Genomic DNA, 57671 nt, shown 5'->3' with positions numbered 1-57671 from the left:
CTCTTTAATTTTATCTTCACAAGCTCTATCTCCGCACCACATAGCTTTAATAAATCCTGAATTTTTATCTAAAATATTTTTAAACTCTTCTAAATTAGTAGCTGTATTTGTTTTTGATTTTTGAGATTCTTTTGCTTTTTCAAAAAGGGATTTTTGAATATCTTCAAGTACTACAGGAATTTTAGTTTCTAATTCGTCAAGAGAAATAATTATTTTTTCTCTATTATCTCTTCTTACTAAAACTACTTGATTATTTTCTATATCCTTTGGACCAATTTCAATACGAAGAGGAATTCCTTTCATTTCATATTCACTAAATTTCCAGCCAGGCATTTTATCACTATCATCCATTTTAACTCTTGCAATTTTAGAAAGTCTGTTTTTAAGTTCGTTAGCTTTATCTAAAACACCAGGTTTGTGCATAGCTATAGGAACTATTATTATTTGAGTTGGAGCAATCTTTGGAGGTAAAACAAGACCGCTATCATCTCCATGAACCATTATAATAGCACCTATAAGTCGCGTGGTTATTCCCCAAGAAGTTTGATGAACATATTGAAGTTTTCCATTTTTATCAGTGTATTGAATATTAAAAGCTTTTGCAAAACCATTACCAAAATTGTGTGATGTACCACATTGAAGAGCCTTACCATCATGCATTAAACTTTCTATAGTATAAGTAGCTTCTGCACCAGCAAATTTTTCTTTATCAGTCTTTTGTCCTTTAATTACAGGTATAGCTAAATATTCTTCACAAAATTTGGCATAAATATTTAACATTTTAATAGTTTCTTCTTGAGCTTCTTCTGCTGTAGCATGAGCAGTATGACCTTCTTGCCATAAAAATTCTAATGTACGAAGAAATGGTCTTGTAGTTTTTTCCCATCTTACAACTGAACACCATTGATTATATAATTTTGGCAAGTCTTTGTAAGATTCTATTATTTTTGAATAATGATCACAAAATAATGTTTCAGAAGTTGGACGAACACAAAGCCTTTCTGTTAACTCTTGATTTCCTCCATGTGTTACCCAAGCAACTTCAGGAGCAAAACCTTCTACATGATCAGCTTCTTTTTGAAGAAGCGATTCTGGGATAAACATTGGCATATATACATTTTCATGGCCAGTTTCTTTAAACATAGAATCCAAAGTTTTTTGTATATTTTCCCATATAGCATAACCATAAGGACGTATAACCATACATCCTCTGACACTTGCATAATCTACAAGTTCTGCTTTTTTTACTACATCTGTATACCATTTAGCAAAATCTTCATCCATAGAAGTTATTGCTTCAACTAACTTTTTTCCATTTTCTTTAGCCATAGTTATATTCTCCTTCCTAAATTTTTAAAAATAAAAGCCTTCAATCCCAAAAGGGACCGAGGCTGTATCGGCGGTACCACCCTAATTGATGTAAAAACATCCAACTTAAATTCTATAACGGTAGAATCCGCTGCAATTTTTATATATTGCAGAACTCTAAGGCGGGTTCAAAATATAGCTTTAGAAGTCTCACACCATATAACTTCCTCTCTGTAAAAGCCTTTATTTTTACTATTCCTCTTCATAGTTTAATTATATAATTATATACCAAAAATATCATAAAGCAAAAGATATATCCTGTCAATAATAATTTGTAAACTAAATTTTTATAATATACAAATATTTTATTTATATCGGTATATTATTTGGAAATATGGAAACATTTAATAAATATAGAAATTATTTTGGAGGTAGTTATGAGAGTTGGTATACCAAAAGGTCTTTTATATTGTAAATATTATCCTTTTTTTTATAGTTTTTTTAAGAGTTTAGATGCAGAAATTATAACATCAGATGATACAAATAAAAATATTTTAAATGAAGGAGTTAAATATTGTGTAGATGAAGCCTGCCTTCCTATTAAAATTTTTCACGGTCATGTAGCTGAACTTAAAGATAAATGTGATATTTTATTAATACCACGTATAATGCAAATTAGAGAAGGCGAATATATATGTCCTAAGTTTTGCGGACTACCCGAGATGGTAATAAACAGTATATCTAATTTACCTAAAATAATTGATACCCCTATATATGCTTTTAACAAAGAGGAATTATTTAATTTTGCTAAAAAAGCTGGAAAAATGATTACAAAAGATAATAATAAAATAAAAAAAGCTTATGAATATGCTTTAAAAATTCAAAATGACTTTAAAATAGGAATTAAAGATGAAGGTTATGATATTAATGTAGCTTTATTAGGCCATCCATATAATGTATATGACGATTTTATAAATATGAATGTAGTAAAGAAACTTAATAGATTAGGTATAGGAGTTATTACTGAAGAAAATATAGAAAATCAATTTATAGATAAAGAAATAAAAAAGTTATATAAAAAGCCATTTTGGACTTTTGCAAGAAATTCATATGGTGTTGCTTCATATTTATCTAAAAATAACAAAATTAATGGAATAGTATATATATCTTCTTTTGCATGTGGAATAGATTCAGTTATTTTAGAGCTTATAAAAGATAGAATAGGTGCGGTTCCAATGTTAGTTTTAAAAGTAGATGAACATACTGGAGAAGCAGGAGTTGATACTAGATTAGAAGCTTATAAAGATATGCTTGAAAGGAGAATTCAATATGAAAATTACATTTCCACACTTGGGTAACGTATATATTGCAGCAAAATCATTATTTGATGATTTAGGCATAGATTATGTCATTCCACCTATGAGTAATAAAAAGGCTCTTGAAATAGGATCTTATTACTCACCAGAAGAGATTTGTCTTCCTTTTAAAATTATGATAGGCAATTACATACAAAGTATAGAAATGGGAGCAGACACTATAATAATAACAGGAAGCTGTGGTCCTTGCAGATTTGGAGAATATTGTGAAATGCAGATTAATTTATTAAAAAAATTGGGTTATGATTTAGATTTTATTGTTATAGATTCTCCTAAAGATATAGGATTAAAAGAGCTTTTAAATAGGATAAATAAAATAGGAGAAATTAGTAAAAAATCTAAATCAGAAAAATTAAAAGCTTTATATAATGCATATAAAATTATAAATTTAATAGATGAAATAGAAGATAAAGCCCATTATCTAGCAGGTTATGAATTAAATAGAGGGGAATGTAAAAAAATTTTAAACAATTGTAAAAAAGATGCATTAAACTCTAAAAACAGTTTAGATACTTTGTTAATATTAAAAAAATATAAAGCTAAATTAGATAAGATAAATATAGACAAAAATAAAAATCCAATAAAAGTAGCTATAATTGGAGAGATATATACTATCATAGAACCTTTTTCTAATTTATATATTGAAGATAAATTAATGGATTATGGAGTATGCAGCAAAAGAAGATTATCACCAAGCTGGTGGTTAAAAGATACAATTCTTAAACCACTTAAAATTAATTCATTAAATATAAAAAAAGCAAGCAGGGAATATTTAAGTTTAGGCATTGGAGGCCATGCACAAGAATGTATAGGTGAAGCTGTACTTTCTAAAAAAGATAATTTTCATGGAGCAATTCAAATATTCCCTGTAGGATGTATGCCGGAAATTGTATCAAAAGCAATTTTACCAAGTATATCAAAAAATGAAGATTTTCCTATAATGACTTTAGTAGTAGATGAAATGACAGGTGAAGCTGGGTTTGATACAAGAATTGAAGCTTTTTTAGATTTACTTGAAAGGAGAAAAGATAATGTATTATTTGGGAGTTGATGTTGGTTCCGTTAGTACGGATTTAGTAGTTTTAGATGAAAATATGAATGTAGTAGAAAAAATTTATTTAAAAACAAAAGGTAGACCAATTAATGCTATACAGGAAGGATTTAAAATTTTGAAAAATAAATTTAGTGATAAGGATATATTAGGAGTTGGTACTACTGGAAGTGGAAGACATATTTGTTCATCTCTTATTGGTGGAGATGCAGTTAAAAACGAAATAACTGCTCATGCAGTAGCAGCACTTTCTATGGATAAAGATGTAAAAACTATAATTGAAATTGGAGGACAAGACTCAAAAATTATAATACTAAATAATGGAGTAGTTACTGATTTTGCTATGAATACAGTATGTGCAGCAGGAACAGGTTCTTTTTTAGACAGGCAAGCTGAAAGATTGGATATACCTATAGAACATTTTGGTGAATATGCGCTTATGTCACAAAATCCTGTTAGAATTGCAGGCAGATGTGCAGTGTTTGCGGAATCTGATATGATACATAAACAACAGCTTGGATATAATGCATCAGATATAATAAGAGGATTGTGTGAAGCATTAGTAAGAAATTATTTAAATAATGTTGGAAAAGGTAAAGATATAAAAGAAAAAGTATTTTTTCAAGGAGGAGTTGCAGCTAATAAAGGTATGAAAGCTGCTTTTGAGTCAAATTTAGGTTTTGAAGTAATTGTACCTAAACATTATAACATGATGGGAGCAATAGGTGCAGCTATAATTGCTAAAGATGCTGTATATAAAAAAGGGAGATCTAATTTTAGAGGATTTAATATTGCAGATAGAGATTTTAAGACTGTAAGTTTTGAATGTGAATTTTGCCCTAATAGGTGCGAGGTAGCTGAAATTAAAGAAGATAATTTTACTATTGGATGTTTTGGAGATAGATGCGGGAGATACTCTTCTAAAACAGAGAACTTAGGAGCTTAAAATATATAGTTTTATTAAAATGTAATAATTTATTAAGAATAAAAGCTTTTTTACTGGAAAATCTAATAAATGAAAGGGGAGTTAAATATGCAAAATAAAATGAAAGTTACTTTTAATAATAAAAAAGAAGACGGGAGATTTAAAAAGAAAAATATAAAACATGATCCTCAAGCTGAAAGTTCTAGAGCAGTATTTGATGATCCAGGGAAAAAACATTAAATAAAGAGGTGAATAATCATGACACATAGGGAAACTAAAAAATCCACTAAGAAGGAAAATAAAAAGCCATCGAAACCAGAGCTTATTCATGAAGATGAAATGAAAAAGCATAAAACACAAGGATTAATTAATGGAATAGAATAAAGAGGTGTATATACTATGACTAATAAGAAAAACAGTAAAGCAAATAATAAAGAAAACAAGAAAAATGAATTAGATAGACCAAAGGGAAGACTTAACAATAAAAAAAATCCATCTACATTTGAAGATTTTAATGGGAAGCCTATAATATAAAATAAAGGAGAGTTTAAAATTGACTAAAGAAAAAAATAAGCATAAAGCAAAGAATAAAGAACCCAATAGAGTTGATATTAGAGAAGAAAAAGAAGAAAAAGGACCACGCAGAAGAACACTTAATGAAACTTATTAAATATTATAAAATAAAGACTAGCGATGCTAGTCTTTATTTTATAATATTTATGGTGCCGATGGTGGGATTTGAACCCACATGGTTTCCCGCTCGATTTTGAGTCGAGTGCGTCTGCCGTTCCGCCACATCGGCAAAAATTACATAAATAATACTAACATAGTTTAAAAAAAAATGCAATAGAAAAGGAATTTAAAAAATTAAAATATTTAAAAGCTTTGTTTATAGTTAATTTAATGGTAAAATGTTGGATGTAAGATAAAATTTATTTAAGATGTAAGACAAAATTTTTATAAAGAGTAAATATATTACTATATTTATATTTAGTTTTTATGTTTTATATTAAATAATATTATATTTAGAAAATTATTTTTATTATAATATAAAGTATTATTCACTTTATAATATATAAATTATTATAAACAAATGACTTTATGTTTATAATAAAAATTTGGGAGAGGATTATTGTGACAAAAGAAAAATTACTAATTTTAGATGGAAATAGTTTAATGAATAGAGCATTTTACGCTCTTCCAATGCTTACAAATAGTGAGGGACTGCATACAAATGCTCTTTATGGATTTATGAATATGTTATTTAAGATGAAAGAAGAAATAAAGCCAGATTATATAGTTTGTACTTTTGATAGAAAAGCACCTACATTTAGGCATGAAAATTTTAAAGATTATAAGGCTGGAAGAAAGAAGATGCCAGAGGAACTTAATGAACAATTTCCTGTTCTTAAAGAATTACTTAATCTTTTAGCTATAGATATTTTTGAAATAGACGGATTTGAGGCAGATGATTTAATAGGTACTTTAGCTGTATTTGCTGAAAGTAAAGGAATAGAAGTTTATATAGTAACTGGAGATAGAGATGCTCTTCAACTTGCAACAGATAATATAAAAGTAGTAATTACCAAAAAAGGCATGAGTGAAAAAGAAATATATGACAAAAATAGAATGATACAAGAATTTGGAGTAACTCCAAAAGAGTATATAGATGTTAAAGGCCTTATGGGAGATGCTTCTGATAACATACCAGGAGTACCTGGTATTGGTGAAAAAACTGCTTTTAAGCTTATTTCACAATATAAAAGTATAGAAAATGTTTTAGAAAATATAGATAATATTAGCGGGAATAAAATAAGACAAAATTTAATGGAATATAGTGAACAAGCAATTTTTAGTAAAAAACTTGCAACTATAATGACAAATGTCCCAATTGAGATAAACTTAGATTCAATTAAATCAAAAGATAATTTTGATATTGAAGGAATTAAGAAAATGTTTTTCAAGCTTCAATTTAAATCTTTAATTGATAAACTTCCAAAGGGAAATTATGAAATGAAAGATTTAGATTTATATGATAAAAATAAAATAGAGTTTGAATACATAGATAGTATAGAAAAGTTAAAAAGTATAATTGAATATATAAAAGAAAATATATATTTTACTATTGATATTTTAAATCCTAATATATATTCAAAAATGGAAATAGATAAAATATATATGAAATCTCAAAATAAAAATTATATAATAATGATAAATAAACTTCTTCAAATAGATGAAAAAAATACAATATATTTTTTAAAGATGATATTTGAAAATGAAGATATACACAAAATTAGTTATGATAATAAAATTTCATATATATCATTTAATAAATTAGGAATAAATATAAAAGGCTTTATTTTTGATGTGAAAATAGCAGCTTACTTAATTGATTCATCAAAAGGGGAATATGAACTTTTAACTCTTATACAAGAATATTTAAAAACAGATATTAAAGAAAATGGTGATGAGCTTAAAATAAAAATGACATCGTATCTTGAAGAATTAAAAGAAATACTTTCTTCTAAGATAACAGAGTATAATATGGAAAAACTTCTTTATGAAGTTGAACAACCATTAACTGAAATATTAGCTTCTATGGAAGCTGAAGGATTTAAAGTTGAAAGTGCAATACTTGATGAACTTGGAGAAAAGTTTAAAAATGAAATAAATTTAGTTCAAAAAGAGATATATGATTTAGCAGGAGAAGAATTTAATATAAATTCGCCAAAGCAGCTTGGTAAAATTTTATTTGAAAAATTAGATCTTCCTGTTATCAAAAAAACAAAAACTGGGTATTCAACAAATGCTGAAGTATTGGAAGAATTATCTGATAAGCATCCTATAATAGATAAAATAGTATATTATAGACAGCTTACAAAATTATATTCTACATATGTAGAAGGATTAAAAAATGTTATAGACGAAGATGGAAAAATACATTCAAGTTTTAATCAAACAGTAACAACAACAGGTAGATTATCTAGTACTGAACCTAATTTACAAAATATACCTATAAAATATGAACTTGGGAAAGAGATAAGAAAGGTATTTGTTCCAAATAATGATGAGTGTTTAATATTATCAGCAGATTATTCTCAAATAGAATTAAGAGTACTTGCTCATATAGCTAATGATGAAAATCTTATAGATGCGTTTATTAATCATAATGATATACATACTAAAACTGCTTCTGAAGTATTTAAAGTTCCGATAGAAGAAGTTACTCCAATTATGAGAAGTAGAGCCAAAGCTGTAAATTTTGGTATTGTGTATGGAATAGGTGAATTTAGTTTGGCTAAAGATCTTAAAATAACTAAAAAAGAAGCTAAAACTTATATAGATACCTATTTTGAAAGATATCCTAATGTAAAAAAATATATGGAAGATATAATTAATTTAGCAAAAGAAAAATCTTTTGTTACTACTATTTTAAATAGAAGACGATATATACCTGAAATAAAATCTTCTAATAAAGTAGTTAGAGCTTTAGGCGAAAGATTAGCAATGAATACTCCTATACAGGGTAGTGCTGCAGATATTATAAAGCTTGCGATGGTTAATGTTTATAATGAACTAAAAAAGCAGCACTTAAAGAGTACATTAATACTTCAGGTTCATGATGAACTTATAATTAATGTATATAAAGATGAATTAGAAAAAGTTAAAAATATAGTAAAAAATGAAATGGAAAAAGTTTTAGAACTAAAAGTTCCTTTAGAGGTAGATATAAATATAGGTAAAAATTGGTATGAAGCTAAATAATTAATATATTAATATTTTGTTAGTTATTTAAACAAATTTAATCATTTAAATATTAATTTTAATTAAAATTGTGGTGATAATATGATTAAGATTGGATTGACTGGAGGCATAGGAAGTGGGAAAAGTACTGTATCTAATATTTTAAAAGGATATGGGTATCCTATAATAGATGCAGATATAATTGCCAGAGATATACTTTTTAAGTATCCAGAAACACTTTATAATATAAAAATTCAATTTGGAGAAAAATTTTTTGATGAAAAAGGGAATTTAAAAAGAAGAGAATTAGGGAATTATGTTTTTAAAGAGCAATCTCTTAAGCAAAAGTTAGAAGATATAACATTACCTTATATTAAAAAAGAAATATTTGATCAAATTGAACAATATAATAAAAAAGGGGCTAAACTATGTATAGTTGATGCTCCAACTTTAATTGAAGTGGGTTTGCATAAATATATGGATTATAATATATTGGTATGGGTAGATGAAAATACACAGATAAAACGAGTGAAATATAGAGATTTATTAAGTGAAGATCTCATAAAAGATAGAATAAAAATGCAAATGCCTTTAGATAAAAAGAAAAATTATGTAGATTTTATTATAGATAATACAAAAACCTTAATACACACAAAAGAACAGGTTGAAGAAGTATTAAAAAAAATTTTGACATAGAGGGTATAAGAAATGAAGTTCAAAGTTATTATGCGTTCTTTTAGTGCGTTAATAGTTATTCTTATTTTTATAAATTTATATTATTTAGCTAAACTTTTTTTCCCATTAAAGTTTGCCAACCACATAATAAAATATTCTAAAGAATATTCTTTAAGTCCTTATTTGGTAGCTGCAGTAATTAAAACTGAAAGCAATTTTAAACCAGATGCAAAATCTAATAAAGATGCGTATGGATTAATGCAAATTACACCTTCAACTGCACAATGGGCTGCAAAAGAAATGGGTATACAGGATTATGAAGAAAATATGCTTTTAGATCCAGAATTTAATATAAAAATGGGATGTTGGTATATAGATAATCTAAAAAAAGAATTTAATGGAGACATAAATTTAGTTTTAGCAGCCTATAATGGTGGAAGAGGTAATGTGCAAAAGTGGCTTTCAAGCAGTGACCATTCTAAAGATGGTAAAAATCTTTATTATATACCATTTAAAGAAACAGATGAATACATAAAGAAGGTTAAGGTAAATTATAATATATATAAATTTTTATATAAATCTTTGGAAAAAGGATAAAAGTTCAGTATAATATTAATATTTTTTCTAATATAGTAAAAGTATTTAATACAAATTATTACAGTTTTTTAATTATAATAAACAAATACTTAAGTCTATTTAGATAAGAGAGATATAAAAAATCTCTCTTATAATTTTAAAAAATACTTGCAAAAGCATTGGAAACTGTATATAATTATACGTGTAAAAGATATAGTCAACATGTTCGAGAGTTATTAAAATACACGTGCATAAATCTAGCAAAATATGCGAGAGTGGCGGAATCGGCAGACGCGCACGTTTGAGGGGCGTGTGGGAGACCGTACGGGTTCAAGTCCCGTCTCTCGCACCATTTTATTAATATTTTATATTTTAGGGACTTTTTTAGCTTCTAATGTTAAAGTAGTTCATACGATTTTTAGTTATTTTTAACTAAACGTATGAACTTTTTTTATTTACATATATTGATGAAATTATAAATTTATGTTAATGTAAATTTTGTAGGTATTAAGAAAAGTATAGGTATTCTGTAAGAAAAGTGTAAATATATAAAATAAATGTAAATATATTTATTAAAATTATTGTTAATATCACTATAATATAACTTTTTTTATTTAATAACTAAAGGAGAGATTAGTAACAATATGTACAAAAAAATAAAAATATTATTTTTAATTGCTGCTGCAATGTTATTGACAAATTGTGATACTAAGTCTATTAACAATATAGCAACAGCTAATTTAAATACAGAGATTAAACAAAGCTCAGATGCTAATAAATTAAATGATAAATCACTAGCAAAAGAACAGCAAGAAGAAAAAGAAAATCCCAAAATAGAAGAAGATAACATAAAAAAAGAATTAGAGGATGAACAAGAATCAGAAACTAAACTTAAGCAAAATTTAAAAACAGAGGAGCAAAAACAGACTGAAAAAGTAGTAAAGAAAAATAATGCAACAACTATAAAAAAATCTGATGTTTCGAAAAATACACCTGAACAAATAGTTAATAATAAGAATTTGTCTTCTAGCACTAAGTATTTAATATATGTGGATTTAAAATCAAGACCTCAAACTACATATATATTTCAAGGTAGCAAGAATAAATGGAAATTAACTAAATCGTTTATATGTTCTGGAGGATTATCAAAACATCCAACAGTAACAGGACAATATACAGTTAAATCAAAAGGCAAATGGTTTTTTAATGAAAAATATAAAGAAGGTGCTGAAACTTATACACAATTTTATGGTAATTATTTATTTCATACAGTTCCTATGGATAAAAATCATAAAGTTACAAATCCTAATTTAGGACAGCCTTCATCTCATGGTTGTATTAGATTGGGAATACCTGATGCACGTTGGATTTATTACAATATTCCTAAGGGAACTAAAGTTTATATTCCTTATGCTTATTAACGTAATTTATAAATTTCTAAAAAATTTATAAATAAAAAGTAAATAAATATATTAATTAATTTTAAAATTATTGTATGATTAGCTTACCAAAAGTCTTTTTATTAAATGTTGACCATTATATATAGATATAATAGAAATTTAGGAACTCTATAAATTGTATAGTGGGAATTAATTTACAGCTTATTGTAGGTTAATCATTGTATAATAATTAATTAGACAAGCTTTTAATATGGGGGAATACTAATGAATAAAAAAGAATTAAATAGAATGAAGAAAGAGCTTAAGGCAGATAGTGCTATATTAAATATTAACGAAATTTATTCGGTATATTTAAAAAAAGATAATGGAGCAATAATTTATAATAATTTAAATCATTTTCAAATGCTAGATAGTGAAATGCAAGATTTTTATTTTAATAACTTTAAAAAGATACTTGGAGGGAATTTAGATACAAAATTATTTGAGCTAGAATTTAAAGATAACCCTAATGAAACACAATTGATTTTAAATAATATGTTAAAAAGTCAAGATAAAAATTTTTACATAGAATATGCAAATAAAATTATAGATAAAATTTTAAAAAACTATATATACGATTCAGATATAGTTATTACTTTTGTAAAAGGAGAATATTGGAAACCTAGCAATAATAAAAATAAAACTGAAATAGATGGAGAAGATGATATAGTTCAGTCTCTTCCTTTTATTATGGAAAGTATTAATAAAGTTGAACCTTTTAAAAAAACTGTAGTTTTTAATTTTGAAGAAAAAGAGTTTAAAGCAAGCAATATATTAGATACTGTTATAAACTTTAATAATCCTATTGAGGGATTTATGTTTCCTTCATTTGACAATGGATATTCTGATATAAATAAAATTTTATTTTATAATTCTAAGCCAAAAGAATTAAATTATAAATTTATAGAAAATGTTCTAAATTGTAGCATGAAATTAACTGCAGAGGAAGAAAAAAATTGTTTTATAGATATAGTAAAAACTGTAGTTGGTGAAAGTATAAAAACAGAAGTTATTGAAGATATATATTCAAGGATAACTGATATAGAAAATTTTTCTGATGAAGATGAAGAAATTAATATAGGGTTAAATGACATTAAAAATATTTTGAAAGATATTGGAGCTAAAGATGTTGAAGTTTTAGATAAAGTTTTTGACGAAAGTTGTGGGAAAGATTATAAATTTTCTGCTAAGAATATAGTTCCTAATTTTAAATCAAAATCATTAAAAGTGTGGAACGAAGATATATCAATAAGTGTAAATCCTAAAAATTTAAGTAGTATAAAACAAGTAAAAGGAACAAATGGAGAGAGATGTCTTCTTATTGAACTTAATGATGATGTGTTGGTTGAAGGTTTTAAACTTGCAACAGAAGATAATATATAAATATATTTTGCTATAAATGTAGTTTTAGTAAATGTATAAGTTATTTTAAATAAATTCAAAAGTCATGCATAAATTAGTAAACACTTTTTTAGGCATGACTTTTAACTTAGAATTATATAAAGTTCACTTTAATCACAATAATGTTATAGTTTTATAAAACATTTTATAAATAAAAATATTTTATTTAGTTAAATATTCTATTAAAGTTCTTGTAGGAATTCCTGTTGCTCCATTTTCCAAAAAATCTGATCCAGTAGATAAATTTGAACATCCTGCAATATCCAAATGAGCAAAATTAACATCTTCGGCAAAACTTTGAAGGAAAAGACCTGCAACTATTGCACCACAAGAAGTTCCAGTATTTTTTAAATCTGCGCTATCAGTTTTTAGCTGATCTAGATATTCTGGATTATTAGGAAGTCGCCAAAAATTTTCTCCAACTTCTTTTCCACAGGAAATTATTTTTTCTGCAAGTTCATCAGAATTACTTAAAAGTCCTATATTAATTTCTCCTAGAAAATTAGCACAAGAACCTGTTAATGTAGCAATGTCTATAATATTTGATGCACCTAATTCTTTAGCATAAGAAATAGCATCACAAAGTATTAATCTTCCTTCAGCGTCTGTAGATATTATTTCTACTGTTTTTGAACTATATGTAGTTATTACATCTCCAGGTTTATATGCATTACCTGAAGGCATATTTTCAACAACAGGTGCTAATGCAATGATATTTTTTTTAGGTTTTAACTTTCCTATAGCTTTCATAATACCTAAAACAGATGCTGCCCCAGCCATATCAGATATCATATTTTCCATACCTTTTCCAGGCTTTAAAGATATTCCTCCACTATCAAAAGTAACGCCTTTACCTACAATAGCAGTAATTTCTTTATTGTTAATATCCCCAAAATATTGAAGTATAATAAGTCTTGGACTTTGTACACTACCTTTACCTACATAAAGTATTGAATTCATACCCATTTGTTCAAGCATGTATTTATCAATTATCTTTACATCTAAATTTTCTTCTTTAGCTATATTTTCAGCTTGTTGTGCTATATATTTTGGTGTTATATAATTTGAAGGTAAATTTACAAGTTGACGTACATAGTTTACTGAATTTCCTACTATAAGACCTTTATTAATAGAATCTTTATATTGAGATATAATATTTATCTTTTGTAATTTAATTTTATCTTCAATTTTTTTTATGCCCTTAAATTTATATAAAGCTAATTCAATGCTTTGTCCTATTATATAACCAAAGTCTTCATTTAAATTATCCAAAATATCTAATTCTTCAATTAAATTTTTGATATTTTTAATAGCATATCCTAGAGATTTTAAAAGTCTTATTGAATTAAATTCTTCAGTTGAACCAAGTCCTATAATGAAAATTTTTTTATAAGATGTTTTCCCTAATGTGTTTAGCATTTCGAATTCCTTAAATTCTCCACAAATAGTAGAAAAATTCAATATTTCCTTTATTTCATCAGGGTATTCTAAGTTATAATTTTTAAATTTAAAAACTAAAAGATTTGAATATAATTTAATGTTATTTATGCCAATCATAATTGCACCTCCATTTAAATAATAACATATTTTCATAAAATTTTTATGAAAAATAATATTATTTTTCATAAAAAAATCAATGTTAGAGGAATTTAAAATTTTATGTAGAATATAAAATTTAAGAGGTGAATTTATGTTTGATATAAATATAAACATGGATAATATGGTTATTTCAAATATTGAACGTCAAGATATATTATATATAAAAGATTGGATTAATAATCAAAACTTAAGTTATTTAAACAACACAAAACCAATTGATTTTAATGAATTGTATGAAAGATTTTTAGAATATTATGTTAGTGAAAATGAATTCTTTTTAAAAATAACAAATGATGACAATTTAATTGGAATTATTAAAGGAAGAATAGAATTTAAAAATTTAAATGAAGTTTGGATTTGGAATTTTATTATAGATGAAAAATACAGAGGTAATGGAATTGGAAGTAAAATAATTGATTCTATAAAAAATTATTTTTTAAATAGTTTTGGAATTTATAGTTTTTATACAGTTGCTTGTGAAAAGGATATAAAAGCTCTTAAGTTTTGGAATAAAAATGGATTTGAAATTTCAAGAATTTCAAAAGGATATTTTAATATAAATGGTAATGATTTTGATATGTTTATTTTAAAAACATAAAAATTTCATAAAAAATAGCTTTGAATAATAGTGTTTTTATTTAAGTATTAGTAATTTTAATGAGACACTTTATTTGTAGCTATTTTAATTTTTAAGTTTTTTACTAAAAATAAAATCATAATTAAGTATATTATTAAGTATATTTTATTTATTATACCTTTAACTGTAAAATAAATTTTTTATTTATTTTTATCATAAAATAATATTTTTATAAGTATTATTAATATATAAAAGTTATATAAGTAATAAAGCGGAGGTATAATAATGAAATACACAAGATATGATATAAAAAGAAAAAAAAATAATAATTTTATTTTTGGTATAACATTAATTTCAACATTGATTTTTGCATTAATAATAGGAACATTAATTTCTAAAATCATTTTTAAAAATTCGTCATTGAATGAAAAAATATTTAAAATAGATAATTCAACAAATGTATCTAATGCTATTACAGAAAAAGAAGAAAAAAATTCTTTGAAATTTATAGGGATTCAAGGAGGATTATTTTCTCAAAGTGAAAATATACAACAATCTAAAAATATATTAAGTAATTATGGAATACCTTTTACTGTTACTGAAGAAAAAGGTACGAGAGTTATATTAGGTATATATAGTGAAGAAAAAGCTTTAAATATTATAAAAATTTTAAATGAAAATAACATTGACAATTCTAAGATTAATTTTGAAATAAACTTAATTAAAAATGATGCTTGTGATGAAGTTATTGCAGAACTTTTAAATGCTGAAATAAATATACTTAATGAAGTTTCTAATAAAGATACTAAATCTATAAAAACAAATGATTTAAAAGCATGGTGTGAAGAAAATACTAAAAAAGTTGATAATAAAAGTAAAAATTTTACTATATTAAATGAAATAAAAACAAACATAAATGGAATGCCTAATGAACTAGGCAAGGATAAAGTTTCTGAATATTATGTATTTATTTATAATACTTTGAAAAAGTTAAATGGTAAATAAAAACAAGTTATTAATAATTTAAGTGTTTTAGAAAATTTTAAAAAAACAGTATAAATATTATAAAATTCTAAATAATTATTAAATAATACTTTAAATACTTGTGTATATTTTTATTAAATGTTAAACTATAAACTATATGAAAATTATATTTTTTATATAATTTTCATATAGTTTATAGTTTATTTTATGTAAAATAATATGTTTGTACATATTTAAAAAACTATTAAAATATAAGTTTATTTAATGTATATAAACATAAGGAAGGGATATATAAATGAGGGGGCTAGATAAAAGTAAGGGGTTTTTAGCATTTATAATATTTTTAGGTGCTATAAGCGGAAGTCTTTTGGGGGATTTACTAGGAAGTAGATTTGAAAAATTATATTTTTTAAAAAATATATATTCAATAGGAACTTCTAAACCTTTATCATTAGATTTAAAAATATTAACTATTTCATTAGGCATAAATTTTAATATAAATTTAATGTCTATACTTGGCATAATATTGTCAATAATATTATATAGAAATAATTAGAATTTTAGGAAGTGATATAGTGAATATTGTTCTAGCTTCTTCTTCCCCAAGAAGGAAAGAACTTTTAGAAAAAATTATTAAAGATTTTTCAGTTATAAATAGTGATTTTGATGAAAAAACTGTTATATATAATGGTGATTGTAAAGAATATGTAAAAGATATATCTTTAGGTAAAGCCATAAAGGTTAGTGAAAATCTTAAAGAAGATAGTATAATTATAGCATGTGATACTGTTGTTTATTATAAAAGTAAAATTTTTGGGAAGCCCAAAGATAAGGAAGAAGCTTACAGTATGTTAAAAAGTTTAAGTGGTAATATGCATCAAGTTTGTTCTGGAATAACTATTATAAATAAAGCTTTATCCACTATTAAATGCGAAGCTGTTTGTACAGATGTATTTTTTTCTAATATTTCAGATTATGAAATTAATAAATATTTAGATAGCTTAGAATGGGTAGATAAAGCTGGTGGTTATGGTATTCAAGGGAAAGCAAGTATTTTTGTTGAAAAAATTCATGGTTGCTATTATAATGTTGTAGGACTTCCTTTAAATTGTCTTTATAATATGCTTTTGGAGATGGGGGTAAATCTATAATATATAAAAGGAGAATATTTTTATTATGGAAGATAGGCTTAAAATTATGGATTTACCAGAAACTGAAAGACCTAGAGAAAAATTATTAATGTATGGAGCACAAGTGCTATCAAATTCTGAGCTCTTAGCCATTATACTTAGAACTGGAAGTTCTAGTGAAAATATTATTAATTTAAGTACTAGAATTTTAAAAGAAACAGGTGGGCTAAATGGAATATTAAATTGTTCAGCTGAAGAATTGCTCTCATTAAAAGGAATAGGTAAGGCAAAAGCATCTCAACTTTTGGCATTAGGAGAACTTTTAAAAAGATTTAGATCCTTTTATTCAGGTGAACAGTATAAAATATCTGAGCCTAAAGATGCAGCTGAATATATTATGAATGAAATGAGATATTTAAAGCAGGAACATTTAAAAGTTATAATGTTAAATACAAAAAATATAGTCATAAAGGTAAAAGATATATCTATAGGGAGTCTTAATTCTTCTATTGTTCACCCTAGAGAAGTATTTTGTGAAGCAATAAAAAAAAGTAGTGCTTCAATTATTATATGTCATAATCATCCTTCTGGTGATCCTTCTCCAAGCAGGGAAGATATAAATCTCACTAATAGAATTAAAGATTGTGGAAAGTTGCTTGGAATAGAGCTTTTAGATCATATAATAATTGGAGATGGAATTTACGTAAGTTTAAAAGAAAAAGGTATATTGTAATTTGAAAGGAGATACACGTTTATGGGATTTTTTGGAATATCTAAAGATATGGGTATAGACTTAGGAACAGCTAATACTCTTATTTATGTTAAAGGTAAGGGAATAGTTCTTAGAGAACCTTCTGTTGTAGCTATAAATTGTGACACTAAAAAAGTTTTAGCTGTAGGACTTGAAGCAAAACAGATGATAGGAAGAACTCCGGGAAATATAAAGGCTATAAGACCTTTAAAAGATGGAGTTATTGCAGATTTTGATGTTACTCAAACAATGTTAAAAAAATTTATTGAAAAGGTCAGTCCTAAAAGTGCATTCACTAGTCCTAGAATAGTTGTATGTTTTCCTTCAGGAGTAACAGAAGTTGAAAAAAGAGCTATAGATGAAGCTACAAAACAAGCAGGGGCTCGTGAAGTATTATTAATGGAAGAGCCAATGGCAGCTGCTATTGGTGCAAATTTACCTGTTAATGAACCTACTGGAAGTATGATAGTTGACATTGGAGGAGGAACAACAGAAGTAGCTGTAATATCACTTGGAGGAATAGTAACAAGTAAATCATTAAGAGTAGCTGGAGATGAATTAGATCAATCAATAATAAATTATATAAAAAAAGAATATAATTTAGCTATTGGAGAAAGAACGGCTGAAGCTGTTAAAATAGAATTAGGATCAGCATATCCTCAAGAAAGTGAAAGTACTATGCAAATAAAAGGTAGAGATTTAATATCAGGACTTCCTAAAATTATAGATATTACTGATGGAGAAGTAAGAGAGGCTTTAAAAGAACCAGTTTCAGCTATTATAGATGCAATTAAAACTACTTTAGAGAAAACTCCGCCAGAACTTGCAGCAGATATTATGGACAAAGGAATTATGTTAGCTGGAGGAGGAGCACTATTAAAAGGATTAGATAAGCTTATAAATAATGAAACACATATGCCTGTACACATAGCAGAATCACCTCTTGACTGTGTTGGCTTAGGTGCTGGAAAAGCCCTAGATCATATTGATAAGGTAAGTAGAAAAAGATAATATATGAAACTTTTAAAGAATAAACTGACAGTAATTATAATTATACTGTCAGTTAGCTTTTTAATATTGATTGGGCTAAGCGTCAAGAGAGAAAATGTAACTGCAGTGGAAAATGGTATAGGTAGTGCTATTAATTTAATACAAGGAAGTATCTATAAGGTAGGAAATTCTATAAAAGAAACAGTAGGGTCTATTTTTAAATTATCGTCTATTAAAAAAGAAAATGAAGAGCTTAGAGAAAAAAATAATGAACTTGAAAGAAAACTTTTAGAATATAATTCTCTTTTAAAAGAAAATCAAAGATTAAGAGAGGCATTAAATTTTGTAGATCAACGCTCTGAATATAGTTATATAGGATGCAATATAATTGGTAAAAGTGGAGGTAATTTTTTAGATGGATTTATAATAGATAAAGGAACTAAAGATAATATAAAAAAGGGTATGGTAGTAATAACATCAAGAGGTTTAGTAGGTCAAGTTACAAAAACTGCTTCAAACTGGTCTTTAGTTAATTCTATTTCTAATGAAAATATAGCTGTAAGCGGTATAGTTGAAAGCACCAATGAGACTGGGATTGTAAAAGGGTATACTGATTCAGAAAATACTCTTCTTGCTAAATTATATTATTTGCCACAAGATTCTCAAATAAAAAAAGGAGATATTGTCTTAACTTCAGGATATGGGAACTTTTATCCTAAAGGAATAAGGATTGGAGAAGTTATTGATATAGAAGAAGATAAAGGTAAAATAATGAAAAATGCTATAATAAAACCATATGTAGATTTTAATAAATTAGAAGAACTTTTAATAGTAATGCCTAAAGAAATAAGAGATATTAAATACTAAGGTGTGAAAGTATGAAAAAGATTTTTGTGTTAACTTTTTTATGTTTATTATTTTTTATCATGGATAATACGATAGTACCTTTTTTTGCTATAAAAGGATGTTATCCGAGTCTTCTATTGTTATTTGTTATATTTTATTCAATAATAAATGGCAGCTATCAAGGTATATGGATAGGCGTTTTTTCAGGTATTTTACAAGATTTATATTTTTTCAATGGTTTTGGAGTAAATGCTTTTACCAATATGATTATATGTTTTGTAGCTGGATATATTGGAGTAACTATATTTAAAGAAAAAAGTCTTGTACCTATTATATCTTCTTTTTTTCTTACATTAGCAAAAGGAATACTTGTATTTTTGATTTTATATGTACTAAAAGTAAATATATCAATTGATAATATTTTTTATAATAGTTTATATTCTATGGTTGTTTCTATATTTATGTATAAATGGGTATATAAATTATGTCAAAAAGAGTATATGAAAAAAAATTGGAGCTTTTATGATTAAATTTTAGAAAGGAGAATATATGAAAAAAAGGAAAAATCAATTTAATAGATTTGTTTCGCTTTGCTTAATAATGATAATTATTTTCGTATCTATTGTGTCAAGGCTTGTATTTCTTCAAATTGTAAAGGCGGATGAATATAAAGACAAAGCAAATACTAAGGCTATTAGTGAGCTTCAAGAGTATGCACCCAGAGGTAAGATACTTGCAAATGATGGAGTAACTCAACTTGCTACTAATGTTCAAAGTTATAATGTTACTTTTACAGTAACAGATGAGAGCAATAAAAATTTTTTTGATACTATGGATATTGTATTTAAAATATTAGATGAAAATAATGAAATACAAAAAGATGATTTTGAACTAAAAGTTAATCCATTTAGATTTGAATTTAAGGCTCAAGATGAAGATGCAAGAAAAAATGCAGAAATTAGATTTAAAAGAGACAGGGGATTAAATGAGAAGGTTCAAAAGGAACTTTTTAAAGATAAAAGTCAAGATGAACTTACAGAAGAAGATGAAGATAAAATTAATGAAGAACTTTTAAAAATTACTCCTGAAGAAACTTTTAATTATCTTGTTAATCAATATATGGTTTCTCCTGAAGGAATATTTAAATATATCATTGAAGGATATAAAGATAGTCCAGATGATGTATTAAATAAAATACATGAAAGATATAAAATTAATATTGATGAAGAGCTTAAAACAATGCTTAAAGAATATTCTACAACTACTAAAAGTAATGAAAAAGAAGATATTTTTAACAAGCTCTTATTAAAATGTAAAGTAGAAGATACAAAACTTTCAAAAGATAAACAAATTGAACTTGAAAGAAGATATATACTAGTAAAAGATGCTATAAAAATGCAGAGTTTTTCAAGCTATAAACCTGTAGTTATTGCAAGTAATATCAAGAAAGAAACTGCTTTTATATTTTCTCAAAAACTTAATGACTTACCTGGACTTGATATATCAATGCAGCCTATGAGAAGCTATCCATTTGGAGAATTAGCATCAGCTGTAATTGGATATATTTCAAAGATAGGTAATAATAATGATAAATATGAGGAAAAAGGATATGATGTAAATACTGATTATATAGGTATACAGGGTATTGAAGCTGCATTTGAAGATAGATTAAAAGGCTCAAAAGGAGGAAGAATTGTAAAGTTAAATAGATATGGAAGAGTTATAGAAGAACTTGGAAGAAGAGAGCCTTATCCTGGTCAAACAATACAGCTTACTATAGACAAAAATGTTCAATATGCAGCAGAAACAGCCTTAGATAAAGTTATGCTAAATTTACAAAAACAAGGGAGAGTAGGAGATGTTAATACATCTAATGCTACAAGAGGTGCAGCTGTAGCAGTAGATGTAAACACTGGTGCAATACTTGCACTTGCTTCAAGGCCTGGATTTAATCCAAATGATTTCTCTAACCCAAGTGGGCTTAGTACTGAAAAATTTAAAAAATATTTTGATCCAGATTATGTAACGTATGGTAAGTCCAGAAGATTAAGTAATTCTATGATAGAAAAACTTTTTCCGATAAATAGTAAAACAAATAAAAGATATGATAAATATGATTTTGTCCCAAAATATCTTTATAATTATGCAACTTATGCATTAGTACCTCCAGGTTCAACATTTAAACCTATGACTGCTATAGCAGGACTTGAATCAGGAGCTATTGATAAAAACTTTACTATTTTTGACAATGGAACATTTACAGGAGTTGATGGAAAAACATATAACAAATTTCCACGATACGGTAATATAAATTTAACACAAGCACTAGCTGTATCAAGCAATCCATATTTTATGACTGTTGGTGATAGGTTGTTAAAATTATCTAACTATAAAAATTATGATATTTTAGCACAATATGCTTGGAAATTCGGCTTAGGAGTCAAACCAAATTCTGGAATAAAGCCTACTACAGGTATAGAAATTGGAGAGAATTTTGGGCAGGTATTTAATAGCTGGAGTAATAGTAATAACTACGCAACAAATTATTATTTTGTAGTTAGAGATGTTTTAAAATCTGGTAAAAGCACTAGAGGAGGTAAAAACTTTACTCCGATTTATATAGAAGAAGAGCCTGGAGATACTCAAAAGGTATTGCTTTTAAAAAAAGAATTTGAAGAAAAAATAAAAGAAATTATAAGAACAGGTGGATTTTTAAATAAAGAAATAGGTAATAATGCATATAAAAGAGACAGTTATGTTTTAAAAATCTATACTGAATATTTAACTAAGTTAATAGAAGCAGATAGCAGATATAAAGATAAAAATATATCCAAAGATGAAATAAATAATATTGCCAATGAAATGTTAATGGTAACAATATATGATGGATATATACAAAGTACATTCCCATTTAATATGTATATTGCAGCTATTGGACAAGGTAATAGTAATTTTACTCCGCTTCAACTTGTCAATTATGTTGCAACTATAGCTAATGGAGGTAATAGATATAAACTTCATTTAGTTGATAAAATAATGGATTCAGATGGTAACATTATAGAAGAAAATAAACCAGAAATTGTAGAAAAAACCAATGTAAAAAAATCTACACTTGATGCTGTTATAGCAGGTATGCAAGCAGTTACAGGTGAAGATGGTACGGCAAAAGCAGCGTTTAGAAATTTTCCAATAGCTACTGCTGGTAAAACAGGTTCAGCAACGTATAATGAAAATATTCAAGACGAAGTTGGAAGAACATCTTATGGTGTTTATGTAGGTTTTGCTCCAGTAGAAAATCCTAAAATTGCCGTAGCTGTACTTATATTTGATGGAGGTCATGGAGGGTATATTGCTCCTGTAGCTAGAGCAATGTATGAAGCTTATTTTAAAGAAGAATTAGATGCTATGGGATATACTCCACAATTTGACGTTATAGCTAAAAAAATTGAATAAAAAATAAAATTAGACGGCATTACCGTCTAATTTTATTTTTTATTTTTAATTTTAAAGAAGGATTTTAACAAAATTTGTTGAATTATAAAATTATGCCCTTTGCTTGGAGGTTTGTTATGTTAGATGACAAAATAATTATTAAAGGAAATAAAGATGGATTACATGCAATTATAAATATGAATAAATTTAAAGATTTTGATGAAATGATTGAATACCTTATAGAAAAATTATCGAAAGGGAAAAAATTTTATAAAGGCAGTACTCTTAAAATAACTACTGAACTTAAATATATAAGTGAAAGAGAAGTAAGCAAACTTAAAGATGTTTTATTTGATGAATTTATGATAAAAGATTGTATCTTTGAAGATAAAGAAGAAAAAAGCAGTAAATTTTTTTCAGGGATATATGAAGGGCGTACTAAATTTTTAAGAAAAACAGTTAGGAGTGGTCAATGTATAAATTATAGTGGTAATGTTGTAATTATTGGCGACGTAAATTCAGGAGCAGAAGTTTTTGCTGGTGGAAATATAGTTGTTCTTGGTTCGTTAAAGGGGCATGTTCATGCAGGATTTGGAGGTAATGATAAGGCAATTATAGCAGCATTTAGGTTACAGCCAGAAATTCTTCAAATTGCTGATATAATGACTCGTTCTCCAGATGATGCCATAAAGCCTCAATATCCAGAGATTGCTAAAATAAAAGATAATACTATAATTGTAGAGCCATACTTATTTAATAAGTTTATATAAAATAGGAGGTATTTATTAATGGGAGAATCAATAGTGGTTACTTCAGGTAAAGGTGGAGTAGGTAAAACAACAACAACAGCAAATATAGGAACAGCATTAGCTAGTATGGGGAAAAAAGTTGTTGTTGTTGATGGAGATACAGGCCTTAGAAATTTAGATGTTTTAATGGGACTAGAAAATAGAATTGTGAATACTTTAATTGATGTTATTGAAGAAAGATGTAGATTAAAATCAGCACTTATAAAAGATAAAAGGTTTAGTAATTTGTTTTTACTTCCAACAGCTCAAACTAGAGACAAAACAGATGTTGAACCTAAAAAAATGCTTAAGCTAATAGAAGAGCTTAAGGATGAATTTGATTATGTAATGATAGACTCTCCTGCAGGAATTGAGCAAGGTTTTGAGAATGCAATAATAGGGGCAGATAGGGCTATAGTAGTTGTAAATCCAGAATTAACTTCTGTTAGAGATGCAGATAGAGTTATTGGTAAATTAGACGCAAAAGGATTAGAAAGACATGAACTTATTATAAATAGAATAAATTATGATATGGTAAAAAAAGGGGATATGCTTGATATAAATGATATATTAGAGTGTTTAGCTGTTAAACTTATAGGAGTCGTACCTGATGATAAAAATGTAACAGTATCAACTAATAAAGGAGAACCTATAGTATTAGATGATACAGCTGTTTCAGGACAAGCATTTAAAAACATAGCTAAAAGAATTATGGGAGAAGAAGTTCCTTTTATGTCTTTAAATAGCGAAGAAAGCGGCTTTTTACATTCACTTAAAAAATTTTTTCTAAAATCAAGATAGGGAGGGGAGTGTTATGGATATTTTTAAAATTTTTTCATCAAAATCTTCTCCAAAAGAAGTTGCAAAGGAGAGATTGCAACTTATATTAATTCACGATAGGGCGGATTTTTCACCAGAACTTTTAGAAAATATAAAAAGTGAAATATTTAATGTTTTAGCAAAATATGCGGAATTTGATACTTCAGATATAGAAATTAAATTGACGCATACAGAAGAAAATAATAATTCTTCACCAGCTTTAGTTGCAAGCATACCTATTAAAAGAACTAAAAAAATCTAAATATTGGCTATGTATAATTTAAATATTATACATAGCTTTTTTATGTATATATTGATATAATATAATTTATTAGTGGAGGGAGATTAATGTTAGAGAAATTTAAGATAAATAATAAGCTCTTAAAAGAATTGGATTACACTATAATAATTATTTCAATTATTATAGTACTTTTTGGAAGTATTAATATATATAGCGCTACTAGAAAATTTGGTTTTCATTATTTTAAATTACAACTTATCTGGCTTTTTATTGCTTTAATTTTAGTATATTTTATTTTGCTTTTTGATTATTCTTTTTTAATGAATTACGCTGGAATAATTTATTGGGCTTCTATAATTTTATTAATTATAAATGATACTTTAGGTAAGGTAACCAATGGAGCTAGATCTTGGATTGCAATAGGCAATAGAGGTATACAGCCTTCAGAATTTGCTAAAATAGCAATTATAATAATGCTTGCAAAAAAACTTGAAGATATGGAAGGAAATATTAATAATATAAAAAACTTTATTTCTCTGTGTTTTTATGCCGCCCTTCCTATGTCTTTAATAGTTATTCAACCAGATATGGGAATGACTATGGTTTGCTTTTTTATAGTACTTGGTATATTTTATACTGCAGGTTTAAATACAAAAGTAATAGGATGGGGATTTTTAGGAATTATAATTGTTATAGCAATTGCATGGAATTCTATAATTCCTCCATATATGAAACTTAGATTAACATCATTTTTAAATCCTGAAGCAGATGAACTTGGATCAACTTTTCAACTTACAGCCTCTCTTATTGCTGTAGGTTCTGGTGGAATTTTTGGTAAAGGATTTTTAAAAGGAACTCAAATATCTGGAGGATTTATTCCTGAAGCTTTTACTGATTTTATATTTGCTGTTGTAGGCGAAGAATGGGGACTAGTTGGTGCAATAACTTTAATTGTATTATATGCTATATTACTATATAGATTTATTAAAATAGCAAGTACATCTAAAGATATATTTGGTTCTATAATATGTATAGGTGTTGTTTCATCATTTTTATTTTCAATACTACAAAACATTGGAATGAATATAGGAATTATGCCTATAACGGGAATTACTCTTCCTCTTATGAGTTATGGAGGGAGTTCGATGGTTACAAATTTCATAGCTATTGCTTTAGTTTTAAATATAGGAATGAGAAGAAAAAAAATTAATTTTTAAATATAAAAATATGTTTAAATATAGGGGGAATTAACTATGAAGATAGCATTAATAGCTCATGATAAGAAAAAAGATGATATGGTAGAATTTGTCCAAAGATATAAAGATGTATTTAATCAACATGAACTTTTTGCAACAGGAACAACAGGAAGAATTATAAGTGAAAATACAGGACTTAAAGTTCATAGATTTTTATCAGGACCATTAGGAGGAGATCAGCAGATTGGAAGTAAAATTGCTGAGGGAGAAATTAATTTTGTTATATTTTTAAGAGATCCATTGACTGCTCAGCCTCATGAACCAGATGTAAGTGCTTTACTTAGACTTTGTGATGTGCATCATGTTCCTTTAGCTACCAATATAGGATCTGCAGAAATTTTTTTAAAAGCCCTCATTAATCATAAATAAAAATATTATAACAAGTAAGTTACAGTAAAACAAATATTTATCTAACTTATTTAATAAATAAAGCCATGTATAAAAATGCGATATGCTCTTTATATAAACAGTTTAAATAATAAAACTGTTTATATAAATAGGGTAAGCTTGCTATTTATACATGGCTTTTTATTTATGTTAAATGTATTTATGTGTTTTTATACAGATTATTTTTTTGGAATATTAATTTATTTATTAAAATATATATAAGTAGTAAAAAAACTAGTACGGAGGAATTTAAAATGGGAAACTATAATTCACAATATGAAAGTTATTATAGTAGTTTGATAAATAAAAAGAAAAAAAAGGATTATTATAATTATAAATCAAATGATAGTTCCATATTCAAATTTGATAAAAATTATATATTTAAAAGACTTGTAAGAGAACTCATTGGAGTATTTATATTGTTTATTTTTGTAATTAGCTGTAAAACTTTAGTTACACCAAAAACAAAAGAAATTTATAGTTATTCAAAAAAAATAGTAAATGAAAATTTAAATTATAATTCTGTATTAGCTTCTGCTAAAACAATAAATTTAAAAAGCATAGAAGAAAAATCTATAAATTGGATAGAAAACATAAAAACAAAACTTACAGGAGAGAAGATTATTAAAAATAAAATAAATAATGAATTTATATTACCTGTAGAAGGATCTATAATTTCAAAATTTGGAGAAGAAATTACTAATTTAAATGGTGAAAAAAAAGTTCACGAGGGAATTGATATAAGCATAAATAATAATTCTGAAATTATATGCCCTTATGAAGGAAAAGTTAAATCTATTGGAGAAGATAAAAGTTTAGGTAAATATATAATAATAGATCATGGTAATGGTATTGAAACTAAATATGGAGCTTTAGGTGATATTTTAGTAAAAAATGAAGAATTATTAAGTAAAGGTACTGTAATAGGAAAAAGCGGCAGTAATAATGAATCTAAATCGCCTCATTTACATTTTGAACTTATGTACATGGGTGAAAACAAAAATCCTGAAGAATATATAAATTTTTCTCAAAAATAAATAGCCCTTAAGCAGCAATTTCAATTGGAGGCAGCTTTGATAAAAGTAAATAAATTTTTTTTCCCATATTTTATATTTCTTATTCTTATTGGTTTTAAAGGTCAAATTATAATGGCCTTTTTAATTGTTATATTTCATGAATTTGTTCATTATTTTACTTCATTAATTTTAGGATTTTCAGGTTTTGCTATAGAAATACTTCCAATTGGAGCAAGATTAGCTTTAAAGGGAATTGATGAAGTTTCTCCTAAACAAGACATAATAATATCTTTATCAGCACCATTATTTAATTTGATTATGGCTATATTTTTTTATTATTTATATAAAAATTATAAATTTAATTACAGTTTTTTGTTATATAAGGGAAATTTAACATTAGGTATTTTTAATTTAATACCTGCATTTCCTTTAGATGGAGGGAGAATACTTCGCAGTATTTTAAGTTTAAAAACTATATATAAAAAGGCAAATGAAATTACCATTAAAACAAGTATTATACAAGGTTTAATACTTCTATGTATTTCTATAATATTAATAATATTTAATATTAATAATATAAATATTATAGCTATAGCTTTACTTATTTTATATTCTTCAAAAAAAGAAAAAGAAAGGATAGTTTATATTATTATGGGTGATATTATAAAAAAAAAGTATAAATTTTTAAAACAAGGATATATAGAAAATAAAAATTTATCTATAAATTATAAAAACGATTTAATTACTGCATTAAGTATAGTAGATAAAAATAAATATATTATATTTACAGTTCTTGATAATGATATGAAATTTATGGATATAATTTATGAAGAAGAATTAATAGAAGGTTTAAAAATTCATGGGAATATAACTATAGAAGAATTTATAAACATAAGGGAAGAAAACATTTATTAAATAAGCTATTAAATAATCTATCTTTATGTTAAAATATCATAGATGTTTTTATTTATAATGAATTTATGTATATAACATAGGAGGAAATTCGATGAATAAAATAACTGATGATATATTATATAAAGTTTCTAAACCGGCAAGGTATATTGGAGGAGAATTTAATTCTTACAATAAAGACATAAATAAAGTAGACATACGATATGCATTTTGCTTTCCAGATGTATATGAAGTAGGCATGTCTCATTTAGGGACTAAAATATTATACCATGTGCTTAATGAAAGAGAAGATACATTTTGTGAAAGAGTTTTTGCTCCATGGCCAGATATGGAAAAACTTATGAGAGAAAATAATATTGAAATTTATGGGCTTGAAAGTAAGGATTCAATAAGAAATTTTGACTTTTTAGGGTTTACTCTTCAATATGAAATGAGTTATACAAATATTTTAAATATATTAGATTTAGGTAAAATACCTATAAGAGCATCACAAAGAGGTGAAGAATATCCTATTGTAATGTGTGGTGGCCCTTGTGCGTATAATCCTGAACCTCTTTATGATATTGCTGATTTTTTTGTAATAGGTGAAGGAGAAGAAATTATTAATGAAATTTTAGATGTTTTTAAACTTTATAAAGGTAAAAGCAAAAAAGAATTTTTAAAAGCTGTGTCTAAAATTGAAGGAATATACGTACCAAGCTTTTATGAAGTATCTTATAATGAAGATGGAACTATAAAAAAATTTGAACCAATATATAAGGATATCCCTAAAAAAATAAAAAAGAGAATTATAACAAATTTAGATGATAGTATTTATCCTGATAAGTTAATTGTGCCATATATAGAAATAGTTCACGATAGAATTATGCTTGAAACTTTTAGAGGGTGTACAAGAGGCTGCAGATTTTGTCAAGCAGGAATGATTTATAGACCAGTAAGAGAAAAGACTACATCTAAATTAATAAAGCAAACAGAAGAATTAATAAATAAAACAGGATATGAAGAAGTTTCATTAACTTCTCTAAGTATTTGTGATTATTCTGATATAGAAAATTTAGTAGCTTCAATGATTATGAAATATAAAGATAAAAATGTTGGAATATCTTTGCCTTCTTTAAGAATTGATTCTTTTTCGGTTGATTTAATTAAGGAAATACAAAAGGTTAGAAAAACTGGCCTTACTTTTGCACCAGAAGCTGGATCTCAAAAGATGAGAAATGTTATTAATAAAGGTGTAAGTGAGGAAGATTTGATACGCTCTGTAAAAAGTGCTTTCGAGTCTGGATGGTCAACTATAAAACTTTATTTTATGATAGGTCTTCCTTATGAAACTATAGATGACGTAATTGGGATTGCTGATTTAGCTAATAAAGTTTGTGATGAATATTTTAAAATTCCTAAAAATATTAGGAATAAAGGACTTAAAGTAACTGTAAGTACATCGATATTTGTTCCAAAGCCTTTTACTCCATTTCAATGGGCAGCTCAAGATAAAAGAGAGTCAATTAAAGAAAAAATCAATGCTATAAAAGACAATATAAATAAAAAATTTGTAACTTATAATTGGCATGATTCTTTAGTAAGCAATTTAGAGGCAATTTTTGCAAGAGGGGATAGAAGACTTTGCGATGTTTTAATAACTGCATTTAAAAAAGGTGCAAAATTTGACGGTTGGTCTGAATATTTTAATTATGAAATTTGGGAAGAAGCTTTTAAAGAATGTAATGTAGATGGAGATTTTTATACTTATAGAGAAAGAAATTATGAAGAAATTCTTCCTTGGGATTTTATAGATATAGGCGTTAAAAAAGAATTTTTAATAAATGAAAATGAAAAAGCTAAAAATGCAAGTTTAACACCAGATTGCCGATTAGGATGTGCAAATTGTGGTATAAATATAAACTTTAGAGAAGGGAAGTGTTTTGAAGGTGCGATATTTAATAAAATTCACTAAAGAAGCGGATATTAAGTTTATATCTCATCTTGATTTAATGAGAACATTACAAAGAATAATAAGGAGAGCAGAGCTTCCAGTAGAATATTCTAAAGGATTTAATCCACATATGAATATGTCTATTGCACAGCCTCTTTCAGTAGGAATGTACTCATCTGGAGAATATATGGATATAGAACTAAAGAATCTTTTAAACGAAGATTATATTTTAAAAATTCTTAATGAAAATGCACCTTCAAGTATTAAATTTATAGCTGTAAAATTAGTTCCAGAAACTAATAATGGTAAAAAAATACCTCAATCCATGGCTTTAATTGATGCTGCAAAATATATAATAAAAATGAAATATGATAATACAGTAAATTTAAAATATGAAATTGAAGAACTTTTAAAAGAAGAAAAATGGGAAATATTAAAAAAAAGTAAAAGTGGAGAAAAAAATATAAATATAAAAGAATTTATAAAAAACTTTAAATATGAAATAAAAGAAAATGGAATCGAAATAATATGCATTATAGCTTGCGGAAGTAAAAAAAATCTTTCTAGTGATTTGCTAGCTCAATTCATTATAAATAATACTAGCTATGCAAATAAAAATGCTTTTATAGATATAAAAAGAGAGGAATTATATGTAGAAAAAGGGAGCGAAATTATTCCTCTAATAGATTTTATAAAATAGATGGAGGATTTTTATCCTCCATTTATAATTAAAATTTATATTAAATTATATTAAAAAAATAACTTAAGAAGGTGCATTTTTATGAAACAGATATTTATAGAAAGACGAGAAAAACTAATTAGAATAGCTGTAAGAAATGAAGAAAGATTGCAAGAATGCTTTATAGAAAAAATAACTAAAGAGCCTTATTTTGGAGATATATATAAAGGTGTAATAAAAAATATAGTCCCAGCTATAAAATGTGCTTTTATAGATATAGGATATGAAAAAAATTGTTATATGTATCTTGATAAAAAATTTAATAATTTAAAATTTAAAAAAAATCAAGAGATTTTAGTGGAAGTACTAAAAGAAAGTACGGGGGAAAAAGGTCCTAAAGTTACTAATGCTATTACTATACCAGGCAGATATGTAGTTTTAGAAACATTAAATAAAAATCTTAGTTTTTCTAAGAAAATTTATAATAATGAATTTAAAGAATATATAAAAAAATATATTCAAATGCCTGATGAATTAGGAGTTATGATTAGAACAAATGCTCAAAAAGTTTCTATAGATATTATAAACAAAGAAATTAAAAATTTATATGAAACATATAAGTGTATAACAAAAGAATTTAACTATTCTTCTAAATTAAAACTTATTTATAGAGGACAAGATATAATAAGTAAAGTATTAAGAGATGTATTAGATGAATATACTGAAACAATAATAGTAGATAATGAAAAAGATTATGAATTTATAAATGACTTTTTAAAATTTAGTGAAGATGTAAATTGTTTAGTAAAGCTTCATAAAAATAGAAAAACATTATTTAATTATTATGGTATTGAAAAAGAAATATTAGAGCTTAGAAATAAAAAAGTATATTTAAAAAATGGCGCTAACATAGTTATAGAAAAAACTGAAGGAATGTATGTAATAGATGTTAATTCGGCTCAAAATATTAAAGAAAGTTCAATAAAAGATACTGCTTTAAGTACAAATATAGAAGCAGCTTTAGAAATAGGAAGACAAATAAAGCTTAGAAATTTAAGTGGTATAATTATTATAGATTTTATAGATATGGATAATGTAGATGATAAAAGAAAAATTGTTGAAATTTTAACAGAATCTTTTAAAGAAGATAAAAATAAAACAGTAATTTATCCTTTTACAGAATTAAATTTGGTTCAAATTGCCAGAAGGCAAAAGGGCAAATCTATTCTTGAATATATTGAAGAACAATGCGAATGTTGTGGCGGAACAGGAAAACAATTAAGTTTTTTATTTTTAACTAATCTTATAAAAAATGAAATATTTGAAAAATGTTATGAATTAAATACTAAAGATATATATATTGAAGTTTCAAATGTATATAAAGAAAATATAATGTCAGACGTATATAAATTTATTCAAGATATAGGATGTTTAGATAAATCGATATATGTAAATTTTGTTAATAATTTAGATTATTTTAAAGTAGAGCCTTTAATATTTTCAAAACAGATAGAAAAAATGCAAAAATTCAAGATATTTGGCTAAATATTCTTTACAAAAAATAATACATGTGTTAAAATGGCTTTTGTAGACCGCACACGTAAGGTTTTTTTAAAACACTTATTTTTAAGTGTACCTGGGATGGCGAGACTGGATAGAGGAGGTGTATTTTAATGTACGCAATAATAGCTACTGGAGGAAAACAGTATCAAGTTAAAGAAGGAGACGTTATTTACGTTGAAAAACTAGCAGGTGAAGTTGATGAAACTATAGAATTAAAAAATGTTCTTGCAGTTTCTAAAGAAGAAGGGTTAGTAGTTGGAAAACCTGTAGTTGAAGGTGCTTCTGTTGTTGCAAAAGTATTAGGTCAAGGTAAGGCTAAAAAGATCATAGTTTTCAAATATAAGAGAAAAAAAGATTATAGAAGAAAACAAGGTCATAGACAACCTTACACTAAGCTTTTAGTTGAAAAGATTAATGCATAATATTATGATTAAGGTGTTATTTAAAAAGAGATCTAATAATATAATATCTGTTAAAATAAGTGGTCATGCTAATTCTGTAAATGAAGGTTATGATATGGTTTGTAGTGCAGTTTCTGCAGTTTCATTAACCATAGCTAATGGTATTACGGAAGTAGTTAAAGTAAATCCTTATTTATCCATTGAAGATGGATTTTTAAGTATGGATTTTATGGGACTTGATTATAAAGATATTGAAAAATGTCAGATATTATTGGAAACATTATTTATAGGTTTAAAAAGTATTGAAATGAGTTACGGTGATTATATAAATATTGAAGTAGAGGAGGTGTAGCGCGATGTTGGTTATGAACCTTCAGCTATTTGCTCATAAAAAAGGAGTAGGAAGCTCAAGAAACGGTAGAGATAGTGAATCTAAAAGACTTGGTGTTAAATGCGCTGATGGACAATTCGTTCTTGCAGGTAATATATTGGTTAGACAAAGAGGAACAAAGCTTCATCCAGGATTAAATGTTGGAAAAGGAAGCGATGATACTTTATTTGCTAAAATAGATGGCATCGTAAAATATGAAAGATGCGGTAGAGATAAAAAAAGAGCAAGTGTTTATCCAGTTGATTTAGTAGAAGTTGAAGAAGCTTAATAATACCAAAGCACCCTTTACGGGTGCTTTTTATAATGGTGGACTTAAATATTATTAATTAATAAAAAATATTCAATATAACTTCTATAAAAAATATAATTTAGTTAATAATATAGTGTAAAGAATTTGAAAAATAAACCTAATAGGTGTTTACATATATTTTTATTATAAGCTAAAGTAGAAAATTTTTGGGATTGAACCCTTGATGCTTTAGGCTTAAATATATTTTTATTACAAATTAAAGAGGTGATATTAAAATGTTTATAGATAGAGCTAAAATATTTGTAAAATCAGGTGATGGAGGAGATGGTGCTGTTTCTTTTAGAAGAGAAAAATATGTTCCTCTTGGAGGTCCTGATGGTGGTGATGGAGGAAACGGCGGGGATGTAATTTTAGTAGCTGAGTCAAATATGACTACTCTTTTAGATTTTACATATAAAAGAAAGTATATAGCTGAAAAAGGAGCCAATGGCTCTGGCTCTAACTGTTTTGGAAAAAATGGTGAAAATCTATATATAAAGGTTCCAACTGGTACTATAATTAGAGATGTAGAAAGCAATAAAATAATGGCTGATTTAGCTCATCCTGGCGATAGTATAGTTGTAGCTAAGGGAGGTAGAGGAGGTAGAGGGAATGCTAGATTTGCAACTTCTACAAGGCAGGCTCCTAATTTTGCAGAACCTGGAATGCCAGGAGAAGAACGATATATAGAATTAGAGCTTAAGCTTTTGGCTGATGTAGGGCTTATTGGATTTCCTAATGTAGGTAAATCAACATTACTTTCTGTGGTATCTAAGGCAAAGCCTAAAATTGCAAATTATCATTTTACTACTTTAAAGCCTAATTTAGGTGTTGTTGATGTTCCTGGAATTAAAAGTTTTGTCATAGCAGATATTCCAGGTATTATTGAAGGAGCTTCAGAAGGCGTAGGCCTAGGGCTTGATTTTTTAAGACATATAGAAAGAACAAGATTACTTATACATGTAGTAGATATTTCTGGTATTGAGGGCAGAGATCCATTTGAAGATTTTATAAAAATAAATGAAGAATTAAAAAAATATAGTATAAAACTTTGGGATAGACCTCAAATTATTGCTGCTAATAAGAGTGATATGCTTTACGATGAAGAAGTTTTCGAAAATTTCAAGAAAAAGGTAAATGAACTTGGATATAATAATGTGTTCAAGATATCCGCTGCAACTAAAAAAGGACTTGATGAACTCTTAAAAGAAACTGTAAGAATTTTGGATACAATACCAGTAACGAATTTGGAAATAAGTGAAGATGAATGGTTTGTTAAAGAAGATAAAAAATTTACTTATAACATAAAAAAAGAAGATGGAGTTTACATTGTTGAAGGAAGTTTTGTGGATAGACTGCTCAATAGTGTAAATATAAATGAGCCAGATTCATTAAAATATTTTCATAAAGTTCTTAGAAACAAAGGAATTTTAAAAGAACTTATAGAAATGGGAATAAAAGATGGAGATACAGTTAGACTTAATGATTTTGAATTTGAATTTTTATTATAATTTATTGGAGGATTTAAAATATGATAACAAGTAAGCAAAGAAGCTATTTAAGATCTCTCGCAAATAAATTAGATCCTATTTTCCAAATAGGAAAATCAGGATTAGATGAAAGCTTTTTGAATCAAGTTGATGAGGCTTTAGAAGCAAGAGAACTTATTAAAATTAACATATTAAATAATAGCGGATATGAAGCAAGAGAAGCTTTAGATATAATATGCAAGGAATTAAATTGTGAAGGAATTCAAGCAATTGGGAATAAAATAGTACTTTATAGAAAATCTAAGAAAAAACCTAAAATAGAGCTTTTATAATAAATAATTAGCATGTATAAAATAAAGTTTTAAGGGTATTTAATAATTAAAACTTATTAATATAATACATGCTAATTTTATTAATTTAATTATATTACTAAAGTTTTAAATATTAATATATTTTCCTGTTAAAATAATAACTTTATCTATTAAAATAAAGATTTACTATAAAATCTAAAAATTTATTTGCTACTCATTTTAGTTTGAATTATTATTTTAATAAAATATATATATTTTTGTTTCATCTATTTATAAGTAAAAATATTATATCTATGTAATATTATAATTATTTAATAAAATATTTACTTTTATTTACAATTAAAATACAAATTTTTAAATTTTATAAATTGTATGTTGAAAGTTATTTTATAGCTTACTGTGCTTTGATTAAATTATAATTATATATACTAAAAAGAGTATAAAAATTCTATTTTGCAAGGAGATAACAATATGATAAAAAAAGGTATATTTGGAGGAACGTTTGATCCCATACATAATGGACATCTTTATATAGCACATGAAGCAATAAATATATTAAAATTAGATTATATTATTTTTATGCCATCAGGAAATCCTCCTCACAAAACAGATAAAAAAAAGACCGATGCTAATATTAGATATGAATTAGTAAATATGGCTATTAAAAATGAGAAAAAATTTATATTAAGTGATTTTGAAATTAAAAATAAAGGTTTAAGTTATACATATAAAACTGTGGAATATTTTAAAAGATTAGAGCCAGAAACTATTTGGTATTTTATAACTGGGGTAGATTGCCTTATGGATATAAATAAATGGAAAAATGTAGACAAAATATTGGAAAATTGTAAGCTGGTTGTATTTAATAGGATTGGCTATAATAAGGAGAACATTTTAAAACAAAAAGAAAAAATAGAAAAAATATATAAAAAGGAAATTATATTTTTAGATATACCTCTTTTTAATGTATCTTCTACTCAAATAAAAAATATGATAAAAGAAGGAAAAGATGTAAGTTTTCTTCTTCCAACTAATGTATATAACACTATTTTAAAACTTAATTTATATAACATGGAGTGAATTTAAAATGTGGAATAAAAATCAAATAATTAAATTTTTAGAAAAAAATTTAGATAAACAAAGATTTGAGCATAGTTTGAGAGTAATGGATACAGCAGAAAAACTTGCAATACATTATGGAATAAATGTTGAAAAAGCAAAGATTGCAGGTCTTATACATGATTGTGCTAAAAATATGAATGATGAAGAAATGAAAAATATTATAATAGATAATAATTATAATTATAATGATATATATATAAAGACAGCAGCCTTAATGCATGGATTAGTTGGCGGGATTATAGCTAAAAATATTATGGGAATCGAAGATCAAGAAATATTAAATTCAGTAATATATCATACTACAGGTAGAGAAAATATGAGTATGTTAGAAAAAATTATTTATATATCAGATTATATAGAACCTATGAGAAAATTTGAAGGAATAGAAAATATTAGAAATATGGTTTATAGAGATTTAGATGAAGCACTATTATTAACTTTTGATAGAACTATTAATTATATAATATCTAAAGGACAACCACTTCATTTAGACACTATTAAAGGTAGAAATTTTCTTATAATGAAGAAATGCAGGTGAATATAATATATGGATAATTTTTTAATTTTTAAGGTATGTGAAAAAGAAGATGGTTTAAAGCTTAGAGAATATCTAAAAAAAGTAGCTAAGCTCTCAGGAAGACTTATTAGAGGAGCTGCACTCCACGATAAAATAAAGGTAAATGATAAAATAGTAAAACTTAATTATATTTTAAAAAAAGATGATATTATAACATTTGATGTAACTAAAGAAGAAAGTCAGAATATAGAACCAGAAAAAATGGAAATAGAAGTTGTGTATGAAGATATGGATGTAATAGTCGTAAATAAGCCTTCTGGGATTGTTGTACATCCTACTAAAAGTTATCCTAATGGGACTCTAGCTAATGGACTTTTATATTATTTTAAAGAAAAAAATGAAAATTGTATAGTAAGGCTAGTAAGTAGACTTGATATGGACACTTCAGGATTAATTTTAATTGCCAAAAATCAATTTTCACATATGGCTTTAGCAAGAGATATGCAAAATGATAATTTTAAAAAGAATTATTTAGCTATAGTACATGGAAAATTAAAATCAAAGGAAGGTACAATAGATCTGCCTATTTATAGGCCTGAAAAAGATAGTATAAAAAGAATTGTAGATTATAGAGGTCAAAAAAGTATAACACATTTTAATGTTATTGAAGAATTTAATTTAGGAAGTTTAGTTAAGCTTACTCTTGACACTGGAAGAACTCATCAAATAAGAGTTCATTTAAGCTATATTGGAAATCCTATTTATGGAGATAGTTTATATGGAACGGATAAAGATGATATATATATAAAAAGGCAGGCATTACATGCTTATAAGTTAGCTTTCCCTCATCCAAGAACTGGAGAGATAATAACTTTAGAAAGTAATCTCCCAAAAGATATGCAAGAATTAATAAAAAAATTAAGTAATATCAATTAAATATAGGGTTTCAAAGTTAAATTTAATTTTGAAACCCTATATTATTAAAAACAATATATATTTTAAATAACATCTAATTTTCTTTTTTTTTTAATAATAAAAGTTAATATAGATATTATTAAAAGTATTGATATACCATATAAAGCTATATTAAATTTACTTTTATTTGATATAAGTGATTGTTTCAAATTAGAAGTATATTTATAGTCTACTGTACTTACTAATTTAAGATTTGGTAATATGTTTCCATTTAAATTTATAGATGCTTCTGCTATTATATCTCCTTTTTTAAAAGTTTTGCTTTTTATATTTGGTTCCAATAATTTAAATTCAGGTTTAATATTGGAGCCTTTTTCTTTGATATAATAATAATCTTCATAGGCAGCAAGTGGTATAACTAAATTGTTTTGAGATAATGTAGTTACAATATCACCTTTTTTAAATAAAGATACTACCTCAAAATTATTAAATCCATAATTAAATAATTTTACACTATCTTCATAATAACTTTTTGTGTTGCTATGTACTAGAGCTAAAATAAGCCTATGGTTGTCTTTAATTGCACTTGCTACATATGAAAATCCAGATTGAGTTGTATAGCCTGTTTTACCGGCTTCAGCTTCTTTATAGTAGTATTTAGAGTTTTTTTGAATTAATTTATTTTCATTGGCTAAATATATTCCTTCTGGATGTTTATTTGTAGGTGGTATTTTATAAATAAAAGTAGAAGCAATTTCTCTAAATTCGGGATGTTTCATAGCTTCATTTAAAATAATAGCTAAATCTTTAGCTGACGTTTTATGGTTATTATCATAAAGACCATGTGGATTAACAAAATTAGTATTTTCGCATCCAAGTTCTTTTGCCCTTTTGTTCATAAGCTTTGCAAAAGTATCCGTAGAACCGCTTATATGTTCTGCAAGAGCCTCAGCACAATCGTTTCCAGATAAAAGAAGCAATCCATATAATAAATCTTTTGCTTTTATTTCTTCACCTTCAAATATTCCAATTTTACTTCCATCTACATAAGGAGTTTTTTTGCTAACTGTAATAACATCATTTAAATTTATATTTTCAATAGTTAAAAGAGCAGTCATAATTTTTGTAGTTGATGCAGGTGGATATGCTGTATTCATATTTTTAGAGTATAATATAGTGCCAGTATCAGCATCCATCAATACTGCACCATCAGAAGCAACAGAAGGTGGAAGAGTATTTGCAAAAACTATATAATTTTTATAATTAAAAGCTAAAATAAGAAAAATACATAATAAAATAAAAAATCGTTTCATTTTTGCCTCCTTGTATGTAATTAATCTAATTATATCAAAAAATGTTTAAATAAGCGATAAAATTTTAAAAAATTGTCAATAATCAGTAATGAAATTAATATTTACAAAGTAATGGAGGAAATATTATGAAGACAAAACAAAAAATTATTGGCTCAGTAGTTATATTAGTAATGCTTATAATTTTTTTAGTTATAGGATTAAATTTAAACAAATCTAAAAATTTAAAGTTAAATGAAGATGATATATTTGTTGAAAGTACTTTCAATGAAAATAATCAAAAAAATGAAGAGAAAATTATAACAGTATACATAAAAGGTGAAGTAAAAAAACCAGGAGTTTACAGATTAAAATATGGTAGTATAGTAGAAGACTTAGTTAAAGAGGCGGGTGGATTTACAGATGAGATAAATCCAGATAGTAAACTAAATTTAGCCAAAAAATTAAAAGATGAAGATTATATATATGTAGATAAAAAGACAGATAATGCAAATAATATTAAATCTACAGGAATTTTAAATGGAGTAGCTTCAGAAAATAATAAAATAGATATAAATACTGCTACTATTGAAGAATTAGATAAAATACCTGGAGTAGGGGCTGTTACAGCTCAAAAGATTGTTGATTATAGAGAAAAAAATGGATATTTTAATTCTATTGAAGATTTAGATAAAATAGATGGCATAGGTAAAAAAACTATAGATAAATTTAAAGACATAATAGACATTAGATAATTAATACTATAAAATATAATTTATTAGTATATAATTTTTGTAAGGAGGGGTTATTTTGGAGAAAAGATTAACAGAAATGACAAGAACTTCTGGATGAGCAGCTAAAATAGGGCCGGAGACCCTTTCAACAATTCTGGATAAAATTCCTAAAATGGAAAATAAAAATTTAATAGTAGGTATAGAAACATCAGATGATGCAGCTGTTTATAAATTAGATGATAATAATGCCATAATACAAACTTTAGATTTTTTTACTCCTGTAGTTGATGATCCATATACTTTTGGACAAATTGCTGCTGCAAATGCTTTAAGTGATATATATGCTATGGGAGGGAAACCTTTAGTAGCATTGAATATTGTTTGTTTCCCACTATGCCTTTCTTTAGATATATTAGCTGAAATATTAAAAGGTGGAGCAGATAAGGTAATTGAAGCAGGTGCTGTAGTTGTTGGAGGACATACTGTTGATGATAATGAGCCTAAATATGGATTATCTGTAACTGGAATTGTTCATCCTAAAAAAATACTTAAAAATTTTGGGTGCAATATAGGAGATATTGTTATTTTAACAAAGCCTTTAGGAACTGGTATAATAAACACAGCAATCAAAGGAAGAATAGTTAATAAAAATGCATATAATGAAGCAGTAAAAGTTATGTCTACTTTAAATAAATATGCGGCAGAAATAATAACAAATTATAATATAACTGCTTGTACTGATATAACTGGTTTTGGACTTTTAGGCCATAGTTATGAAATGGCTTGTGCTTCAAATGTAACTTTAAAATTTTATAAAAATAATATACCATATATAAAGGAAGCAAAAGAATATGCACAAATGGGATTAGTGCCACAGGGTACTTACAATAATATTGCTTATTTAGAAGGCAAATATGAACTTAAAAATATACCTGAATGGTTTTCAGATATATTATTTGATCCTCAAACTTCTGGAGGCTTATTATTTTCTTGCAGTAATAATATAGGTGAAAAAATAATTACTGATCTTAATAATGCTGGAATAAAGGCAGAAATTATTGGAGAAGTATTACCTTTAAAAGAAAAATACATAATAGTGGAATAATAGTAATTTAATTTCAGAAAGGAGAAAATTATTATTTAATGAATAATAAAGAATTACTTAGAAAACTTCCTAAGATAGATGAAATGCTTAAAGAAGATATAGTAAAAAAGGAACTTTCAAGTACTACAAGATCAATTGTGATTGAAAGCTTAAGAGAAGCTATAGATAAATTTAGAAATGACATTATTTTAGGAAAAATTAAAGAATTTAACAATAAAGACATTTTAGATTGTTTTTATAAAAAAATACAAAGAAAAAAAATTCCTAAATTAAGAAAAGTAATTAATGCTACAGGAGTTATCCTACATACTAACTTAGGAAGATCCATATTATGTAAAGAAGCAATAGAAAATGTAATATCAATTTCTGGCGATTATAATAATTTAGAATATAACATTGAATCTGGAGATAGGGGATCACGATATAGTCATGTAGAAGATTTAATAAAAAAGATAACAGGAGCAGAGGCTGCTGTGGTTGTAAATAATAATGCAGCAGCTGTAATGCTTATATTGAACACATTTTGTAATAATAAAGAAGTAATAGTATCACGGGGACAGTTAGTTGAAATAGGTGGATCTTTTAGAATTCCAGATATAATGAAATTTAGTGGAGCAAAGCTTGTAGAGGTAGGTACTACTAATAGAACTCATTTATATGATTATGAAAACAACATAAATGAAAATACAGGAATGCTTTTAAAAGTACACACTTCTAATTTTAAAATTATGGGATTTACAAAAGAAATACCTTTAGAAGATCTTGTTTCATTAGGTAAGGCATATGATATACCTGTTGTAGAAGATATAGGAAGTGGTGTACTTGTGGATTTTTCTAAATATGGATTTGTATATGAACCTACTGTTATGGATAGTATTAAAAAAAATGTGGATATAGTTACTTTTAGTGGAGATAAAATGCTTGGAGGACCTCAAGCTGGTATCATAGCAGGCAAAAAAATATATATTGATAAAATAAAAAAAAATCAGCTTATAAGAGCACTTAGAGTTGACAAAATGACTTTGGCTGCACTTGAAGGAACATTAAAATGTTATTTAGATGAAGAATATGCTATAAAAAATATACCTACTCTTTATTCCATTTTGACTCCTAAAGAAATACATAAAAAAAGAGCACAAAATTTAAGGAATAAACTTAAAAACCAAAATGTAAATTTAGAAATAAAGATTGAAAAAGACTATTCTATAGTAGGTGGAGGAGCTATGCCTTCAGAAAAAATAGATACTTATGTACTTAAACTTAAAAGTGATATATATAGTGCAGAAGAAATAGAAAAAAGATTAAGAGAAAATTCAGTCCCAATTATAACAAGAATATATAATGGAGAAGTTTATATGGATTTAAGAACAATTTTTGATAGAGATTTTAATTTAATTGCTGACTCATTAAAAAAATTATTTTAATGGTGATAAATATGAAACACATTGTAATAGGTACAGCGGGTCATATAGATCATGGTAAGACTACACTTATAAAAGCTTTAACAGGTAAAGATACAGATACTTTAAAAGAAGAAAAGGAAAGAGGTATTTCTATAAATCTCGGATTTACATTTTTTGATTTGCCTTCTGGGAAAAGAGCTGGAATTATTGATGTACCTGGACACGAAAAATTTATAAAAAATGCATTAGCCGGAGTAAGTGGAATTGATGTAGTTTTACTAGTTATAGCCGCAGATGAAGGAATAATGCCTCAAACAAAAGAACATTTTGAAATATTACAGCTTTTAGGTATAAAAAAAGGTATTATAGTTATTACGAAAGTTGACTTAGTAGATAAAGAATGGCTTAAAATGCTTAAAGAAGATATTAATGATTATTTTAAAGATACTTTTCTTCAATATGCTCCTATTCATTTTGTTTCTTCGAAAACTGGTACTGGCATTAAAGAATTAGTAAATGATATAGATAAAATTACAGAAGAAGTAGAAACTAAAGATATAGAAGGTTTTTTTAGGATGCCAATAGACAGAGCTTTTACAGTAAGCGGGTTTGGAACAGTAGTAACAGGTACTATAATAAGTGGTAAAATAAAAGAAGGAGATATTGTAGAAATATATCCATCACATATTTTATCTAAAATAAGAGGAATTCAAGTGCATGAAAATCAAGTTGAATTTGCAGAAGCAGGACAAAGATGTGCTATAAATTTATCAAATATAAAATTAAATGAAATAAAAAGAGGGGATGTTATAGCCACTAAAAATACAATGGCTCCATCACTTATAACTGATTGTTCTTTTTACTATTTAAAATCTTGTGAAAAACCTCTTAAAAATAGGCAAAGAGTAAAACTTTATCATGGTACAAATGAAATTTTATGCAGGATTATAATACTAGATAAAGAAGAAATATTGCCAGGAGAAAAATCTTATGTGCAGCTTAGACTTGAAGAACCTTTAACAGCGCAAAAAAACGATAAATTTGTTATTAGAAATTATTCTCCTATGTATACATTAGGGGGAGGAACAATAATAGAACCGCTAGCTAAAAAAGCAAAAAGATTTGATAAAAATTATATAGAAGAATTAAATATTAAAGAAAGTGGAAATTTTGAAAGTATACTTGAAAAAACTTTAGAAAAAATAAGCTATGAATATCCAAATATTAATACAATATCAAAATCTATAGGTAAAAATGAGATAAATATACAAAATAAACTAGAAGAATTAGTTCAATGCAAAAAAATAATTAAGCTTATATCACTGGACAAACCTATTTATATTCATAAAAATTTTATAAAACATAAAAGTGAAGAAATAGAAAAGTATTTGATACATTTTCATAAAAATAATCCATTAAAAATTGGAGCTTCTAAAGAAGAAATAAAAATTAAAATTTTTGGTAAAAACATAAAACAAAAAATTTATGATGAAATATTAGAAATTTTAAAGAATAAAAAAATTATAAATATTAATGGAAATTACATTTTCTTATATAATTTTAAAGTAAAATACAATAAAGAAAATCAATTAATTAAAGATAAAATAATAAATTTATATATGAATTCTAAATATATGCCGCCTAAATATGATGAAATAGTTCAAAATAAAAAAGATTTTAAAATAGTATATGATTCACTTATAGATAGTGGTGAACTTATAAAGGTTTCAGAAGATTATATATTGTTAAAAAAGCATTATGAATATGCAAAAGAAATAGTAATTAAATTTATAAATGAAAATGGAAATATATCAGTTGCAAAAATGAGGGATATGTTAAATACTAGCAGAAAATATGCAGTAATATTATTAGAACATTTTGATAATATAAAGCTTACTAAAAGATTAGGAGATATTAGAGTATTATATAAAAAATGATTTTATAATATTGACTTATTATATACTTTAATATAAAATTATAAAATATAATAAGGGAATAGATAGGTACTGGTGTGCCTGCCAGTCTTCAAAACTGTGCAGTCGTGCTAATAACACGATTGGTGGGTTCGATTCCCACATGTTCCCGCCAAATATAAAAATAATCTGATAAAAATTTTTTGTCAGATTATTTTTATATACAGCTAATAAATTAAAATTTATTAAAAAATCTAAGTTGAGCATTAATATAGTCTTTTTCAAGTTCTAAAATTATAATAGAATGCCATCTTTTCTTTTTTTTACTTGTGGGAGTACCAGGATTTAGCATTAATGTTTTATCTATGAATTTTATTATAGGTTCATGACTATGACCAAATATTATTACATCTAATTTATCTTTTTTAAATACTTCATATGCATTATCTATTGTGATATTGCTTTCTCCAATACCATGATATATACCTATTTTATAGCCATTAAGTTTTATAATTTCCTTTTCTTTTAGTTCTTTTCGTATTTTATTTCCATCATTATTACCATAAACACCAATAAATTTTTTATGCTTTTTTATTGCTTCAATTACTTTAATATTTCTATAATCTCCAGCATGAATTATCAAATCTATGTCTTTAAAAAATTTTTCTATAAGTATATCAATTATATATATATCTTTTGAAATATGCGTATCAGATATTATTCCTATTTTTATTTTTAACACCTCCAAGTTAATTAAATAATTATAAAATATTTATTTAATTTAAGTCTTATACTTATATATATAATAGTTTTGATTAAACTTTAATCTTTTGGATAAAATAAATATGGAGGTGGTTTTAAAATGCTAGAAAATATTATAGAAACTGATATTTTTGGAAGCAATATTGTTTATTTAAATATACCAGAAGAAGATTATTTTTTAAGTTATGAAGATGTAACTAAAGAGGCTGCAGAAGAGATAACAAAAACTTTTTTCTTAATGCGAGGAAGAGAAGGAATACCAGAAGTGAAAAACATAGAATTTATTGAACCTCTCCATAGTGTTAGAATTACTCTTGATGTTAAAAAACAGGAAGGCAGTTATAAAACAGGATATGCTGTTCCTACACATTTAGATATAACAAAAAATAATGAACCCTTATAAACCAATTGTTTTTTACGCTATATCATTATATATAGGCTGTATATCCTATGTACTTTTTAAAAATATTGCCTTGTTAGGTGCAGTTTTAGCTGCATCTTTTTTAATAATAATCTTCTTTACGATAAAAAAGAGTTTTTCTATACTTATAATAGCTTTTTTCTTATTAGGTTTTTTTAGCAATTTATTTTATTATAGTTTCAATTCCTTTGATAAAATTGAAACTATAAGAATAAAAGAATTAAAAGATTTTTATGCTATAGGTCAGTCAAATGGGAAAAAAATAGTATTAAAAGGAAATCTTAATGAAATTCTAGAAGGAGATAAAATATTAGCTTATGGTAAATTTGAAAAAAAATCAGATTTTAATAAAGGGTTAGTTGGAGAATTTTATATAGATAATTATAAAGTTTATAAAAAAGATATGATATATAATATTAATAATTTGAAAAGAAATATTTCTTACAAATTTACGAAGAATTTAGGGGAAGAAAATGCGGCTTTTATTATGTCAATTTGTTTTGGAGAAACTAAATATCTTTCAAACGTTCAAAGGGATAGTTTTAATAGACTTGGAATTATTCATGCTATAAGTGTATCTGGATTTCATATAGCTATAATATATAAAGTCGTGGAAGGAATTTTAGGTATAATACCTTCTATAGTAATTTCATTTGCCTATATGATTTTCACTGGTTCCCAACCAGCAACTATAAGGTCTTTCATTATGATTTTAATCCTTAAACTTTCTAAAAAAGTATATAAAAATTATGATGCTATTTCTTCATTAAGTTTGTCGGCGCTTATTATTTTAACAATAAATCCATATTATGCAGTAGATTTAGGATTTAATCTTTCCTATTTATCTACTTTAGGTATAATTTTATATTTTGATAAAATAAAAAGAACATTATACAAACTTCCTAAAAGTATAAATGAAAGTTTAAGCTTAACTTTGAGTGCCCAAGCATTTTCAATGCCTTATGCATCACTAACTTTAGGAAATATAAGCTTTGGTTTTATACCTGGTAATTTAATACTTTTACCAATTTACACTATAGTTGTTATATGTGGAAATATAGCTTTAATTTTTATAAACATAGATTTAGTATTTAATTTATTGTGTAAATTAATACATATCATTATAATAATATTAGATGGAGCACAGTATATTTTATTAAAAATATCTCCTAAAGTAAGTTATATGTCATATATAGATAGTATTGCTATATTTAGTATTATAGTATCTTTTATATTAGTTAAAAAAGGCAATGATAAGTTAAAATTTGTACCTATAATTGCTTTGTTTATAACATTAAGTCAATACTATAACTTTATACCTAAAATACAATTTGTAAGTATTAATAATATTAATAGTGTAATTATAAGTTATAAATTGGATAGGGTGCTTATATATGATCAGCAAAATTTTGATGAAGAAAGTTTAAAATCTATAAAAGAAAAATTTTATATAACAAAAACAATAAATACTTATAATAAAAATATTACATTAAAATTAAAGAAAGATTGTTATATAAAAATTTTTAATTCTAAAGACAATATAGAATTAGAGGTAATGTCTGATAATCTTAAAACTGTAATAACATATAATGATTCACAAATTATAAATAACAATAAAGACGTTTTTAAAATAATTAATTATCCTCAAAATAAATATTATTTAAATGGTAAAAAAATACAGATTTATACTTATAATATATTATTTAATCAAGTTTATATTAGTTATAATATTAATAATTGAAAGGAGTATTGGGATTTGCAGGATTATTTAGAACTTGAAAAAAATATAAAAAAAAATAATTTTGATAATTGTTATATTTTTTGCGGAACTGAAGAAGCTCTTATTAAAGAAACTATAGACATTATAGTTAATAAAAATGTACAAGAATCATTTAAAGAATTAAATTATGTACAATTTGATGGTTTAACTGCGGATGCTTTTAATATAGTAAATACATGCGAAACTATACCTTTTATTAGTGATAAAAAAGTAGTCGTTGTATATAGAGCCAATTTTTTAAAAGAAAATGAAGACCAAGAATCTAAAAAAAAATTAGAAATAATTACAAAGTATATAGAAAACCCAGCCAAGCATTGTATTTTAATAATGTATTATATTTTTGATGATGATAGAGAAAAGATAAGTGATAATTTAAAAAAAATAGATAAAAAAGCTTGTGTAGTTAAATTTAATAAACTTACTGGACAAAATCTTGAAAAAAAAGTAAAAAAAATATTTGAAGATAAAGGAAAGAATATAGGTAATTTTGAGTTAAAGCTTTTTTGTGAAAGTTTAGAAAATAATATGAATATAATTAAAAATGAAGTTGAAAAGTTATGTATGTATGCTTTTGAAAGAGATATAACTAAAGAGGATATATTAAAACTTTTACCTCCTAAAACAGATAATGATATTTTTAATTTAGTAGATAGCATATCTTCAAAAAAAATAGAAAAAGCATTAAATATTTTTAATGAACTTATATTTAAAGGAGAAAAAATTCCATATATTTTATATATGATAGAACGTCAATTTAATATTTTACTTCAGATAAAAATTGGAATAGAGAGTGGAAAAAATAGTGAAGTTTTAGCTAAAGAATTAAAATTAAATCCTTATATATGTAGTAAAATGATAGTCCAAAGCAAGAAATTCACTATAAAAGGATTAAAACAAGCTATTAATTTATGTTTAAAAACTGAACAAATTTTAAAAACTTCTTCATTAAATAGTAAAACAGAAATGGAACTTTTAATAATAAATACAAGTATATATTAAAAAATAAAAAACCGGTTGATTATACACCGGTTTATTTATTAAGCGTTTAATGCATTTAATTTTGCAGCAAGTCTTGATTTTTTTCTTGAAGCTTTATTTTTATGAATTACTCCTTTTGAAGCAGCCATATCTAAAGCCTTAGTAGCATTTATAAAAGCAAGCTTTGCTTCGTCAAAATTTCCGTTTGCAACAGCAGCTTCAAATTTTTTAATCATAGTCTTTAATGAAGATTTTATCATCTTATTTCTAAGTGTTTTAGTTTGTGTTACTTTTATTCTTTTTTGAGCTGACTTTATGTTTGCCATTTTTTATTCACCCCCTTATGATTTAATAGGGCCTCAGCAGTTTGGGGAAATCTGCGTACGAGTTTCTCTTATATAACAAAGGTATTATAGCATTTATTATAATATACTTCAAGTATTATTTATTAAAATAATGGTAAAACTAATAATAAAATTAAAGGTAAAGAGGTGAAATGTCCTATTTAGAGGACGATAATTTAATGAGAGATGTTAGAACTGATTTAGCTATAGAAGCAAAGGAAATATATCAAAATGAAAATGGAGGTGAAATACCAGGAGTAGAAGTTTATGAAGAAAATGATGAAGATATAAAAATTACTAAAGTAAAAATAATAAACGAAGAAGGAGAAAAGGCTATGGGCAAGCCCATAGGCACATATATAACCATTGATATTCCAGAAGTTACACATTATGATAGCGATACTATGGATGAAGTTAGTAAAGTACTTGCTAAATCATTGATTCCAATGATTAAATTAGATAAAAGTATGACAGCGTTAGTAGTGGGACTTGGAAATTCTAATATTACTCCAGATGCATTAGGTCCTAAAGTTATATCTAGATTAATGATAACAAGGCATTTAAAAGAATTAGTCCCCAATAATATTGATGAAGAAATAAGACCTGTATGTGCTTTGTCTCCTGGAGTTTTAGGAACTACTGGAATAGAAACTAGTGAAATAATAAAAGGGGTAGTTGAAAAAATAAAACCTAATATAATTATATGTATAGATGCTCTTGCCTCTAGAAAGATGGAAAGAGTAAATAGGACTGTACAAATTGGAAATAGTGGAATATCTCCAGGATCAGGAGTAGGAAATAAAAGAATGGAAATAAGTGAAAGGACTTTGGGTATTCCAGTTATAGCAATTGGAGTTCCTACAGTGGTAGATGCAGCAACTATGGCAAATGATACTATAGATTTAGCAATAGACGAAATGATAAATCAAGCTCCTAAAGAAGGAAAATTTTATAATATGCTTAAATCAATAGATAAAGATGAAAAACATAAAATGATAGAAGAAATTTTATATCCTTATGTTGGAAATCTTATGGTTACACCTAAAGAAGTGGACTTAGTTATAGATTCTCTTTCTAAAGTAATAGCAAATGGAATAAACATAGCATTGCAGCCAGCTTTAGGATTAGATGATATAAATAGGTATATAAATTAATTTATAAAATTTAATTATAATTGAATAGAAATTTATAAAAAAGTACATCCTTTATATTAAGGAGGTACTTTTCATGTTTAAAAAAATTAAATATTTTACTGTCAGTTTATTTTGTGTATCAGTAATTTTTTATGGATTTATAAAAATAAGCAATGAACTTCCAGACTTCATTAAAGATAGATCTAATATTAAAATTACATATAATAAAAATCCTTTTGATTTAAAACTTGATATAGGAAATTATATTATATATATAAATAAAGAAGTTTTTTATAATATTAAAAATAAAATAACAAATTAACAATAATTATTATATTGACACATTCCTTAATTATTATGATATAATTTATTTTGATTTATTTACATAATGGGGGTAAAAGTTATGGCTACAGACAGACAAAAACATATAAGAAATTTTTCGATAATTGCCCATATAGATCACGGAAAATCTACTCTTGCAGATAGATTAATTGAAAAAACAGGAACTTTAACCCAACGAGAAATGGAAGAGCAAGTACTTGATAATATGGAACTTGAGAGAGAAAGAGGAATTACAATAAAAGCTCAAGCTGCAAGACTTGTTTATAGAAGAGAAAATGGAGAAGAATACATATTAAATCTTATAGATACTCCAGGACATGTAGATTTTAATTATGAAGTATCTAGAAGCCTTGCAGCTTGCGAGGGTGCTGTATTAGTTGTAGATGCTACTCAAGGTATACAAGCTCAAACTTTAGCTAACACTTATCTTGCAATAGATCATAATCTTGAAATTGTACCTGTAATAAATAAAATAGATCTTGCAAGTGCAAGACCAGACGAAGTTAAAAAAGAAATAGAAGATGTAATTGGTATTGAAGCAGAAAATGCACCTCTTATTTCTGCAAAATCTGGATTAAACATAGATAAAGTTTTAGAAGCAATAGTTGAGAATATTCCTGCACCAGAAGGTGACGAAGAAGCTCCTTTAAGAGCACTTATATTCGATTCTTATTATGATAGTTATAAAGGAGTTATATGTCATATAAGAATTAAAGAAGGAAAGATAAAAGTTGGGACTAAGATTAAACTAATGGCTACAAATAAAATATATGATGTTACAGAAATCGGAGTATTTGTACCTCAAATGAAACCTATAGATGAGCTTCGTGCAGGAGATGTAGGTTATTTAACAGCTTCAATTAAGGTTGTTAAAGATGCGAGAGTTGGAGATACTATAACAGAAGCAGATAGACCAGCTAAAGAACCACTTGAAGGTTATAGGCCTGCTGTACCTATGGTTTTTAGCGGAATATATCCAGTAGATGGAGCTGATTATGAAGAACTTAAAGAAGCACTTGAAAAACTTCAATTAAATGATGCTGCTTTAAGCTTTGAACCAGAAACATCAATAGCATTAGGCTTTGGATTTAGATGTGGTTTTTTAGGACTTCTTCATATGGAAGTTATTCAAGAAAGAATAGAAAGAGAATTTAATATAAATATTATAACTACTGCTCCTTCTGTTATTTATAAAATAACTAAAACAGATGGAAGTACAATAGAACTTACAAATCCAACTAATATGCCAGAACCTTCTAAGATAGAATACATGGAAGAACCTATTGTAAAAGCATCTATAATTACTCCTACTGATTATGTTGGAGCTGTTATGGAACTATGCCAAAATAGGAGAGGTATATTTAAAGATATGCAATATATTGAAGCAACAAGGGCAGTACTTAATTATGATATTCCTTTAAATGAAATAATATATGATTTTTTTGATGTGTTAAAATCTAGAACAAGAGGATATGCTTCATTGGATTACGAATTAAAAGGCTATGCTAAAAGTAAACTTGTAAAATTAGATATATTATTAAATGGCGATGTAGTAGATGCTCTCTCTATGATTGTACCGGAAGAAAGAGCCTATAGTAGAGGAAGAGGTATAGCTGAAAAATTAAAAGAAATAATTCCAAGACAACAGTTTGAAATACCAATTCAAGCCGCAGTAGGTGGTAAGATAATAGCTAGAGAAACTGTGAAAGCACTTAGAAAAGATGTACTTGCAAAATGTTATGGAGGAGATATAACTAGGAAAAAGAAACTCCTAGAAAAACAAAAAGAAGGTAAAAAGAGAATGAGACAAATAGGTACAGTAGAAGTACCTCAAGAAGCTTTTATGTCAATTTTAAAAATAGATTAAAAGGGGAAAATATTTATGAATAATGGAATATCATTATATATACATATTCCGTTTTGTAGACAAAAGTGCTTATATTGTGATTTCCCATCATTTTCAGGTAAAGAAAATTTTATGTATGAATATATTTTGGCTTTATGTAAGGAGATAAATTTTAAAGTAAATAAAAAAGTTAACACAATTTTTATAGGTGGGGGAACTCCCACCTATTTAACATTAGAGTGTTTAAATATTTTAAAAAATTCTATCGATAATTTAGATAAAGATGAAAATTTTGAATTTACAGTTGAAGGTAACCCAGATAGTTTCAGTAAAGAAAAGCTTGAATTTTTTAAAAGCATGGGAGTAAATAGATTAAGCATAGGGCTTCAAGCATGGCAAAATAGTTTGTTAAAAAAAATAGGAAGAATACATAACAGAGAACAGTTTATAAATACTTATAATGAAGCAAGGAAAATAGGTTTTAATAATATTAATGTTGATTTAATGATGGGACTTCCAAATCAAAGTTTAAATGACCTTAAAGAAACTCTTAATGAAGTTATAAAATTAAATCCAGAACATATATCTTGTTATAGCTTAATAGTTGAAGAAGGAACTGTTTTTTATGATATGGATAGAAAAGGAAAATTAAACCTTCCTGATGAAGATGACGTAGTAGCAATGTATGATTTTTGTGTAAATTTTTTAAAAGATAATGGATATTTACAATATGAAATATCTAATTTTTCAAAAAAAAATTTAGAATGCAAGCATAATTTAACATATTGGAACCTAAAAGATTATATAGGATGTGGATCTGGAGCGCATTCATATATAGAAGGATTAAGGTATAAAAATTATGATGATATAGAAAAATATATAAATATGATAAATAAAAATAAAAATGCAGTAATAGAAGAATATAAAAATACTATAGAAGATGAAATGGAAGAATTTATGTTTTTAGGTCTTAGAAAAATAGAAGGAATATCCATAAAAGACTTTAAAAATAGATTTAAAATAGATATTTACGATATATATAAAGATGTTATAGAAAAATTTGTAAAAAGAAATTTGTTAATAAAAAATAAAGATCGTATATATCTTTCTTATGAAGGAGTTAAATTATCAAATCAAGTTATGTGTGAATTTATATTAAATTAAAATAAAGTGAAAAGATAAGAAAATAGGAGGAATATTAACTTAAATACATATTTTATTAAATTATAATTTATTTTTGTGTTTAATAATAAATTGACAAAACAATTATAGAGTGATATTTTTTAATCATGGCAATTAGCACTCACCAATACTGAGTGCTAACAAAATATATGTTCAGAACTTTTAAATAAATTAGGAGGAAAATATGGAAATGGATGAAAGAAAAATAAAAATACTTCAGGCTATAATTAATGATTATATTAATACTGCTGAGCCTGTTGGATCCAGAACCATAGCAAAAAAGTATAATTTAGGGATAAGTTCTGCAACTATAAGAAATGAGATGGCTGATTTAGAAGAAATGGGATATCTTGAACATCTTCATACTTCTTCTGGAAGAAAGCCTTCAAATAAAGGTTATAGATTATATGTAGATAAGTTAATGAAACTTACTTCATTATCTTTAGAAGAAGAAATTTTAATAAAAAATCAAATATTAAATGCAGCTCTTTACGAAGTTGATAAAATTATTAAGCAAGCTACTCAATTATTATCAGAACTTACTAAATTAACATGCATCGTGAAAACTCCGTCTGCTAAAAAAAGTTATTTAAAATCTATTCAACTTGTAAAAGTTGATAATAATGCAGTTTTAGCAGTAATAATTACAGATACAGGTTTGATTAAGAATACTATAATTAGAATAAAAAAACCAATTGATAATGGTATACTTATTAAATTAAGCAACATTTTAAATAATAAATTAAAAAATCTTACTATTGAAGAAATAAATTTATCTGTAATTAACAGTATAAAAATAGATTTGGCTAATCATGAAGAAATATTTGATGCTATCATACCAGCACTTTATGAAAGCTTAAATGAAGCAGAGAACTCTGAGGTTTATTTAGAAGGTACAACAAATATATTTAATTATCCAGAGTATAATAATATAGAAAAAGCTAGAGAATTTTTACACTTAATAGATAATAAAGAACTCATTCAAAGTCTTTTAAATACTAATAGTTCTATATCTATAAGTATAGGAGAAGAAAATTATGTTGAAAGTGCAAAAGATTGTGCCGTTATTTCAGGAGTTTATAGATTAGGAGATAGACCTTTAGGAGTTATAGGAGTTATAGGACCTACTAGAATTCCTTATGCAAAAGTAGTTACTGTTCTTACTAAAATAGTAAAAGAAGTAAATGATGCATTGAGCAAAAAGTATTTAGATAATAAATAGTTTCTTGATAAAAATAATTATTTTATTTAATTATATTTTATAATGTAAAAACTACGAAAGGAAGAAGTGAGTAATGGAAAAAGAAAATAAAAATGAAACTGCTTTTGAAGAAATTAAAGAAGATAATATTTTTGATAAAGCTAAAGAAAATGAAATTTCTGATGAGGCAGAGATATTAGAAGATAAGGAGTTTGAATGTATAGAAGAAAATAAAGAGAATTCATTAGAAGCTATGGTTAAAGAATTAAAAGATTCAAATAAAAAATTACAAGATGAAAATACTAAATTAAATAATGAAATTGAGGCTCTAAAAGAAAAAATATTAAGAATTACAGCTGAATATGATAATTACAGAAAAAGAACTAATAAGGAAAAAGAGTCTATATATACAGAAGCGTGTGAAGATGTTCTAAAAAATATATTCCCAGTTTTAGATAATTTAGAAAGGGCTGCTACTGTAGAAGGAAGTGTTGAAGATATAAAAAAAGGAATTGACATGGTTATTAAGCAATTTAAGGATAGTTTAGATAAACTTAATGTAGAAGAAATATCTACAGATGGAAAATTTGATCCTAATTTTCATAATGCAGTTATGCATATTGAAGATGAAAATTATGGAGAAAAAGAAATTGTTGAGGTATTTCAAAAAGGATATATTAGAGGAAATAAGGTTTTAAGATATAGTATGGTTAAAGTTGCAAATTAGAAACAGAAATATATTCAATTTAAAATTTGAAAGAATATTTAATTAAAGGAGGATTTTAATATGGGAAAAGTAATAGGAATCGATTTAGGTACAACTAATTCATGTGTAGCAGTTATGGAAGGAGGAGAACCAGTAGTTATTCCTAACTCAGAAGGAGGAAGAACTACACCATCTGTAGTATCATTTCAAGCAAATGGAGAAAGACTTGTAGGTCAAATTGCAAAAAGACAAGCAATAACTAATCCAGACAGAACTATAATATCAATAAAAAGACATATGGGAACAAGCTATAAGGTAAATATAGATGGTAAAGAATATACTCCACAAGAAATCTCAGCTATGATACTAATGAAAATTAAGGCTGATGCAGAAGCTTATCTTGGAGAAAAGGTTACTCAAGCTGTTATTACTGTTCCAGCATATTTTAATGATAGTCAAAGACAAGCAACAAAGGATGCTGGAAAAATTGCAGGACTTGAAGTTTTAAGAATTATAAATGAACCAACAGCCGCATCACTTGCTTATGGTCTTGATAAACAAGATGAAAGTCATAAAATACTTGTATATGATTTAGGTGGAGGTACATTTGATGTATCTATACTAGAACTTGGAGATGGAGTATTTGAAGTTAAGTCTACAAATGGTAATACTAAGCTTGGTGGAGATGATTTTGACCAAAGAATTATAGATTATATAGCTGATACATTTAAAAAAGAAAATGGAATAGATTTAAGAAATGATAAAATGGCTCTTCAAAGATTAAAAGAAGCAGCTGAGAAGGCAAAAATCGAATTATCATCTTCATTACAAACAAATATAAATCTTCCATTTATAACAGCTGATGCTACAGGTCCAAAGCACATAGATATGAATTTAACCAGAGCTAAATTTAATGAATTAACTCATGATTTAGTAGAGGCTACTATTGAGCCAATGAGAAAAGCACTCCAAGATGCTGGACTTTCAATAAATGAAATAGATAGAGTAATATTAGTTGGTGGTTCTACTAGAATACCAGCTGTACAAGAAGCAGTTAAGAATTTTACAGGTAAAGAACCATCAAAAGGTGTTAATCCTGATGAATGTGTTGCTGTTGGAGCAGCAATTCAGGCAGGTGTTTTAACTGGAGATGTTAAAGATGTACTTCTTCTTGATGTAACTCCATTGACACTTGGAATAGAAACATTAGGTGGAATAGCTACTCCTTTAATTCCAAGAAATACAACAATACCAACAAGAAAAAGTCAAATATTCTCAACTGCTGCAGACGGTCAAACATCTGTTGAGATACATGTAGTTCAAGGTGAAAGACAGATGGCTGCAGATAATAAGTCTCTTGGAAGATTTACTTTATCAGGAATTGCACCAGCACCAAGAGGAGTCCCACAAATTGAAGTTACTTTTGATATAGATGCTAATGGTATAGTAAATGTTTCTGCAAAAGATAAGGGTACAGGAAAAGAAGCTAATATTACAATTACTGCTTCAACAAATTTAAGTGATGATGAAATTGAAAAAGCTGTAAAAGAAGCAGAAAGATATGCAGAAGAAGATAGAAAGAGAAAAGAAACTATTGAAGTAAAAAATAATGCAGATCAGATGGTATATCAAGCAGAAAAAACTCTAAAAGATTTAGGAGACAAAGTTTCTGCAGAAGATAAAGCTAAAATAGAAGAAAAAATTAAAGCTGTAAATGCAGTTAAAGATGGAAATGATTTAGAGGCTATAAAAAAAGCAACAGAAGAATTAACACAAGAATTTTATGCTGTATCTGCTAAAATATATCAAGCTAATGGTGGAGCAGAAGGAGCAGGCTTTGATCCAAATAATATGGGTGGAGCTAATGCTGGAACTCAAGCACCTAAAGATGATAATGTAGTTGATGCAGATTTTAAAGTAGAAGATGACAAATAATAAATAATATGTATAATATATAAGGGATGGGTAACATAGCCCCTCCCTTAATTTAAGTTTAAATTGTTTATAATTTATAGTTTATTAAATGGCAGGTGGTGGAAACGGGATGGCGAAAAAGGATTATTACGAGATTCTTGGACTTCAAAAAGGTGCAAGTGATGATGAAATTAAAAAGGCATTTAGAAAGCTAGCAATTAAATATCATCCTGATAAGAATAGAGGAAATAAAGAGGCTGAAGAAAAATTTAAAGAAATAAATGAAGCATATCAAGTTTTATCAGATCCTGATAAAAGAGCTAAATATGATCAATTTGGTACTGCTGATTTTAATGGAAGTGGATTTGAAGGCGGTTTTGGTGGATTTGACTTTTCTGATATAGGTGGTTTTGGAGATATATTTGAAAGCTTTTTTGGTGGTGGATTTGGTTCTTCAAGAAGGAAAAACGGACCTGAAAGAGGGGCTGATATAGAATATACTTTAAATCTAACTTTTGAAGAAGCTGTATTTGGAGCAGAAAAAGAAATAGCTATAAATAGATATGAAAGATGTGAAACTTGCGGAGGAAGCGGTGCAAAGCCTGGGACATCTCCTAAAACATGTGATAAATGCGGAGGTACAGGACAAATTAGAGTTCAAAGAAATACTCCACTAGGAAGTTTTGTAAGTGTTAATACATGTGATAAATGTGCAGGTAAAGGAACAATTATTACTGAACCATGTAGTAATTGTAGAGGAACTGGTAAAGAAAGAAAACATAGA

58 protein-coding genes, 3 tRNA genes and 1 other annotated feature (2 of these 62 running past the window's edge) are annotated in these 57671 nt (G+C 26.0%); of the genes, 55 read left to right on the top strand and 6 right to left on the bottom strand.

Translation table 11 applies throughout. The annotated features are described in order from the left end of the window. Nucleotides 1-1329, bottom strand: the 5' portion of a protein-coding gene (gene proS / locus EGD97_RS02550) for a proline--tRNA ligase (protein ID WP_078681402.1). It extends 114 nt beyond the left edge of the window; only the first 1329 of its 1443 coding nucleotides appear in the window; its start codon is at nucleotides 1327-1329; its stop codon lies off the left edge, out of view. A gap of 48 nt (nucleotides 1330-1377) precedes the next feature. Then, nucleotides 1378-1583: a binding site (T-box leader), on the bottom strand. 162 nt (nucleotides 1584-1745) lie between these two features. Here proS and EGD97_RS02545 point away from each other — a divergent pair. The 6 genes from EGD97_RS02545 to EGD97_RS12670 all read left to right on the top strand — a co-directional run bounded on the left by EGD97_RS02545 (nucleotide 1746) and on the right by EGD97_RS12670 (nucleotide 5194). After that, nucleotides 1746-2666, top strand: coding sequence for an acyl-CoA dehydratase activase-related protein (locus EGD97_RS02545; protein ID WP_127836421.1), 921 nt, complete (start codon nucleotides 1746-1748; stop codon nucleotides 2664-2666). After that, nucleotides 2638-3735, top strand: coding sequence for a 2-hydroxyglutaryl-CoA dehydratase (locus tag EGD97_RS02540; RefSeq protein ID WP_078681404.1), 1098 nt, complete (start codon nucleotides 2638-2640; stop codon nucleotides 3733-3735). Before EGD97_RS02545 ends, EGD97_RS02540 begins: the two co-directional genes overlap by 29 nt. Further along, on the top strand, nucleotides 3716-4681 hold the full coding sequence (locus tag EGD97_RS02535; RefSeq protein WP_127836420.1) for an acyl-CoA dehydratase activase: 966 nt from the start codon (nucleotides 3716-3718) through the stop codon (nucleotides 4679-4681). The genes EGD97_RS02540 and EGD97_RS02535 overlap by 20 nt, the downstream gene beginning before the upstream one ends. Before the next feature lie 87 nt (nucleotides 4682-4768). Further along, nucleotides 4769-4900, top strand: a complete 132-nt coding sequence (locus EGD97_RS12680; protein WP_127836419.1) for a CPC_1213 family protein — start codon at nucleotides 4769-4771, stop codon at nucleotides 4898-4900. Nucleotides 4901-4918: 18 nt separating this feature from the next. After that, complete coding sequence (locus EGD97_RS12675; protein WP_265936966.1) at nucleotides 4919-5044, top strand: hypothetical protein; 126 nt, start codon at nucleotides 4919-4921, stop codon at nucleotides 5042-5044. A 15-nt stretch (nucleotides 5045-5059) separates the two neighbouring features. After that, nucleotides 5060-5194 carry a hypothetical protein gene (locus EGD97_RS12670; protein ID WP_265936965.1) on the top strand — a complete coding sequence of 45 codons (135 nt, stop codon included), beginning with the start codon at nucleotides 5060-5062 and terminating at the stop codon, nucleotides 5192-5194. 186 nt (nucleotides 5195-5380) lie between these two features. Here the strand turns inward: EGD97_RS12670 and EGD97_RS02525 are convergent. Then, nucleotides 5381-5462 (bottom strand) — tRNA-Leu (locus tag EGD97_RS02525). A gap of 332 nt (nucleotides 5463-5794) precedes the next feature. Between EGD97_RS02525 and polA the strand changes: the two genes are divergently transcribed. From polA to EGD97_RS02495, 6 genes are all read left to right on the top strand, one after another. Then, nucleotides 5795-8425, top strand: coding sequence for a DNA polymerase I (polA, locus tag EGD97_RS02520; RefSeq protein ID WP_078681438.1), 2631 nt, complete (start codon nucleotides 5795-5797; stop codon nucleotides 8423-8425). Nucleotides 8426-8506: 81 nt separating this feature from the next. Continuing rightward, nucleotides 8507-9100 carry a dephospho-CoA kinase gene (gene coaE, locus EGD97_RS02515; RefSeq protein ID WP_078681439.1) on the top strand — a complete coding sequence of 198 codons (594 nt, stop codon included), beginning with the start codon at nucleotides 8507-8509 and terminating at the stop codon, nucleotides 9098-9100. A gap of 12 nt (nucleotides 9101-9112) precedes the next feature. Further along, nucleotides 9113-9676: a lytic transglycosylase domain-containing protein gene (locus tag EGD97_RS02510; protein ID WP_078681440.1), complete on the top strand. Its 564-nt coding sequence runs from the start codon at nucleotides 9113-9115 to the stop codon at nucleotides 9674-9676. A gap of 248 nt (nucleotides 9677-9924) precedes the next feature. After that, nucleotides 9925-10007, top strand: a tRNA-Leu gene (locus tag EGD97_RS02505). Between the two features lie 292 nt (nucleotides 10008-10299). Beyond that, complete coding sequence (locus EGD97_RS02500; RefSeq protein ID WP_127836417.1) at nucleotides 10300-11076, top strand: L,D-transpeptidase; 777 nt, start codon at nucleotides 10300-10302, stop codon at nucleotides 11074-11076. A 243-nt stretch (nucleotides 11077-11319) separates the two neighbouring features. Next, the gene (locus tag EGD97_RS02495) at nucleotides 11320-12477 is read left to right on the top strand and encodes a DUF4317 family protein (RefSeq protein ID WP_127836416.1); all 1158 of its coding nucleotides are present in this window, start codon (nucleotides 11320-11322) and stop codon (nucleotides 12475-12477) included. Between the two features lie 180 nt (nucleotides 12478-12657). Here the strand turns inward: EGD97_RS02495 and EGD97_RS02490 are convergent, their stop codons facing one another. Further along, nucleotides 12658-14052, bottom strand: a complete 1395-nt coding sequence (locus tag EGD97_RS02490; RefSeq protein WP_164850142.1) for a M17 family metallopeptidase — start codon at nucleotides 14050-14052, stop codon at nucleotides 12658-12660. A 133-nt stretch (nucleotides 14053-14185) separates the two neighbouring features. Here EGD97_RS02490 and EGD97_RS02485 point away from each other — a divergent pair, with 133 nt between their 5' ends. The 27 genes from EGD97_RS02485 to EGD97_RS02355 all read left to right on the top strand — a co-directional run bounded on the left by EGD97_RS02485 (nucleotide 14186) and on the right by EGD97_RS02355 (nucleotide 37855). Then, nucleotides 14186-14692, top strand: a complete 507-nt coding sequence (locus tag EGD97_RS02485) for a GNAT family N-acetyltransferase (protein WP_078681444.1) — start codon at nucleotides 14186-14188, stop codon at nucleotides 14690-14692. A 264-nt stretch (nucleotides 14693-14956) separates the two neighbouring features. Then, nucleotides 14957-15676, top strand: a complete 720-nt coding sequence (locus EGD97_RS02480) for a hypothetical protein (protein WP_078681445.1) — start codon at nucleotides 14957-14959, stop codon at nucleotides 15674-15676. 274 nt (nucleotides 15677-15950) lie between these two features. Then, nucleotides 15951-16211, top strand: a complete 261-nt coding sequence (locus EGD97_RS02475; protein ID WP_078681446.1) for a DUF4321 domain-containing protein — start codon at nucleotides 15951-15953, stop codon at nucleotides 16209-16211. A gap of 19 nt (nucleotides 16212-16230) precedes the next feature. Beyond that, nucleotides 16231-16806 (top strand): Maf-like protein, encoded by a 576-nt coding sequence (locus EGD97_RS02470; protein ID WP_078681447.1) that lies wholly within the window; start codon nucleotides 16231-16233, stop codon nucleotides 16804-16806. 25 nt (nucleotides 16807-16831) lie between these two features. Continuing rightward, nucleotides 16832-17518: a RadC family protein gene (radC, locus tag EGD97_RS02465; RefSeq protein WP_078681448.1), complete on the top strand. Its 687-nt coding sequence runs from the start codon at nucleotides 16832-16834 to the stop codon at nucleotides 17516-17518. 21 nt (nucleotides 17519-17539) lie between these two features. Continuing rightward, entirely contained in the window at nucleotides 17540-18547 is a 1008-nt protein-coding gene (locus EGD97_RS02460; RefSeq protein ID WP_078681449.1) for a rod shape-determining protein, read from the top strand. Nucleotides 18548-18550: 3 nt separating this feature from the next. Next, the gene (gene mreC, locus EGD97_RS02455) at nucleotides 18551-19393 is read left to right on the top strand and encodes a rod shape-determining protein MreC (protein ID WP_078681450.1); all 843 of its coding nucleotides are present in this window, start codon (nucleotides 18551-18553) and stop codon (nucleotides 19391-19393) included. Nucleotides 19394-19404: 11 nt separating this feature from the next. After that, nucleotides 19405-19902: a rod shape-determining protein MreD gene (mreD, locus tag EGD97_RS02450; protein WP_078681451.1), complete on the top strand. Its 498-nt coding sequence runs from the start codon at nucleotides 19405-19407 to the stop codon at nucleotides 19900-19902. Between the two features lie 19 nt (nucleotides 19903-19921). Next, entirely contained in the window at nucleotides 19922-22825 is a 2904-nt protein-coding gene (locus tag EGD97_RS02445; RefSeq protein WP_228201961.1) for a penicillin-binding transpeptidase domain-containing protein, read from the top strand. A 116-nt stretch (nucleotides 22826-22941) separates the two neighbouring features. After that, nucleotides 22942-23574 carry a septum site-determining protein MinC gene (minC, locus tag EGD97_RS02440; protein WP_078681452.1) on the top strand — a complete coding sequence of 211 codons (633 nt, stop codon included), beginning with the start codon at nucleotides 22942-22944 and terminating at the stop codon, nucleotides 23572-23574. An 18-nt stretch (nucleotides 23575-23592) separates the two neighbouring features. Next, nucleotides 23593-24393, top strand: a complete 801-nt coding sequence (gene minD / locus EGD97_RS02435) for a septum site-determining protein MinD (protein ID WP_078681453.1) — start codon at nucleotides 23593-23595, stop codon at nucleotides 24391-24393. A 13-nt stretch (nucleotides 24394-24406) separates the two neighbouring features. Further along, nucleotides 24407-24673 (top strand): cell division topological specificity factor MinE, encoded by a 267-nt coding sequence (gene minE / locus EGD97_RS02430; RefSeq protein ID WP_078681454.1) that lies wholly within the window; start codon nucleotides 24407-24409, stop codon nucleotides 24671-24673. An 86-nt stretch (nucleotides 24674-24759) separates the two neighbouring features. Further along, nucleotides 24760-25869 carry a rod shape-determining protein RodA gene (rodA, locus tag EGD97_RS02425; RefSeq protein ID WP_078681455.1) on the top strand — a complete coding sequence of 370 codons (1110 nt, stop codon included), beginning with the start codon at nucleotides 24760-24762 and terminating at the stop codon, nucleotides 25867-25869. A 36-nt stretch (nucleotides 25870-25905) separates the two neighbouring features. Then, the gene (mgsA, locus tag EGD97_RS02420; RefSeq protein ID WP_078681456.1) at nucleotides 25906-26277 is read left to right on the top strand and encodes a methylglyoxal synthase; all 372 of its coding nucleotides are present in this window, start codon (nucleotides 25906-25908) and stop codon (nucleotides 26275-26277) included. A 272-nt stretch (nucleotides 26278-26549) separates the two neighbouring features. Further along, the gene (locus tag EGD97_RS02415) at nucleotides 26550-27332 is read left to right on the top strand and encodes a M23 family metallopeptidase (RefSeq protein WP_078681457.1); all 783 of its coding nucleotides are present in this window, start codon (nucleotides 26550-26552) and stop codon (nucleotides 27330-27332) included. 36 nt (nucleotides 27333-27368) lie between these two features. Continuing rightward, nucleotides 27369-28226, top strand: coding sequence for a M50 family metallopeptidase (locus EGD97_RS02410; protein WP_078681458.1), 858 nt, complete (start codon nucleotides 27369-27371; stop codon nucleotides 28224-28226). Between the two features lie 91 nt (nucleotides 28227-28317). Next, on the top strand, nucleotides 28318-30177 hold the full coding sequence (locus EGD97_RS02405; RefSeq protein ID WP_078681459.1) for a TIGR03960 family B12-binding radical SAM protein: 1860 nt from the start codon (nucleotides 28318-28320) through the stop codon (nucleotides 30175-30177). Continuing rightward, the gene (locus EGD97_RS02400; protein ID WP_180376942.1) at nucleotides 30146-30856 is read left to right on the top strand and encodes a TIGR03936 family radical SAM-associated protein; all 711 of its coding nucleotides are present in this window, start codon (nucleotides 30146-30148) and stop codon (nucleotides 30854-30856) included. The genes EGD97_RS02405 and EGD97_RS02400 overlap by 32 nt, the downstream gene beginning before the upstream one ends. Before the next feature lie 81 nt (nucleotides 30857-30937). Beyond that, nucleotides 30938-32380 (top strand): Rne/Rng family ribonuclease, encoded by a 1443-nt coding sequence (locus EGD97_RS02395; RefSeq protein ID WP_078681460.1) that lies wholly within the window; start codon nucleotides 30938-30940, stop codon nucleotides 32378-32380. 128 nt (nucleotides 32381-32508) lie between these two features. Next, nucleotides 32509-32820, top strand: coding sequence for a 50S ribosomal protein L21 (gene rplU, locus EGD97_RS02390; RefSeq protein ID WP_078681461.1), 312 nt, complete (start codon nucleotides 32509-32511; stop codon nucleotides 32818-32820). 4 nt (nucleotides 32821-32824) lie between these two features. Further along, entirely contained in the window at nucleotides 32825-33151 is a 327-nt protein-coding gene (locus tag EGD97_RS02385) for a ribosomal-processing cysteine protease Prp (RefSeq protein ID WP_078681737.1), read from the top strand. Between the two features lie 4 nt (nucleotides 33152-33155). Next, nucleotides 33156-33458 carry a 50S ribosomal protein L27 gene (gene rpmA / locus EGD97_RS02380; protein ID WP_078681462.1) on the top strand — a complete coding sequence of 101 codons (303 nt, stop codon included), beginning with the start codon at nucleotides 33156-33158 and terminating at the stop codon, nucleotides 33456-33458. Nucleotides 33459-33715: 257 nt separating this feature from the next. Next, nucleotides 33716-34990 (top strand): GTPase ObgE, encoded by a 1275-nt coding sequence (gene obgE, locus EGD97_RS02375; RefSeq protein ID WP_078681463.1) that lies wholly within the window; start codon nucleotides 33716-33718, stop codon nucleotides 34988-34990. Between the two features lie 20 nt (nucleotides 34991-35010). Further along, nucleotides 35011-35301 (top strand): ribosome assembly RNA-binding protein YhbY, encoded by a 291-nt coding sequence (gene yhbY / locus EGD97_RS02370; protein WP_078681464.1) that lies wholly within the window; start codon nucleotides 35011-35013, stop codon nucleotides 35299-35301. 450 nt (nucleotides 35302-35751) lie between these two features. Then, nucleotides 35752-36360: a nicotinate-nucleotide adenylyltransferase gene (nadD, locus tag EGD97_RS02365; RefSeq protein ID WP_078681465.1), complete on the top strand. Its 609-nt coding sequence runs from the start codon at nucleotides 35752-35754 to the stop codon at nucleotides 36358-36360. Nucleotides 36361-36367: 7 nt separating this feature from the next. Next, nucleotides 36368-36940, top strand: coding sequence for a bis(5'-nucleosyl)-tetraphosphatase (symmetrical) YqeK (gene yqeK, locus EGD97_RS02360; protein ID WP_078681466.1), 573 nt, complete (start codon nucleotides 36368-36370; stop codon nucleotides 36938-36940). A gap of 9 nt (nucleotides 36941-36949) precedes the next feature. Then, a complete protein-coding gene (locus EGD97_RS02355) occupies nucleotides 36950-37855 on the top strand; it encodes an RluA family pseudouridine synthase (RefSeq protein WP_078681467.1) in 906 nt (301 codons plus the stop codon). A 62-nt stretch (nucleotides 37856-37917) separates the two neighbouring features. On the opposite strand, the gene EGD97_RS02350 is transcribed toward EGD97_RS02355, so the two are convergent. Beyond that, nucleotides 37918-39147, bottom strand: a complete 1230-nt coding sequence (locus EGD97_RS02350; protein ID WP_078681468.1) for a D-alanyl-D-alanine carboxypeptidase family protein — start codon at nucleotides 39145-39147, stop codon at nucleotides 37918-37920. Nucleotides 39148-39272: 125 nt separating this feature from the next. On the opposite strand from EGD97_RS02350, the gene EGD97_RS02345 reads away from it, so the two are divergent. The 5 genes from EGD97_RS02345 to EGD97_RS12345 all read left to right on the top strand — a co-directional run bounded on the left by EGD97_RS02345 (nucleotide 39273) and on the right by EGD97_RS12345 (nucleotide 44453). After that, nucleotides 39273-39878, top strand: coding sequence for a helix-hairpin-helix domain-containing protein (locus EGD97_RS02345; protein ID WP_078681469.1), 606 nt, complete (start codon nucleotides 39273-39275; stop codon nucleotides 39876-39878). Between the two features lie 76 nt (nucleotides 39879-39954). Next, nucleotides 39955-40962 (top strand): selenide, water dikinase SelD, encoded by a 1008-nt coding sequence (selD, locus tag EGD97_RS02340; protein WP_078681738.1) that lies wholly within the window; start codon nucleotides 39955-39957, stop codon nucleotides 40960-40962. 38 nt (nucleotides 40963-41000) lie between these two features. Next, entirely contained in the window at nucleotides 41001-42386 is a 1386-nt protein-coding gene (gene selA / locus EGD97_RS02335; RefSeq protein ID WP_078681470.1) for an L-seryl-tRNA(Sec) selenium transferase, read from the top strand. Between the two features lie 11 nt (nucleotides 42387-42397). After that, entirely contained in the window at nucleotides 42398-44302 is a 1905-nt protein-coding gene (gene selB / locus EGD97_RS02330) for a selenocysteine-specific translation elongation factor (protein ID WP_127836414.1), read from the top strand. A 54-nt stretch (nucleotides 44303-44356) separates the two neighbouring features. Continuing rightward, a tRNA-Sec gene (locus EGD97_RS12345) sits at nucleotides 44357-44453 on the top strand. Between the two features lie 60 nt (nucleotides 44454-44513). Here the strand turns inward: EGD97_RS12345 and EGD97_RS02325 are convergent. After that, nucleotides 44514-45020: a YfcE family phosphodiesterase gene (locus EGD97_RS02325; protein WP_228201960.1), complete on the bottom strand. Its 507-nt coding sequence runs from the start codon at nucleotides 45018-45020 to the stop codon at nucleotides 44514-44516. Nucleotides 45021-45140: 120 nt separating this feature from the next. Here EGD97_RS02325 and EGD97_RS02320 point away from each other — a divergent pair, with 120 nt between their 5' ends. From EGD97_RS02320 to holA, 3 genes are read left to right on the top strand one after another with little or no spacing between them, the layout of a single operon-like run. Next, nucleotides 45141-45443, top strand: coding sequence for a hypothetical protein (locus tag EGD97_RS02320; protein WP_078681472.1), 303 nt, complete (start codon nucleotides 45141-45143; stop codon nucleotides 45441-45443). Then, complete coding sequence (locus tag EGD97_RS02315; RefSeq protein WP_127836413.1) at nucleotides 45430-47202, top strand: ComEC/Rec2 family competence protein; 1773 nt, start codon at nucleotides 45430-45432, stop codon at nucleotides 47200-47202. The genes EGD97_RS02320 and EGD97_RS02315 overlap by 14 nt, the downstream gene beginning before the upstream one ends. A 15-nt stretch (nucleotides 47203-47217) precedes the next feature. Next, entirely contained in the window at nucleotides 47218-48240 is a 1023-nt protein-coding gene (holA, locus tag EGD97_RS02310; protein ID WP_127836412.1) for a DNA polymerase III subunit delta, read from the top strand. 38 nt (nucleotides 48241-48278) lie between these two features. Here holA and rpsT read toward each other — a convergent pair whose 3' ends face one another. Then, complete coding sequence (gene rpsT, locus EGD97_RS02305; RefSeq protein WP_078681475.1) at nucleotides 48279-48545, bottom strand: 30S ribosomal protein S20; 267 nt, start codon at nucleotides 48543-48545, stop codon at nucleotides 48279-48281. Between the two features lie 197 nt (nucleotides 48546-48742). On the opposite strand from rpsT, the gene gpr reads away from it, so the two are divergent. The 8 genes from gpr to dnaJ all read left to right on the top strand — a co-directional run. Then, nucleotides 48743-49717, top strand: a complete 975-nt coding sequence (gene gpr, locus EGD97_RS02300; protein WP_078681476.1) for a GPR endopeptidase — start codon at nucleotides 48743-48745, stop codon at nucleotides 49715-49717. 73 nt (nucleotides 49718-49790) lie between these two features. Next, a complete protein-coding gene (locus tag EGD97_RS02295) occupies nucleotides 49791-50018 on the top strand; it encodes a hypothetical protein (RefSeq protein ID WP_127836411.1) in 228 nt (75 codons plus the stop codon). An 81-nt stretch (nucleotides 50019-50099) separates the two neighbouring features. Beyond that, on the top strand, nucleotides 50100-51905 hold the full coding sequence (lepA, locus tag EGD97_RS02290; protein WP_127836410.1) for a translation elongation factor 4: 1806 nt from the start codon (nucleotides 50100-50102) through the stop codon (nucleotides 51903-51905). 15 nt (nucleotides 51906-51920) lie between these two features. Next, nucleotides 51921-53048, top strand: a complete 1128-nt coding sequence (gene hemW / locus EGD97_RS02285; protein ID WP_127836409.1) for a radical SAM family heme chaperone HemW — start codon at nucleotides 51921-51923, stop codon at nucleotides 53046-53048. A gap of 202 nt (nucleotides 53049-53250) precedes the next feature. Continuing rightward, complete coding sequence (gene hrcA / locus EGD97_RS02280) at nucleotides 53251-54288, top strand: heat-inducible transcriptional repressor HrcA (RefSeq protein WP_078681480.1); 1038 nt, start codon at nucleotides 53251-53253, stop codon at nucleotides 54286-54288. A gap of 73 nt (nucleotides 54289-54361) precedes the next feature. Continuing rightward, complete coding sequence (gene grpE, locus EGD97_RS02275) at nucleotides 54362-54994, top strand: nucleotide exchange factor GrpE (protein WP_127836408.1); 633 nt, start codon at nucleotides 54362-54364, stop codon at nucleotides 54992-54994. 60 nt (nucleotides 54995-55054) lie between these two features. Then, a complete protein-coding gene (gene dnaK, locus EGD97_RS02270) occupies nucleotides 55055-56908 on the top strand; it encodes a molecular chaperone DnaK (RefSeq protein ID WP_078681482.1) in 1854 nt (617 codons plus the stop codon). Nucleotides 56909-57017: 109 nt separating this feature from the next. Continuing rightward, a protein-coding gene (dnaJ, locus tag EGD97_RS02265) for a molecular chaperone DnaJ (protein WP_078681483.1) crosses the window boundary here: on the top strand, nucleotides 57018-57671 show its 5' portion. Its footprint extends 477 nt past the window's final position; only the first 654 of its 1131 coding nucleotides appear in the window; the start codon lies at nucleotides 57018-57020; its stop codon lies beyond the right edge, outside the window.

Origin of the sequence: Clostridium prolinivorans (genome assembly GCF_004011155.1) — a bacterium.
Taxonomy (GTDB): domain Bacteria; phylum Bacillota; class Clostridia; order Clostridiales; family Clostridiaceae; genus Clostridium_AT; species Clostridium_AT prolinivorans.
This window is presented reverse-complemented; position numbering and strand designations above follow the sequence as displayed.

Bases quoted from the DNA above. Each gene is read 5' to 3' on its own strand.
- EGD97_RS02415 (WP_078681457.1), top strand. From the start codon at position 26,550: ATGGGAAACTATAATTCACAATATGAAAGTTATTATAGTAGTTTGATA.
- EGD97_RS02535 (WP_127836420.1), top strand. From the start codon at position 3,716: ATGTATTATTTGGGAGTTGATGTTGGTTCCGTTAGTACGGATTTAGTA.
- lepA (WP_127836410.1), top strand. From the start codon at position 50,100: ATGGCTACAGACAGACAAAAACATATAAGAAATTTTTCGATAATTGCC.
- EGD97_RS02320 (WP_078681472.1), top strand. From the start codon at position 45,141: ATGCTAGAAAATATTATAGAAACTGATATTTTTGGAAGCAATATTGTT.
- EGD97_RS02460 (WP_078681449.1), top strand. From the start codon at position 17,540: ATGGGATTTTTTGGAATATCTAAAGATATGGGTATAGACTTAGGAACA.
- minC (WP_078681452.1), top strand. From the start codon at position 22,942: ATGTTAGATGACAAAATAATTATTAAAGGAAATAAAGATGGATTACAT.
- dnaK (WP_078681482.1), top strand. From the start codon at position 55,055: ATGGGAAAAGTAATAGGAATCGATTTAGGTACAACTAATTCATGTGTA.
- EGD97_RS02445 (WP_228201961.1), top strand. From the start codon at position 19,922: ATGAAAAAAAGGAAAAATCAATTTAATAGATTTGTTTCGCTTTGCTTA.
- EGD97_RS02295 (WP_127836411.1), top strand. From the start codon at position 49,791: ATGTTTAAAAAAATTAAATATTTTACTGTCAGTTTATTTTGTGTATCA.
- rodA (WP_078681455.1), top strand. From the start codon at position 24,760: ATGTTAGAGAAATTTAAGATAAATAATAAGCTCTTAAAAGAATTGGAT.
- rplU (WP_078681461.1), top strand. From the start codon at position 32,509: ATGTACGCAATAATAGCTACTGGAGGAAAACAGTATCAAGTTAAAGAA.
- EGD97_RS02545 (WP_127836421.1), top strand. From the start codon at position 1,746: ATGAGAGTTGGTATACCAAAAGGTCTTTTATATTGTAAATATTATCCT.
- EGD97_RS02345 (WP_078681469.1), top strand. From the start codon at position 39,273: ATGAAGACAAAACAAAAAATTATTGGCTCAGTAGTTATATTAGTAATG.
- EGD97_RS02405 (WP_078681459.1), top strand. From the start codon at position 28,318: ATGAATAAAATAACTGATGATATATTATATAAAGTTTCTAAACCGGCA.
- mreC (WP_078681450.1), top strand. From the start codon at position 18,551: ATGAAACTTTTAAAGAATAAACTGACAGTAATTATAATTATACTGTCA.
- minE (WP_078681454.1), top strand. From the start codon at position 24,407: ATGGATATTTTTAAAATTTTTTCATCAAAATCTTCTCCAAAAGAAGTT.
- EGD97_RS02350 (WP_078681468.1), bottom strand. From the start codon at position 39,147: ATGAAACGATTTTTTATTTTATTATGTATTTTTCTTATTTTAGCTTTT.
- rpmA (WP_078681462.1), top strand. From the start codon at position 33,156: ATGTTGGTTATGAACCTTCAGCTATTTGCTCATAAAAAAGGAGTAGGA.
- yhbY (WP_078681464.1), top strand. From the start codon at position 35,011: ATGATAACAAGTAAGCAAAGAAGCTATTTAAGATCTCTCGCAAATAAA.
- grpE (WP_127836408.1), top strand. From the start codon at position 54,362: ATGGAAAAAGAAAATAAAAATGAAACTGCTTTTGAAGAAATTAAAGAA.
- rpsT (WP_078681475.1), bottom strand. From the start codon at position 48,545: ATGGCAAACATAAAGTCAGCTCAAAAAAGAATAAAAGTAACACAAACT.
- EGD97_RS02510 (WP_078681440.1), top strand. From the start codon at position 9,113: ATGAAGTTCAAAGTTATTATGCGTTCTTTTAGTGCGTTAATAGTTATT.
- minD (WP_078681453.1), top strand. From the start codon at position 23,593: ATGGGAGAATCAATAGTGGTTACTTCAGGTAAAGGTGGAGTAGGTAAA.
- EGD97_RS12675 (WP_265936966.1), top strand. From the start codon at position 4,919: ATGACACATAGGGAAACTAAAAAATCCACTAAGAAGGAAAATAAAAAG.
- EGD97_RS02315 (WP_127836413.1), top strand. From the start codon at position 45,430: ATGAACCCTTATAAACCAATTGTTTTTTACGCTATATCATTATATATA.
- coaE (WP_078681439.1), top strand. From the start codon at position 8,507: ATGATTAAGATTGGATTGACTGGAGGCATAGGAAGTGGGAAAAGTACT.
- EGD97_RS02385 (WP_078681737.1), top strand. From the start codon at position 32,825: ATGATTAAGGTGTTATTTAAAAAGAGATCTAATAATATAATATCTGTT.
- radC (WP_078681448.1), top strand. From the start codon at position 16,832: ATGGAAGATAGGCTTAAAATTATGGATTTACCAGAAACTGAAAGACCT.
- EGD97_RS12670 (WP_265936965.1), top strand. From the start codon at position 5,060: ATGACTAATAAGAAAAACAGTAAAGCAAATAATAAAGAAAACAAGAAA.
- EGD97_RS02480 (WP_078681445.1), top strand. From the start codon at position 14,957: ATGAAATACACAAGATATGATATAAAAAGAAAAAAAAATAATAATTTT.
- mgsA (WP_078681456.1), top strand. From the start codon at position 25,906: ATGAAGATAGCATTAATAGCTCATGATAAGAAAAAAGATGATATGGTA.
- EGD97_RS02490 (WP_164850142.1), bottom strand. From the start codon at position 14,052: ATGATTGGCATAAATAACATTAAATTATATTCAAATCTTTTAGTTTTT.
- obgE (WP_078681463.1), top strand. From the start codon at position 33,716: ATGTTTATAGATAGAGCTAAAATATTTGTAAAATCAGGTGATGGAGGA.
- EGD97_RS12680 (WP_127836419.1), top strand. From the start codon at position 4,769: ATGCAAAATAAAATGAAAGTTACTTTTAATAATAAAAAAGAAGACGGG.
- EGD97_RS02475 (WP_078681446.1), top strand. From the start codon at position 15,951: ATGAGGGGGCTAGATAAAAGTAAGGGGTTTTTAGCATTTATAATATTT.
- hemW (WP_127836409.1), top strand. From the start codon at position 51,921: ATGAATAATGGAATATCATTATATATACATATTCCGTTTTGTAGACAA.
- yqeK (WP_078681466.1), top strand. From the start codon at position 36,368: ATGTGGAATAAAAATCAAATAATTAAATTTTTAGAAAAAAATTTAGAT.
- EGD97_RS02395 (WP_078681460.1), top strand. From the start codon at position 30,938: ATGAAACAGATATTTATAGAAAGACGAGAAAAACTAATTAGAATAGCT.
- EGD97_RS02355 (WP_078681467.1), top strand. From the start codon at position 36,950: ATGGATAATTTTTTAATTTTTAAGGTATGTGAAAAAGAAGATGGTTTA.
- EGD97_RS02495 (WP_127836416.1), top strand. From the start codon at position 11,320: ATGAATAAAAAAGAATTAAATAGAATGAAGAAAGAGCTTAAGGCAGAT.
- selB (WP_127836414.1), top strand. From the start codon at position 42,398: ATGAAACACATTGTAATAGGTACAGCGGGTCATATAGATCATGGTAAG.
- EGD97_RS02500 (WP_127836417.1), top strand. From the start codon at position 10,300: ATGTACAAAAAAATAAAAATATTATTTTTAATTGCTGCTGCAATGTTA.
- EGD97_RS02540 (WP_078681404.1), top strand. From the start codon at position 2,638: ATGAAAATTACATTTCCACACTTGGGTAACGTATATATTGCAGCAAAA.
- EGD97_RS02485 (WP_078681444.1), top strand. From the start codon at position 14,186: ATGTTTGATATAAATATAAACATGGATAATATGGTTATTTCAAATATT.
- gpr (WP_078681476.1), top strand. From the start codon at position 48,743: ATGAGAGATGTTAGAACTGATTTAGCTATAGAAGCAAAGGAAATATAT.
- nadD (WP_078681465.1), top strand. From the start codon at position 35,752: ATGATAAAAAAAGGTATATTTGGAGGAACGTTTGATCCCATACATAAT.
- mreD (WP_078681451.1), top strand. From the start codon at position 19,405: ATGAAAAAGATTTTTGTGTTAACTTTTTTATGTTTATTATTTTTTATC.
- hrcA (WP_078681480.1), top strand. From the start codon at position 53,251: ATGGAAATGGATGAAAGAAAAATAAAAATACTTCAGGCTATAATTAAT.
- selA (WP_078681470.1), top strand. From the start codon at position 41,001: ATGAATAATAAAGAATTACTTAGAAAACTTCCTAAGATAGATGAAATG.